This is a genomic window from Labilibaculum sp., assembly GCF_041595635.1.
Classification (GTDB): Bacteria; Bacteroidota; Bacteroidia; order Bacteroidales; family Marinifilaceae; genus Labilibaculum.
Window position 1 is genome coordinate 1 of record NZ_JBFHJW010000018.1, and the last position, 57,671, is coordinate 57,671.

The window sequence follows — 57,671 nt, forward strand, 5'->3', positions numbered from 1 at the left end:
GAAGCCGATCCGGGTTCATTCCTTGCCATGGAAATGGTGCCATTTTTGTGAAAAATTCCAGTTTCTTTTGTCGTTTCATGAGCAATGGTGGAGTGTTGATCAACAATAGAATCGTGAAACAAACCTCCCTGAATCACCTCAATTTTAATGTCATTATCGGGCTGGTTATCCATTCGAACTACACGGTAAAAACAAGCCTCGTTAAATACATTATTAGCGATGTTCTCTAGGAAATATCCAGCTGTAATGGGTGCTTTGTCTTCAAAAATTTCCAATTCTATGCTGCCAAGCGAGGTGTTAATCGTTACACTTGGGTTTTGTGCACTGGCAAAGCAAACAAGAGTAAGAACCGATACAAAAAGAAGACTAAGATGTTTCATGTCTGAATAATTTATTTTCAAAGTTTGAATTTCGGATCTATTGAAGTAGTATGCAAGTTAAATATTCAATTTTTTAATAAAAAGATTTTTTTTGATGTCTGTTAAACGTTCTTTTCTCGAAGCTATCGTTTACTTAAATAGGGAAGATTTGTAATAATTGTAAGGACAGCAATGCAAATTATTAAAAACGAAAAAGGCCATCCTAATGGACAGCCTGTAAGTTTTATTCTTTGCTTTAATTTCTTAGTATTGCTTATAGAAGCTTCGCAGTTCTGCAGTAAGATCGGTGTAAATCGGTTTTGTAAACTCTACGAGTAAATCCTGATGAACAGGAGGAAGAATTGGCTCTCTATTGCAAATGTTAATTCTTAAATGGTTAACGCTCTTTCGTCGCCATTGAAATGTCCCCATTGGTGATACCAGTTAAATTGACCCCAAAATTGTTTGTTATTCACTTCCTTTTTATTGGCGAATTCTATAATGTGAAGAGAAAGTATTCTTTTTGAGATAAGTTCGCGTTTGTGAACATACAGTTTCGCTTTCATGGTATTAAAAACCTTAATTGTTTCGCCAGTGCTTAGTTGGGTCGATTCAACTTCAACACTATCAGCACTTACAACTTCTCTTTCAATATTTGTATCGTGAGTTTCGCCTCGACTAGTTTGACAGATATTTAAGATGGATCGACAGATTAGTTATAGTAATTCTATCTCAATTGATTTACTATTGCTGTACGAACCAAACTACCTATATTATGAAAATAATTCTAATGTTCGGTCTAATAGGCGGAATTTTAATTTACACAAGTTGTAGCAAATCAGACGATCTAATTTCAGATTCAACGGATTCAGATTTAACTGATGTTTCTGCTGCCGATTCAACCAATGTTGCCGATTCAACTAACGTTTCCATTAGTTATGATGATGCAGTTATTTATCCTGAAATCAAAGGAGATGTAATTGATGCATTCTTTTATGATTTAAAGTATTGGGTGGGCGCAATCAATAGTGAAACGAAAGCCAATTATCTTTTCATTGATGATGGGATGAATGGCGTAAGGATCCCTGTTTTTGGGAATGATTCTAAGCCGGCACACCCATCTTCAGGCGTGGTTGATGGATCCTATTACGAGACTCTTATTGCGTCAATCAATCAGGCAAAATCTGTTATTGGCACCTCTGATTTTACTGTTTTTGCCAGCAAGAAATTAGAGGGTGATTCCTCTTTCCCCGACTGGGTAAAAGATGATGATGGAATCATCCCTTCGGAATATGCAAGACTTTTGGCAGACTATATCGAATATTTTAAGGACAATGGTATTTCAATTGATGTATTGGGGATTGATAATGAACGTGTATATAATGAAGGAAATATTACTCCCGAAAAGTATAAGGAAACAATTGATAGTTTGATTTCTTATTCGGTACAGGATGGTTTTACTATGCCATTGACCATTGCACCAGAAGATTATGGCCCAAATAAAAACAGTTGGATGAAAACCATGAGTGATAATGGATGGCTGGACAGAATGGATTATTATGGGACACATTATTATCCAGCATACAGACCTATTAGTGGATTAATTAGTGATCTATATTATGCGGGAGATATCCCTTTTTGGTCGACTGAACCACATTGGGACAACAAGTCTGATCAAGATGAGTTGGCTGTTGCAGAGTATTCAATTTGCGCACTTTGGGATCAAATTGATCAGGGCATGACTGGATTCATGTGGTGGGTTTATGAATTAACTACCCTTCGTGGTTACTTGATGCGTAATGTGTCGGTTCCACTTTTAGGTGCTCAACCGATTTATATGGAAGACATGGATGGAGTGGATATTTCAAGTTTGGGAATGTTGCAAACACGAGCATTCCTAGAGGGCGATCAAATCACAGTTTATGCCATCAATATGAGTTCAACTACTTATGAAGATTATGGCTTTAAACTCTTTTCGGGTAGTATTAACGATTCAGTTACCTATAAGCAATGGACGGATGATTCTGAAAATTCCGGAACTTCGGGTTATGCAACTCGTGTGAGTGATGAAAAATTTGAACTTACATTACCTGAACGTTCAATCACTTCTTTTACCTTCAATTTAAATTAACACTACAGAGAAGTTCAATCTCAGCTTTCTTCTAGGGTAAATCAACGTTTATTGAACTGTAATTTTGAGTCATATTTCTGATTATTTTATATTTCGAAGTTTTGCTTCTTTGCAATTGATCTCTCCTTTTTATGGCAATGAATCGAAATGTTTTCGATCTTACTTTTAGCCTCAAACACACAAGTATTAATCGATAAAAGCATGGGTACTGCCCATGCTTTTATTTGTCTAAATAAAGCCTATTGCATTGACAGGTAAGATCGTTTCTGTATTATATATTTACTTAAGAGAGATGTTTTTGTTAATGTATTTCTAAAAGCATTTTTGTATTAGTCACTTATGAAAATAGATTCTTTATTCTTGATGATTAGCTTGAGTTCAATGGTTGTTATTTTTCCAGATCTACGATAAAAACCCAATGAATCGTGCATAAATTAATTGGAAGACAGCTATTTTCTATATTTTTTATACTCAATAGCGTCACAATTGGTTTATTCTATTCAATACGATATAATCATTTGTACCAAATAAAAAATATCTACTTTTGGCATCTTATTAAGCTTTATCGATGGTGAAAAGAAAGATGGAATTACTGGCGCCTGGAGGCGATGTAGATGCAATAAAGGCAGCCATACTGGCTGGTGCGAATGCGGTTTATTGCGGTTTGGATCAGTTTAATGCACGAAATAGAGCTGTAAATATTAGCTATAACGATCTGCAAGGAATTCTGCACTTGGCACATTCTCATCATTGCGAAGTTTTTCTCACCCTTAATATTATCGTTCTCGATCGGGAAATTCCTGCTCTTATTCGTCTTCTAAATAAGTTGGTGAATACTACTATCGATGCCGTGATCGTGCAGGACTTGGGACTTTTTCACCTTCTAAAAACCTATTTCCCACGTCTTGTTGTGCATGCTTCTACGCAAATGACAACGCATAACGAAGGTCAAATTCAATTTCTTGATAAACTAGCGGCTAGTCGGGTTAATTTGTCCCGGGAATTAAATCTAAACGAAATTAGTAGGCTGACTTTTGTTGCGCATCAAAATCAGGTAGGAACCGAAGTATTTGTGCATGGTTCCAATTGTATTTCTTTTTCGGGAATTTGCTATATGAGTTCCTTGCTCACGGGCAATTCTGGCAATCGGGGACGTTGCAGTCAGCCTTGTCGGGATGTTTATCAAACGAAGAATTCCGAACCAAACTATCCTCTTAATTTGAAAGATAATTCTGCTTTTTTCGATCTGAAAGAATTGTACGAAGCAGGAGTAGATTCCCTGAAAATTGAGGGCCGAATTAAAAAGTACGACTACGTTTACACTGTTGTGGATGTTTGGCGCAAGCAAATTGATCTTTTTAACCATCAAAATAGGATTGGACAGGATAATAGTAAGTTGTATCAGGTTTTTAATCGTGATTTCTCCAATGGATTTCTCAAGGAGAAAATGGGTAAAAATAGCTTTATCGACCATCCCCGCGATCATTCTATCAGCCATTTGTCCGAAATAAATTCCTATGCAAACGAGGAAGAACGAGAAAAAGGGTGTCTGAAATTTTATCAGGAAAAAGAGGAGCTAAAAGCTTTCGTAGAGTGTGAAATTAAAGATATGGATACTGAAAAGCCTTCTTTAAAAATCGAATTATCGGGGAAAGCGGGTTTGCCTTTGCGAGTTGTGGTGAAAACAGGAGAAACAGAGCTTGAGTTTTGTTCCGATTGTTCTTTGCTCGCAAAAGGAAAGCAGCCGTTGAGTTACGAAATGGTGATGAAGCGTTTTAAAGCATTTAACGAGACTGAATATTTTATTGAGGAATTGAATGTAGAAAAAATAGAAGGCGATGTGTACCTTTCTTTTAAAGAGTTGAGCTCGCTTAAAAAGAAAATTCTATATCATGTAAATGGAAAGAAAGAGTGGTTGGAAGAAATACGCATCCCTAAGCTAAAAACAAAGGAGAAAAAGCTTGATAATGCAAGGCTTTCGGTGCTAATTTCTTCGGTAAAAGATCTTTATCTGTGCGATCAGACTTCGGCGGACATCTATTTTCAGCTACCCGCTTGTATTCACGATAATTTTGCAGATTTAGTCCAGCTTTTTAGCACAAACAAAAAGTTAATTCCCTATTTTTCTTCGGTGATTATTGGGGATGATTTTACCGGGGCAGTGGCATTTTTAGAACAGGTAAAACCAGCTTTACTAGTGACCGATAATAGCGGAATTGCTTACCAAGCCCTTCACTTGGGGATAAACTGGATTGCGGGACCGCATTTAAATATTGTGAACTCTTACAGTCTTGTTGCTTTGCAGGAAAATTTGAATTGTTCTGGTGCTTTTATTTCCAACGAACTGAACAAAGAGCAGATAAAAAGCATTAAAATTCCAACTGATTTTCAATTGCACTACAGCATTTATCATCCTATTGTACTAATGACTAGCCGATATTGCTTATTTCAGCAGCTACATGTTTGTGACAAAAACAGGATGGATGAGTCGTGTATTCGAACTTGCCAGAAATCTGAGAAGCTTACGAATCTGAAGAAAGAGTCTTTTTTTATCGAGAAATCGAAAGGAAACTATCATGCGATTTACAATGCAAGCAATTTCTTGAATACAGAGATTAGCAGGGATTTACCTGGTGTATTTTCTTCCTTTATGATTGATTTACGCGATGTGAAAACGGAAACTCAACATGAAATAAGCAAGAAAGAACTTCTTTCTCTTTTTCAAGATTTTCTGCATGGGAATTCAGCTTCGGAAAAGAGTTTACTGGAGGGGATTCATCCGACAACAAACGGGCAATACAAAAAGGGAATTTAATTGTTTGCTTAAAATGAAAATGCGACCTTTGTGGCCGCAAAACACAAGATATATCCTATGTTGGCAGATAAACTGAAAGAAGAGAATAAGAAACACCAGAAAAAGGTAAAACCCAGATTTCAACCCCGAGGTTGTGCAATTCTTTACGAAGATCAGGATATAATTGTTGTTGATAAGGTAAGTGGATTGCTCACCATGGGAAGTGATCGGGAGCGTCAAAAAACGGCTTATCAGCACGTTACCCATTATGTGAAAAAAGGAAATGTGCGTTCAAGGAATCGAATTTTTATCGTTCACCGACTTGATAAAGATACTTCGGGGGTTTTGGTATTTGCTAAGACTGTTGAAGCAAAAACTTTTCTTCAAACTGAATGGTCAAATTTCAGTAAAAAATACATTGCTGTTGTTGAAGGTAAATTAGCCGAAAAAGAAGGAATTATAGAATCATACCTCACAGAAAATAGCATACATAGAGTGTTTTCCATAAAAAATCCCAACAAAGGGAAGTATGCAAAAACGGCTTATAAGGTGTTTCGGGAATCGAAATATTTTAGCATGCTCGATATCAAGCTATTTACTGGACGTAAAAATCAAATTCGTGTGCATTTTGCCGACATGGGTCATCCTGTGGTCGGCGATAAAGTGTATGGTATTAAAGGAAAAGGCGTAAAACGCTTGGCTCTTCACTCTGCATCTTTAACCATGCAACATCCTTACACCAAAAAAGAGATGACTTTTGAATCTAGTATTCCACCATTCTTTAAGCAGTTATTAAAGTAGTTTATAAAAATTAGAAGGCATTTAAATTAATCTTTAGTAAACCTTCATAGTTTTGTTGACTTTTGTTTTGTATCCTTTGGTTTTAGAAGCTTATTATCGTACTTTTTCGGCATAGAAATGAGCTAAGAAATACAGTATGTCAGAATTTATAAATAACAGTCAAGCAAGAGTCGATTCCTTGTACGAGTTTTGTTTCGACCTGATAAATGGTAAAAAAGGTACAGAATTAATTCAAAAACATCAGGAAGCCATTGACCATTTGCAAGCCAACGATATTGTTGTGGTGGTGCACCGATTGGTAGAAGCGGAAATTCCCATGGAGGATTTGAAGGTTGGAATCACCAAAGCCTTGAATGTGTTTCACAAATCCATTCACAATCAGCCCAAAGCACAAGTCGATTCAAATCATTTTTTAGGCATAATGATGCTGGAAAATAGGGAGTTGGAAATCCGATTGAAGGAGATAAGACCTTTGGCTAAGAATATTAATCTTCTAAAAGATGAAGTGAAATTGGAAGCTGAAATGTCCTTGCTGAAAGCCAAACTTAAAGCTTTGGCCGAAATGGAGAAACATTACCAGCGCAAAGAGAACATCTTTTTTCCCTACTTTGAAAAACAATATCCCGAATACAAATGTTTAGGAGTAATGTGGTCCATTCACGATGATATTCGTAGAGTTCAGAAGCAATTGATGGCTGAATTGCAATCTTCTATTATCGATATTAAACAGATTAATAAGTTGTTGGGTGATCTTTTCTTTTTCATGTATGCCATTATCTCTCGGGAGGAGTATTTGCTTTTTCCCATTGCATTGAACGCGGTATCAGAAGACTTGTGGGAGGAGATGAACCAACAGAGTGTGGAAATTGGCTATAGTTTTATTGATGCTCCAGAATTTAAGAAGAAGAAAATGAAATCAGAAAAAACGAACCAAAAAATCGAAAGAAAAAACTTGGATATGGAGCAGTTAGGCGATACAGTACTCAATTTTGAGACTGGCTTAATGACTTTAAAACAAGCCATAATGTTGCTGAATCATTTGCCAGTTGACATAACTATGATTGATGAAAACGATCGGGTTTGTTTCTTTTCTAACCCAAAAGAACGCTTTTTCCCTCGTTCGAAAGCCATCATTGGCAGAACGGTTCAAAATTGTCATCCGCCCGAAAGTGTGCATGTGGTTGAAGATCTGGTGAATGCTTTTAAAAGTGGCGAAAAGGATAATGAATCTTTTTGGATACAAATGAAAGGACGTTTTGTTCTCATTCAGTATTTTGCTTTGCGCGATGAGGAAAATAACTACAAAGGCTGCATCGAGGTGAGTCAGGATGTAACAGATATCCGAAAACTAGATGGGGAAAAACGATTGATGGATTAATTTCAAATATAAACGAATACAAAATGTTATATTGCATCAGAATCCCCTACAATTTAGGGGATTCTTTTTTTTTGATATAGAATGAGAGTTTTGTTGGTTATCTTTAATTTTTATGAGTGATTAACCATGCATGTAACTTCTCCCACATAAGATCTTTTGAATCATATCCCATCCAAAGGTCGGCGTGGCCAATATTAACTTCGGTTTCTCTTGTTTCATCTATTACATTTAAATGTGATAGGTCATTGCTTTGTGTAAGGCTGGCAGTATAATCATCACCACCACCAACACCGCCTTCAGCACTGATATAGAAAATAGGTATTTCAATATCACCAAGATGATCATCATAACTAACATCTAAAGATGGGCATGAAGTTGCAGCCATTTCATAAAACATTTGGCGTGGCATGTGAGCTGAAAGTCCAACGCAAAGACTTACAAATCGGTATGGATCACTGTAGTAGAGTTCAAATGGAGTTCCTCCTAAGAAGTGCCAGCCTGCAGAGCGATCGCTTCCAATCGCATTCATAACCTGAAGGTTGGTAAGGCCTGCAAAATCAGGAACAGGAGAAGCATCATTAGGTGCATTTAAGGCCAGCTCCGCTAAGCCAATCAATCCAACTCCCCAAGGATTGTGAAATTCACCTTCGTTAATCAGATTCATCTGATAGTTGGCTGCCTCACATTTACTCTCAATAATTGAAGGATCGTTACTCTTAAGCTGACTGTCTACAGGAATTAAGCCTTTAATATCTTTTGCAATTGGATGCATTTGGGTTTCGAGAGCCGCGGATCCGTATGCAACGTGTACTCCATAGCTAAAACCAAGTAAATTCATTTTAGAAAAACCCTGACCGGAAAATCCACGAATTAAACGCGCTATTTTCATTGCTAACTTCGTGTGATTAATGTCTTTTTCAACACCCCAACCTTCCATAAATGCGAAGTCGGTAGTTTCTATTGGGACTTTAGTCCAGGCTAAATCGATACCCCAAACATCAATCTTGTTTGTGGCTAAATAGTAAGGAGCGGAAGTTTCCGAGTTGATTACATCTGCACCAGCAGTTAAGAATATATCGTCGAAATCTTGTATTGCTCCGTGAATCATGAAAATATCACCTGTAGTCTTAACAGGGCGAAATGGGTGCTTTTCACTTACTAATCTGTGTATTCGAATTAAGTCGAATTCGCCATTACCTACTCTTACATCGAAAGTGTAATGAGCGATATTATTGCCCAAATTTTCTCGGTTCATCGTGATATATGGGCTAGCTTGTTTTAATTGATTTGATTGTAGTGTATGAATTGTTAGCTCTGAGTTCTCAAGAATTACCTTTTCGTCCGTAGAGCCTAAGGCGATTAATGAAATGTTTTCTTTGGTAAGCTTTAATGATTCTGTATAAATTCCAGGCTCAATAAAAATTGCATCACCAGAAGAAGAGAGGTCTATTGCTTGCTGAATTGAATTTTCATTGGAAACAATAAAAATTTCAGAGTCCAGATTGATTTGATTGATAAAATCATTCAATTGGATTTCATTCTCATCAGTAAGGGTGGTAAGATTAGGTTCGGTTGGCTCATTTAGGTAGTTATCATCACAGTATGTGAATGTTAGTAAGATCATAATAGCTAAAATCTTTACCCAAAAAAGAGATGATTTTGCCTTTTGTGATTTCATAATTTCATAAATTTTAATATGTATAATATGCAAGATTTAAAAGAGAGATTACTGCCTTATGAATTATATGCATATATAATTGAAGGCAGCCTTTTTAGCTTACCAGATTTTAATGAAAGCATCTGATAATATTATGTTATTAAAATAAGGGGTGTTAAGTATAGGAAATAGAATAGGAGTTAAAGTGTAAAGTTACTTACAAATTAAATGAAAGTCAATCTTTTTTTGATGATAAAATAAATACTTAACATGATGATTGTTATTGCTTTATGTTGGTATTTTTAGTGGAGGTTCACTTAGTGTGGTGAAGAGTAAAATATCGTTCTTGAGTAAGCGTTTATTGTCAATTTATGGAATGAAAAAAAAAGCGTAAATATTTATTTTTAGATGGTGAAATTCAATGGTTTTACTTATTCTAAAAATAGTGAATGTTAAATCTAAACAAAAGAAGAATTTGCTTGCATTGGAGAGCTCATAAAAAGAGCCTGCTAATTCGATGAATTTAGCAGGCTTTTTTTATATTTTGAAAACAGAGTTTATAGTCTGCTCATAAATTTTACGGGATCAATAAGGTAACGCATGTGTTTTGCTGAACCAATTACTCCATCTTCATCAGAAGCTTCAATTTCGAAACTTATTTTTTTGCCGTCAACTTTGCTTATTTTTGCAGTACAACTTACTTTTTCACCTACTTTAGTTGCTTTGCTGTGTTTGGTATCTATTTGAATGCCTACGCTATCCATTCCTTTTTCTAAATCGGCTTCCATACATGCAATTGCTGTGTTTTCCATGAAAGCTACCATGGCTGGAGTTGCATAAACTTTCAATTTACCTGATCCGTGATGAATTGCAGTGTCTTGATCGGTTACAGTCATTGTTTGGGTTGCTGTTAATCCTTCTTTTAGTGCCATATTTCTATCTTATTTTTTGATTTCTAATTCGCTGTTTATCCGTTTTGCTGTCTTAAAATTCGGATGTAAAATGGAATTCCAACTTAGGGTAATTGTTTTGTGCCATTTGCAGCATATACCCCGAATCAGCAAGGAAAACATCTCTTCCATGCTTGTCTTTGGCAATGTATTGGAATTTGGCTTTTTTGAATTCTTTTAATTGCTCATCATCATTTGATTTAATCCAGCATGCTTTGTGCAGATTAATATGTTCCCATCTACAGGAAGCACTGTATTCGTGCAGCAAACGGTATTCAATAACCTCAAACTGCAGAGCTCCTACAGTTCCAATTACTTTTCGGCCGTTAAACTGAGAAATAAAAAGCTGTGCTACTCCCTCATCCATCAACTGGTCGATCCCTTTGGCCAATTGTTTCGATTTCATTGGATCAGCATTTTCAATGTATTTAAACAGCTCTGGAGAGAAACTAGGAATTCCTTTGAAATGAACTTTTTCGCCCTCGGTTAAAGTGTCTCCAATTTTAAAGTTTCCTGTATCGTGCAAACCTACAATATCCCCAGGATAGGCTTCTTCTACAATCGACTTTTTCTCAGCCATAAAAGCTGTAGGACTTGAGAATTTTAATTTCTTACCATTTCTTACGTGAAGGTAAGCTGTATTTCGTCGGAATACACCCGATACAATCTTTACAAAGGCAATACGATCTCGGTGGTTTGGATCCATGTTTGCATGGATTTTAAAAACAAAACCCGAGAATTTCTCTTCGGTAGGCTCAATTACTCTTTCAACAGTTTGACAAGGAAGTGGAGAAGGTGCAATTTGAACGAAAGCATCCAATAGCTCGCGAACACCAAAATTATTCAGGGCTGATCCAAAGAAAACAGGAGCAATTTTGGCATCCAGATAATCCTGTATATTTAAGTCAGGGTAAACGCCAGATACCAACTCAAGTTCTTCTCGAAGTATCTCAGCATCGTCACCAATGTATTCTTCCAATTTCGGATTCGAAACATCGTCAAATTCAATGGTTTCTTCAACGGTTTGAGTGCCTGGCGTAAACAAACTCAAGTTCTTCTGAAACATATTGTATACACCTTTAAAATCGGGACCCATATTAATTGGCCAGCTTAAAGGGTTCACACTAATCTTTAATTCTTCTTCAATTTCATCCAACAAATCAAAGGCATCCTTACCGCTACGGTCCATTTTATTGATGAAAACAATTACTGGAGTTTTCCTCATTCTACAAACCTGCATCAATTTTCGGGTCTGTGCTTCAACTCCTTTAGCAACGTCAATTACAATAATTACGCTATCGCAAGCGGTAAGCGTACGAAAGGTATCTTCTGCGAAATCCTGGTGACCTGGAGTATCTAGAATATTTATTTTATGACCTTTATATTCAAATCCCATTACAGAAGTTGCAACAGAAATACCTCTCTGTCTTTCAATTTCCATGAAATCGGAAGTCGCCGTTTTCTTTATTTTATTCGATTTTACAGCACCTGCAACATGAATAGCACCTCCAAAAAGAAGTAATTTTTCGGTTAGTGTTGTTTTCCCCGCATCCGGGTGAGAAATAATCCCAAATGTTCTTCTTCTGTTTATCTCGTCGTTAAATCCCATCGATAGTATTTTCTTTACAAATAAAAGCACGCAAAAGTAATCAATTTTACTGATTTTTTGTGTTTCCTTGTCGATTAAATAGTGCACTTTTTTAAGCCATTGTAGGTGAAAATAGACAGGAGTAAAGCAATGAACCAGGTTCCATTTCGAGTAGTGCTTTACTTTTAATTTACATTTCTTTTTGTAGATTTATGCGGCGAAATTTCAAACTAAAAAATAAGAATGAAGCGAATAGGTTTACTGTCTGATACTCATGCTTGGCTCGATCCAATTGTTGAAAAACATTTGAAAGAATGCGACGAAATTTGGCATGCTGGAGATATTGGAGGAATTGAAATAGCCGATAAATTGTCCAAAATTAGTTTGCTTCGAGCTGTTCATGGAAACATCGATGGTCAGGATGTTCGGATTGTTTATCCAAAAAATCAGCGATTTTTTTGCGAAGAGGTTGATGTATGGATGACACATATTGGAGGTTATCCAAAAAATTATGATAGAAATGTAAAGCCTGAAATTTTTACGAATACACCACAACTTTTTATTTCTGGTCATTCGCATATTTTAAAAGTCATTTTCGATAAAGAATTGAATCTTTTGCACATAAATCCCGGTGCAGCTGGAATCCAAGGCTTCCATAAAGTTCAAACTATGGTAAAATTTATAATCGAGGGGAAGGAAATTAAAGATCTTGAGGTGGTAGAATTTGGAAACAAAGGTAAGTGAAAATTGCTAAAATTAAAGCATATAAATACTTAGGGGCTTTATTCTATTAGAATAAAATACGAGTGGGTTGGAAATAGGTTTTGCCCTGATTCATGGAATAAAAAAAGGTCTTGATGATTTTTACTTTTGCATTTTTAATATAACAAGTTTTTGTTATATTTAGATGTTTAAATTTGAACTGTAATTAACAGCCGATTATGAAATTGACATTTTTGTAATAGGTTAATTATTAGTGTTTTGTGTGTTTTGTAAATAAATAGAGTAAAACACATAAAAGACCACGAGATCCGATATTATTGCTTTCCTCTTGTGATGCATTCAAATTCCGACAAGCAAAAAAAATATATATAAATCAAAAATTCATCATATTATGCTATTTGATTTTGAATTGATAAAATCAGTTTACGAACAAATGCCTGAAAAGGTAAAAAACGCTCGAAAAAATTTAGGTAAACCACTTACCTTGAGCGAGAAAATATTGTATTCTCATATTTCTACTGAGGAAAAAGGGAATAAATTTAATCGAGGAGTTGATTATGTAAATTTTGCTCCCGATAGAGTTGCTATGCAGGATGCAACAGCACAAATGGCTCTTTTGCAATTTATGAATGCTGGAAAGACCAAGGTTGCAGTTCCATCAACAGTGCATTGCGATCACTTAATTCAAGCTTCAATAGGGGCAAAGAAAGATTTGTCTGACGCTAAAGAACAAAATAACGAGGTCTATAATTTCCTAGAGTCTGTATCTCAGAAATATGGAATTGGATTTTGGAAGCCAGGGGCTGGTATTATCCACCAGGTAGTTCTTGAAAATTACGCTTTTCCTGGGGGAATGATGATTGGTACCGATTCTCATACTGTAAATGCAGGAGGATTAGGAATGGTTGCCATTGGTGTTGGAGGTGCTGATGCTGTTGATGTAATGGCGGGAATGCCTTGGGAATTGAAAATGCCTAAATTAATAGGTATCAAACTAACTGGTAAATTAAGCGGTTGGGTTTCCCCTAAGGATGTAATATTAAAAGTAGCTGGAATTTTGACTGTAAAAGGTGGAACTGGAGCTATTGTAGAATATTTTGGTGAGGGAGCCGATTCAATTTCATGCACGGGTAAAGGAACCATTTGTAATATGGGTGCTGAAATTGGAGCAACAACTTCTATTTTTGCATACGATAGAAATATGAGTAATTATTTACGTCTTACAGGACGCGAAGATGTTGCTGATTTAGCCGACGTAGTGATGCAAAATCTACGTGCTGACGAAGAGGTTTATGAAAATCCAGAAAAATATTACGATCAAGTTATTGAAATCAACTTGTCGGAAATGCAGCCATATATTAATGGACCATTCACTCCAGATTTAGCTCATAGTTTAAGCGATTTTGGAAAAGCGGTAAAAGAGAACAATTATCCTCAGAAATTAGAAGTGGGTTTAATTGGGTCTTGTACCAACTCTTCATACGAAGATCTTTCAAGAGCAGCTTCTCTGGCTAAACAGGCCAAAGATAAAAAGTTGAAGGTAAAAGCTGAATTTGTAGTAACTCCTGGTTCTGAATTGGTGAGATATACAACCGAAAGAGATGGTATTTTAAAAGAATTTGAGGACATAGGAGGAGTGATCATGGCCAATGCTTGTGGTCCTTGTATCGGACAGTGGAAACGTCATACCGATGATCCAACCCGTAAAAATTCCATCATTACCTCTTTCAATAGAAACTTTGCCAAGCGTAACGACGGAAATCCGAATACACATGGATTCGTTGCATCGCCTGAATTGGTGACTGCTATGGCTATAGCTGGAGATATGTGTTTTAATCCAATGACCGATACCTTAATTAATGAAGATGGTGTTGAGGTGAAATTGGATGAGCCAAAAGGTCTTGAATTTCCTCCTAATGGTTTTGATATGAAGGATTCAGGATTTTTAGCTCCCAGAGAAAATGGGGCATCAATCACAATTAATGTTGCTGATGATTCGGAACGATTGCAATTGCTTGCTCCGTTTCAGGCTTGGGATGGCAAGAATTATTCTGGTTTAAATCTACTTATCAAAGCCAAAGGAAAATGTACAACAGATCATATTTCTATGGCAGGTCCGTGGTTAAGATTTAGAGGACATTTAGATAATATTTCCAATAATATGTTGATTGGTGCAGTAAACTATTTTAACGAGGAAACAAATGCCATATTTAATCCTGTGAATGGTAAATATGAAGAGGTTCCTGTTACTGCAAGAGCATTAAAAGCCAAAGGTTTAGCTTCTGTTGTTGTCGGAGATGAAAATTATGGAGAAGGATCCTCAAGAGAGCATGCAGCTATGGAGCCACGACATTTAGGTGTTAAGGTGGTTATTGTACGTTCATTTGCTAGAATTCATGAAACGAACCTTAAAAAGCAAGGTGTTCTAGGATTAACATTTGCTGATAAATCTGATTATGATAAAATTCAGGAGAAGGATAAGTTTGATGTTGTGGGCTTAACCAATTTCACACCTGGAAAACCTTTGGAATTGGTTGTTACTCATGAAGATGGATCGAAAGATGTTATCGTGGCTAACCATTCCTATAATGATGTTCAGATTGAGTGGTTTAAAGCTGGAAGTGCACTAAATCTAATCAGAAAACAAAACGCAAAATAAACGATAAGCAAATGTTCATGTGAAATCAAACTCCCCAGTTGGTTTCCAAAAAAAGTTTAGACTACTATGAAAAAAACATTAAAGCAAACTTTGTTCGAAAAAATCAAGGAGCAAAGACCTCGTACCAAACGATTATTAAAAGAATACGGGGATGTAGTTGTTGATAATGTTACTATATCTCAAGTAATTGGTGGAATGAGGGGGCTAAAGTCACTGGTTACTGATATTTCTTATCTGGATCCAGATGAGGGAATACGGTATAGAGGATATACCTTGGATGAAGTAATTGAAGGTTTACCTAAGCCTAAGGGCGGTGATATGCCTTATGTTGAAGGCCTGTTTTATTTGCTCCTTACTGGCGATTTTCCGAATCAGGAAGAAGTGATGCAAGTGGTTGATGAGTTTAGTAAGCGCAGAATTGTTCCTCGCTATGTGTATGAGGTTATTGATTCGTTTCCATGCTGTAGTCATCCGATGGCTATTTTTTCAACAGCAATTCTTACTTTAAATCGCGAATCTGTTTTTAACAGACAGTACCATGCGGGTTTGAATAAAAAGGATTATTGGGAAGCTACTTTCGACGATTCTTTAAATCTATTGGCTAAATTGCCTGAAATAGCAGCTTATATATATAATAAATTATATCGTCAGGGACCTAGAATTAATTCCAATCCTAATTTGGATATGGGTGCCAATTTTGCGCACATGATGGGAATTTCTAAGCCTTATGATGATGTTTCCCGTTTGCATTTTATTATTCATAGTGATCATGAAAGTGGTAATGTGAGTGCGCATACAGGACATTTGGTTGCTAGTTCCTTGTCTGATATTTATCTTTCCATTTCAGCAATGATTAATGGTCTGGCTGGTCCATTGCATGGTCTTGCTAATCAGGAAGTGTTAAGGTGGTTGCAAGAAGTGATGGATAAAATGGATAATCGTGTTCCAACTAAGGAAGAGATGACACAGTTCGTTTGGGATACATTAAATTCAGGTCAGGTAATTCCAGGTTTTGGTCATGCGGTATTACGCAAAACAGATCCCAGATACATGCTACAACGAGAATTTAGCTTGAAACATTTGCCTGAAGATCCTATTTTTAAGTATGCCGATATGTTGTATCAGGTTGTTCCTGATATACTCAAAGAACATGGTAAGGCGAAAAATCCTTGGCCCAATGTAGATGCTCAATCGGGTGTGATACAATGGCATTATGGGGTTACTGAATATGATTTCTACACGGTTCTTTTTGGTATAGGTCGTTCGATTGGTATTTGTGCCAACGTGATTTGGGATAGAGCTTTGGGGTATCCATTGGAAAGACCAAAATCAATTACAACTGATATGCTTGAGGAAATTGCAGGTATTAAGAAAATGGCAGAGACTGAAAAGTAATAGAGCCTTATAATTGAATAAAAAAGGGTTGATTTCTAGATGGAAATCAACCCTTTTTTATAAAAAAAAACTGTAAAAAAGTTGGTGAAGACTTTGTTACAGTTTTGCGCAAAAACTAACAATATGGAAAGAATTCCAATAAATTTTATTTAGTAAAAAAAAGAAATACTTTAAACCCTACATCTTATTCTAACCCAAACTAAACCAAGCAGGATTTAAAGTATTCTCGTAGCATAAAATAATGCTTCAATCCACCTTTCCTCTTACAATCAGATAAAACTTCATGTAATCTCTCACTCACCTTACAAAGGTGTGTGTTTTTTTTTTGACATGAGTCATTGAATTTACCCAAATTAGAGGAGAAAAATACGTACTAAAAATGGGTAATTTACGACACGTAAATACATTGGGTTTTGTAATGTGCTATCGGATAGGGTAATAAAAGCAAAAGCCAATCTTTTTCGATTGGCTTTTGTTTTTTTATTTTAAAGAAGGGATTAGTAATCTTTCTATTTCTATTTCTAATTTGTCAAGATTGTTTGTTACCTGATCCTGCATGTTTTTAAATTTTACATTTAAATTCTCAGATAAATTTTTATAATATTCGACGCCATTTAAAAGGTTGGTCTTAAATTTTTGCAAAGATTTAATCTGTTTTGCTGCTGGATTTTGAAGTTCGTCGATTTGTTCTTTTAAGTAATCGATATACAAAGTCATTTCTTTTATGAACAGATTAGGCCTGTCTTTTCGTTGAATCAGATTGGTGCGATTGTAAATGTGATCAATCATTTCTTTCAATTTTGCTGTTCTTGAGAAATAGGCCAAGTTGGGACCTGGACAAATAGAAACTCCATCGCCATCAGCACCAGTATCAATGCCATTAACAAGAAAGGAAGCAGCTGACAATCCTTTACACAAACAGGTTTTTTCAAGAAGTAAACTAACTTCCTTATCGTATTCCTTTTGTGGAAGGTTTTTGCTTTTCAGATCAGCAAGTTTTAATTTGTGATACTGAATGGAGGCAGTGCATATTGGCTTTTCTGTAAATTCAGTGTTCGAAAGCATATATTTTTTTGTACATGCACTTCCAGATTTGTTATTGGCAAATCGTTCAAGAACATCTCGGTCTCTTGAATTTCCTAGAAGGTTGTTAAAGCGCACTCCTAATGGGGAAGCATGACTAAGTGTTAAGTCTTTTTCCTTTGCTTCTTCGAGTAGTTGAAGTGTTTCCTTATCAACATCACAGGTTTCGGGAACCAAAAGAAATGGAGATCCCCATCCAATTGAATCGAGATCGTAATGATCCATCAAAAATTCTTGTTCTTCAGCTGTACCAACACCACCTTGAGCGGTGAGTTTAATTTCTAATTCTGTTTTTGGACAAATTTTTCCTTTGGCTTCAAGAGCAGCTTGCAGAATTTCAAACAAAGTAGATCGTAATTCCTCTCTGTTTTCTTTGAATTCTTCAAGAATGGGTCCCATCAAATATCCTTCGGTTGCAAAGGCATGACCACCACAATTAAGACCAGATTCTACTCTGAATTCTGATACCCAAATTCCCTTTTTTGCTAAAAATTTACCTTGTATAAGAGCCGAACGGTAATCGCTTACTTTAAGAACAATCTTTTTATGGATGTAGCCATTTTTATCTGGATAAAAATCATCAAATTGTTCTAGATAACTATAAAGTCTGGGATTCATTCCTGCTGATAAAACCATGGAGCTCCTCAGGTTACTCATCGCAAATCCACGAAGAGCTGCATGTGCATCGTTATATTCAACAGGCAATTTTTCGCCTTGGTAATAATTATCTTTGTCTAGCTTAGTCATGATGTTAACATCAATAGCACCCAATGGAAGATTATTGACTAACCATTCTTTCGCCTCTTTAAGGTAGGATCTTCCTTCAAACTTTGCTTTAAACTCTTTCTTTACTTCGGAAAAGTCAGGAAGTAAATCAAGGTATTCTTCAAAATCTTCTTTTGTTTCCTGAATGGATGTTTTAAGATTGTCAAATTTCTTTTTTACAACCTTATCCATCAAATTAAGGTAAGAAGTAATTCTTTCTGCACGAAAATCTTTCGTCTTCTCTGTGATTGGAGAAAAGGGTAAGCTGAGCTTTTTACAATATAGCTCTCGCATTTTCTCTAGTAGTAAATCATCAACTATAGAAATAACCGATGAGATACCTAAATGAGCCACTTTTGCAGGAGTATCCACTGTAAATCCAGTTCCCATAACTGGAATATGGAAACTATGTCCTAAAATTTTACGCATGTACTTATTTTTTGTTTTTATTGATTTTTGGCATGTTTACTAGCTAAGTAAAAGGATTTCAGCTATTAAATTGAAAACGCAATTTAGTCTATTCGTGATTGAAATCAAAGATATCTTCTATATTTGTGTTTCTTATTAAGGAATAGCAATCAAAACTTGAATAGTGAGGATAAAAGGTATCAAAACTGTTTAAAATAGTTGAAATTGTTTGTTTGAAGATTTAAGTTCAGGTTTTTCAATTTCTAATAATTTAGATTTCGTAGTAAGGCCTCCGGCATAGCCGGTGAGTTTTCCATTTTTACCAATTACACGATGGCAGGGGATAATAATTGGAATAGGGTTTTTAGAATTAGCCATGCCGATTGCGCGGCAGGCTTTGGGTTTGTTAATAGCCTTGGCGATATCTAAGTAAGAACAGGTATTGCCATAAGGAATTTTTAAAAGCTGATTCCAAATTTGTTTTTGAAATGCTGTTCCTTCCAGAGCTAGCTGTACATCAAAACTTTTAAGCTCTTTCCTAAAATATGCATCTAATTGATTTGTAACTGATTCTAATTTGTCGGGAGCTTTACACCAATGGCTTTTAATATTATCGGACAGATTTACATCTTCGAATACAATTTGTTTCAATCCACTATTATTGGCTACAATTAACAATTTGCCAATTGGGGAGGAAATAATATCATAGTAAATCATATTTACAGTTTGTTAAAAAATAGCTAATAAAGTTTTAACAAGGTACTCATATTTTATAAAAGAAGAGCAGTTCCGATTTGAGAATGAGGTCTACAATAAATGATTAGTTCGCTAGCAATTCGTTAATTACAATAGATGAACAAAAACAGCCAAATAAAGGAGGCATATAGGAGATAGTTCCAACATTGGATCTTTTATTTCGACTTTCGGTAAGCACAACAGCTTGTTTTGATACATCTTCGGGAGAGAATACTACTTTAACTCCTTCGTAAACGCCTAACTGATGTAGTTTTTTGCGAAGCATTCTTGCCAATTTACAATTGTATGATTTCGAGATATCACAAATTTGTATTTTTGAAGGATCCATTTTACCTCCTGCACCCATGGCACTTACTATTTTCAAATTTAATTTAAGACTGTGATAGATGAGAATGATTTTTGGAGCTAAGGTGTCGATTGCATCTACTATATAGTCGTAGTTCTTTTCTTTTAATATTTCAACGATACGTTCATCGGAAAGGTATTCGTTAATAAGATTGAGCTTTAGATTTGGATTAATATCCAATAGTCGCTGTCCCATTACCACCGTTTTGTCTTTTCCCAAATTGCTGATACTAGCAGGAAGTTGTCGATTGATGTTGGTCAATTCAATATGATCTCCATCTACAATGGTCATTTCTCCAACTCCTGCACGGCATATCTGTTCTGCCGCATAAGCTCCAACGCCACCTAGTCCGATAACTAAAATGTGTGCATTCTTTAGTTTATCCAATTTTTCATTCCCAAGAAGCAGTTCTGTTCTGCTCAACCATTCTGTACTCATCATTTCTTAAAACAAGTCTTAAAATTTAAAAATAAAATTTCCTTGACATCTTCAATTTTTAGGCCTTTTAAATAGGCCGCTTTCTCATATAATTCTTCAATTTTAAGATCACTATCATCGGTTTCCAAGAATAGATTATTGGAAGGTAAGGACTGAAAAAGGAGTTGTAATTTTTCAGTAAAGTTTTTCCAAATGAAATGTAACATCCCAGTTCGATTAGATCTTTGGCTATTTGTTGGTTTTTCACGAAACCATGTATAATCCAGGGCAGTTTATATGTGCTTTTTTTACGAATCTGAATCAGTTCAGAAAAACTTTTCACACAATGAATAATTGCTGGAATGTGATACTTCTCGGCAAGTTGCAGCTGTTGCTCAAATAGGTCTTTTTGAATAGAAAGAGGTGTATCTATTATTTTATCGAGACCTATTTCACCAATGGCAATGAGTCTCGAATTTGCGGCTAGCAGTTCTAATTTTTGCAAAGAAGAAGCTATATCTGTGCAAGAAATTCTCCATGGATGAATTCCTGCAGAATAAAATACATGCTGATAATTCGCTATTTCGTCCTCTGGATTTTGCGATAGAACGGAATAGCTTGAGGGCTTATCGCTCAAGTTATGAGTATGTATGTCGATATAGGGAAGCATAGCTACTGTTTTTTTATGGCGCAAAAATACAAATATTGATGATTGGCACAAATTATCATTTTAAGAATAAAATAACTTTTGGTAACGAATTAACAGGATGTGTTTTGTGAAAAGGGAATTGTTACTTTTCTTTATTTAGAATAAGAAATGTGCTTCAGGCCTTGCAAATAAAGAGATTCTTCCTTAGCTTGCACATATAAAGTAAACGTTCTTTGGAAATAAGATAATCGCATACCGCATTAATTATCGATTGTTAAACTCAACATTTATAAGATACCGAGAAAGCTACAAGCTTGCAAAAGCGGGCCCCAACCTTCGGGTTGTTTCGACACAGGGGATACTTGACCATGCTGGCACTCAAATCCTGTCATTTAGGAGTTTAAAATCCCATTAGTTAGTGCGGTTTTTTTATGCCTTTTTGTGAAGGATTATAGGAGTTGATACATTGCAGTAAGACTGATATTCGTAAGTTTTATGTATTACTTTACTTCCTTTTAAGCCGATACTTACTTCCTCCATCCGAAAAATCAATATCAAGCACATTCCAGCAAATTAATTTTACAAATATTCGTTCTGCCTTATAACGGCTAATTTTGGCGTGTTTGCAAAATTGACTCAAACTAATTTCATGTTTATCATTCAAATAATCCATTAATATGGTTTCTGTTGCGGTATATTTTAAAAAGCTGCCTATTGGTTTCGATTTACGTTTCCAAACTTCCAGGAGTACCTTGTTGGCAAGAATGTTTTCATCATCCTTGCGCAAGTATGCCAACCATTTGCCTTTTTCATTTTCGGCATAGTGAGGCATTTCATTTGAGGGGGAAACTGTGATTTCCAGAACACTTTTCCCTTTTATTTGCCATACTTTACTTTCAAAGGAGATTTTGGGGCGGCAATACAATTCTGCAGCAGCTTCAATCATATGGAATTCTTCTTCCACTTTAGTTCCTGCTATTTTCCCATTATCTTTTACTCCGATTAATAATTTTCCTCCATCGGTATTGGCAAAAGCGGATAGTGATTTTGCAATTTTTCGGGAATCAGTAATGCAAAATTTAAAATCCTGCTGCTGATGCTCTCCCTCTCGAATCATTTTTTCTATCGGGTGAACCATAGTTAAATTTACTAAATAGGCTTTGTTTTGAGCTTATTCGAATATAATCTTCATTTCGCATCGCTGGCACTTAAACTCAAGCTTGTAGCGATTTTTGTTGTCTACCAAGTACAAGGGTTTGTTGTTTTTATTATTGGTGTTTAGCTCTTTATTGCATAAACCGAACTCATAACGCAAACAATGTCTTGTAGTCATGATGGTTTTTCCTGAATAATCAGATTGAAGTTCGAAGCCTTTTTCTATTTCCTCTACGCCACATTTTTGGTAAAACTCTTCGGCTTTGCAATTCACTACGTTTCCCATGTAGTTAAGCTTTTTACTCTTGTATTTAGGATGTGAGACCAAAGACTTTCTTTTGCGAGGTTGAAAGGCTGCAAGCCTATTTTCGCTTAAGGTATCAAGTACTCTTCTACGTAATTCATTTAGGATTTTTGCCTGAACAAATGGGGCTTCACTAAACATACATTCAATTGAATTTATGCTGTAGATGGAATCGCCGGATTTTGACAACTGTTTTTTAAGATTGGCTATGGCCATGTCGGTATTGCGTGCCAATTCAAAATCTTGTTGCAATTGAGCCGAAGCGAGAACTCCATCTTCATCGGTAGCAACAAGGCTAAGTACATTTTCTTTGAATTCAAGATTTAAATCAACAGAAATTCTTCGGATGGAATGATCTTTTTTTAATGTTTTGGCGAATTCGTGATCGTTGTTTCGATACAAAATAGCACCTTCAACAAGCATGTTCATTTCATTCGGGAAAATTTGTTTTCCTTTTACACCATTTACCTGAATTCCTTTTAAGAGTTTGTTACGATTAAAAAAGCACAGACCATCTCCGTTGTGAATTTCAAATTTGGTATCGATAATGAAATGATCTTTTCGAATGGATACAATTTTTCCAATCTCTTTTCCCATGGATTTGGGAGTATGGAAATTGGCTATTTCAGGGATTCGGCCGGTAAAAAAGTAGGAAGTAAAACCACGATTAAATGTTCTATCAGGATCAGGTGTAAAATTGGGTTTTACCTGTCCAGATGATGCTTTTTTATATTCTTGCTTTTTTTCGAAAATCCCATCGAGTTCTTGTCGGTAATGTGAAGTGACATTTTTCAAGTAGGAACTGTCTTTTAATCGACCTTCAATTTTTAGGGAACAAATGCCACTTTCGACTATCTCTTTCAAATGCCCAGATAAATTTAAGTCTTTTAAGGAGAGCAAGTGTTTGTCTTTTGCGAGCACCTTTCCGTCTTCGTCAACCAAATCGTATTTCATTCGGCAGGCCTGACTGCACTCTCCTCGATTAGCTGAACGTCCGCCCAAGGCATGAGAAAAATAACATTGTCCGCTTAATGAAACGCACAAGGCGCCATGAATGAAATATTCTAGTTCAATAGAAGTGTTTTTTCTGATTTCCTTAATCTGATCCAGTGAAAGCTCACGGGCAAGAATGATTCTTGAGAAACCAGCTTGTTCCAAAAACTTGATCCGATCTAAATCGTAATTGTGAGTTTGGGTGCTGGCATGAAGTTCTATGGGAGGAAGATTCATTTCCAGAATGGCCATATCCTGTACAATCAGAGCATCAGCGCCAAGCTTGTAAAGTTGATGAATGAGTTCTTCGGCCTCTTTTAATTCATGATTGTAGAGAATAGTATTCATGGTGATGAACACTTTAGCCCAATACTGATGAGCATATTGAATTAATTTGGCAATATCTTCAAGGGTGTTTCCTGCAGCCGAGCGGGCACCAAATTTAGGTGCTCCTATATAAATAGCATCAGCTCCATAATTGATGGCGGCCATTCCTGTTTCCAGATTTTTGGCCGGAGCTAAAAGTTCAATTTTTTTCATGTGTTTCAAATTTTCTGCGAAGATACAAAGCAATGTCCAAATCATTGGAAATTCGTGGCTTTTGTTTTCTTAATTAGTTGGTAATACCTGTTGTAAATTAATTTATGGCAAATTCTAAAAATTATTAGTTCACTATTTAAAATCTAATTCATATCTTGACTAAATAAAAATAACAAAAAAAGAAGATGAATAAAAATAGATTATTAAGTCCCTTCAAACTGGGGAAAATGGAATTAAAAAATAGAATGGTAATGGCCCCCATGACTCGAAATCGAGCAGGCGAGGGAGATGTTCCAACAGATTTAATGGCAAAGTATTATGAACAAAGATCTGGAGCAGGTTTACTTATTTCAGAGGCAAGTCAAATTTCCCCTCAGGGGAAAGGTTATCCGGCCACACCAGGAATTTATTCTAAGGAACAGGTGGATGGATGGAAGCGGGTTACTCAAGCGGTTCATTCTAAAGGAGGAAAAATATTTATACAGCTTTGGCATGTTGGCCGAATTTCTCATCCCGATCTTCAGGCGGGAGAGTTACCTGTATCTTCTTCGGCAATTATACCTGTAGGGCAAGCTTTTACAAACGATGGCTTCAAAGATTTTGTTAGACCACGAGCTTTAGAAACTGCCGAAATTGATTCTATAGTGGCAGATTATAAAAAGGCGGCCGAAAATGCGAAGGCGGCTGGTTTTGATGGTATCGAGATTCATGCTGCCAATGGTTACTTAATTGACCAGTTTTTAGAAGATAAAACCAATCATCGTAGCGACAAATATGGAGGATCGGTTGAGAATCGTGCTCGATTTTTATTTGAGGTTCTAGAGGCTACACTTCAGGTTTGGGATGCTTCATGCATTGGTGTTCGTCTTTCGCCAAGTGGTTTGTTTAACGATATGGGGGATTCTAACCCTACGGCGATTTTTAATTATGTGATTGAGAAATTGAATGCTTACCATTTAGCTTATTTGCATTTGATTGAGTCTTTGGTTCCATTGGATGAATTTCCGCAATTGATTCAAGATGTAGGAAATTATTATGGGAAACAATACAAAGGAGTTCGAATGGTGAATGGCGGCTATACTAAAGAAAGTGGCGAAGCTGCAATCGACTCGGGAAAAGCAGAGTTGATATCTTATGGAGTTCCTTATCTAGCGAATCCTGACTTAGACAAACGTTTTGAACAAGATGCGGAACTAAATCAGGCAAATAAAGATACTTTTTATGGGGGAAGCGAAATTGGTTATACTGATTATCCGGCTTTGATTTAGCAACAAATGAGGCTGTCTTGTTAGGGACAGCCTCTTCTTTTATTCTGTAATTGCAATGGAGTAGCTTGCTGTAAATGTTTTGTTGGGATCGAGCGATTGAATGATTTCTTTCTGTGAGAATTCTCGGTTTGAGTTTTCGCTATCGGCAATGCCAATCCAGGGTTCGATGCAAACGTAGGGTGCATTTGGTTTGGCCCAAATTCCTAGATAAGGGAAATCAGTAAATTTCATTTTTAATGAAAATGACCCATTTTTGTTTTTTAGTTGAACCGAAGAAGACTTTAGATGCTTGAAAATCAATGCATCATTGGAAAAAAGATCGGAACATAGATTGATTTTATTGGTATCGTTTAAAATTAGTTTTCCTTCTTCTCCAATTAAGCCACCCTCAACAATGTTCCAGGTGTGTGCATTTTCTTTTTGTTCAAATTCCAGATAATAATCGGAATATTTTTCGTTTTTGTACAAAGGACAAGCAAAAGCAGGATGCCCACCCAAACAAAAAAGCATAGGATCCGAATCTTTATTTATCACATCGTATTTTACTTGTAGCTGGTTTCCTTCGAGAAGGTAATGAATGTAGAATTCAAATTCGAAAGGGTACATGCTACGAGTTTGCTCATCTGATTTTAGGACAAAACAGAGAGATGTTTTGGTTTTAGAGTGCAGCTGAACGTTTTTGTTGTTACGGATAAAACCATGTTTGCTCATTGGATATTCTTTGCCATTGTGAACAAAACCATCTTTTTTTAGGCTGCCAATAACAGGGAATAGATTAGGAGCGTGGCTTCCCCAAATTTCAGGATCGGCTTGCCACATAAATTCCTGATTGCTGGCAATGGATTTGATGCTGCACAATTCAGCGCCTTTTTCGAGCACCTTAATGCTTAGAAATTGATTCTGTATGCTGTATTTCATATCTTTTAGCTTTTTCATAGATTCAAAAAAAGGATTCCAATATTGAAATCCTTTTTAGAAGTATTTTAGATCATTTCAATGTCTTCTTTCTTAAGCCAACCTTCGTTTCCATCGCTTAAAAGAATGTTTCTCCAATCCTGAAGTTCCCCAATCACCTTTACTTTGGTTCCCTCGTGAAGTAGAAATAAATCGGTACCACTTTTATCAGGGGAACCTTTTATGGTGACACTCGGACTCATAATAATGGCGTGTTGCCGAATGCTAATTTCATCGGTTTTTTTAGAGGCAAATGAGTAGCTGAGCAAGGAGAATGAAAAGGCAATTAGAGCCAAAAAGAAACCCGTTTTTTTTATCCTACTTTTATTGCTATACAAGTAAAAACTCGCTAAAATAAGTGTTGCTAAGAAAAACAGAATGGATAGGTAAGACCACCATTCGGCTGAAAAGCTGTTTCGAATGCCAGAAAACCATCGCTTAATAAAAAGTTCAGGCAACACTTCGAATTTATCCAAAACGTGTTTACGAGCCAAATCTAAATTGTATTGGATGTCCTTATCATCAGGAGAGAGGAGCAAAGCTCGTTCATAATTAAGGATAGCCGGCGATATTTGTCCGGTTTTATAGTAGGCATTCGCCAGATTAAAATAAATTTCCGGAGCTTCGATATGGGTATCCAGGACAAAGGTATAAGCTTGAATAGCTTTCTCGTATTCTCCTTTTTTATACATTTCATTGGCCTCAGAAATAGGATTTGTTTGTGCCCAAATCTGAGTACTTAGAAACATGGCGAGTATAAAATACAATGTCTTTTTCATATTTAATTCAATAGTATACAAGCAATTTATTTGATGTTTTTCTCTAGTTTAGTGATTGTATCCATGCTTTTCTGATACAATTCATCCATTTCTGATGATCCAGCAGATGGGGAATATCTTGCAAATTCACAAGAATCCAAAATGCTTAAAAATTCATCTTTAAGATCGGGTTCAACCCCTTTGCCTAGTAAAATTTCACTAATGTTTTCTTTGTTGAGATTCTCCAAAGGTAAATTTAATTTATCGGAGGTGTAGCCCCAAATAGCTTTTAGAATTTCATCGTAAAATTGCTCTTTTTGTTTTGCTTTTAAACTGGTTGCAGCTGCTTTTAATCTCCTCATAGCCACCTTGTTTGCTCTTTTGTTCTTAAGTTTTGCAGTGTCTGCATTTTCTTTAATTCGTTTTCTGTTGAACACGAAAGCAAAAATAAAAACCAGCAAGGGAAGTAGGTAAGCCAAATAAAAATTAGTTGTTCCAAAGAATACATCGCCTTTTAAGCGGGGTGTGAAGTCATTGGTTTTGATAAAGCGAATGTCCTTTCCTAAAAATTTAACTTGTTCTTTGGTAAAGGAACTGATAATGGTTCCTGCAGCATCGCCTTCCCCTTTGGTTACTTTAATGTTAAATTTTGGTGTTGAGCGTGTTCTGTAAATACCTGCTTTGGGATCGAAAAAAGAGAAGTCTACAGGAGGAATCTCATAATCTCCACCATGACGAGGGATTATTAGGTATTCAAATGTTGTTGAACCAGTCATTCCACTTTCTGAACTTTTAAGATCTTGCAGGGTTTTGGGGTCATAGACTTCAAAATCAGCAGGGAAATTAAATTCCAACGGATTTATCAGTTTTAGGTTCCCGTTGCCAGCTATTTTTACCCGCATGGTAATAGCATCGTTTGCTTTTACCGAGTCTTTATCAATAGTTGTTGTGAGTTGAAAATGACCAACAGCTCCATCAAAACTGGCTGGTTTGTTTCTTGGGAAATCTTTTACATTTATGTTTATGGCTTTGCTTTTTCGAGGCACTCTAATATCCTGATAATTATCAAAGAAATCATCAAAAAAGCCGTTTCTTCTGGCGGCTTGCTGTTGACGTATGATTACTTCTAATTCAAACGGATCGATGGTTATTTTCCCCGTGTGTTGTGGAAATAAAATCAATTTTCGAATGACTCCAGTATTGTAAATAGTACCATTTATATTTTCTCTTTGTAAAGAAATTTGTCCAGGAGTAGGGACTTCCTGACTTAAGAAACCATCGAAAGAAGGAAATTTTGAATCGCCAAATCCTGCAATATTAAGTCGAGTATACACTTTAATGGTTGCCACAACATGTTCTCCCATGTACACGCTTTTTCGATCCAAATCTACTTTAACAAATAGGTTGTCTTCGGTGATTTTTTCACTAGAAGTTGAATTTTGCGTTTGACTCGTTCCGCTATTTTTTTTCGAATTATCTGCTTTAACAACTTCTATTTGTAACGAATTGGATGTTTTCGTATCACCATCTACCTCGATACGGGCAGGTTTCACATTAAAAGTTCCTTCTTTTTCGGCCAAAAGTACATAGGTGTATGAGTAGGATGAGTTCGAGCTTACTTTTCCGTTGATGATTTGTGTACTCATGCTGCTGGAAGTTGAAGGTCCCATGAGAATTCTAAAACCATCCAACGACGGGATTTCGATGTTCTTACCTTTGCTGTTAAGAGAGTAGGTCAATCGAAATTGTTCGCCTATTTCTACCACATTAGGAGCCGAGGCTGTAAATTTAATTTCATCAGCAAATACCGATGAGGAAATTAAAATGATTGTAAGTATAGAGAAAAGTATTTTTTTCATCTGTTTAATATTGTTTTTTCATCTGTTACGTAAGGGAATAAATTGTTAGTTTATCGTAACGCACAAATTTACTGATTAATCGTATAGAAATAATCAAATAGTAGGATTGAATTACCAATCCTTTGTGATTTTGGTTTTTTTCGCTTTTTGTGCTGCTGCTTTGGCTTTTTGAACCTTTTCTTGAACTTGTTTTTCATCGTTTTCAAGAGCTTCTAGTAAGCGATTGGCATCCTGTTGCGAAATTTTGCTTTCTTGTTCTTCAGGATCTCCTTTCTTTTTGTCTTGATCTCCAGGTTTATTTTCCTGATTTTCTTGATCTTTCTTGTCCTGATCTTTTTTATCCTGATCCTTCTTGTCTTGATCTTGTTTATTCTGATCCTTCTTGTCTTGGTCTTTTTTATTCTGATCTTTTTGATCTTTATTCTGATCCTGTTTCTGATCCTGTTTCTTTTTTTCTTCCTCTTGTTTCTGCTTCATTCTGCGAGCATACTCCAAATTGTATTTGGTTTCTTGCGAGTTTGGATTATGACGAAGAGATTCTTTATAGGCTTCTATACTTTCATCAATTTTCCGATTCATCAGAAGTGTGTTTCCGATGTTGTGATAAATATCGCCTAGCTTTTTAGGATCCTGTTCGCTTACTGTTAATGCTTGATATTGCTTTAAGGCTTCGTCGTATTTTTTTTGCTTGTACAAGGCATCGCCCAAGTTAAAGCCAGCTTCGTAGGAGTTGATTTTTTTATCCAAAGCTTTTCTATATTCCACTTCAGAATTTTCGTATTCATTTCCTTCAAAAAGATCATTTCCGTTACGGATAAATTTTCTTTCCTTTTGTGCTGTGGCGTCATAAGTAATAAGGCCCAGTAAAGCTATGAATAATGGTATATATTTGTTCATAATAATCAGAATTCGGTTCTATTTTGATGGTTTAAACAAATTGATGTCCTTCAAATGTCGATTTTTACGTTCTAAAACTAAAAATTCAAGAAAAAGAAGGAGCAAACCGATGGCGATAAATAATTGAAATTTTTCGTCGTAGGCTGCATATACTTTTTGTTCCAGTTCGGTTTTATTCATTTTATTAATTTCAGAAAAAAGAGCATTTAATCCAGTTGTTGTATTGTTTGCAATAACAGGTTTTCCTCCTCCAGCAGTTGCAATTTGTTCGACCATTTGCTGGTCTAATTTTGAAATTACAATGTTGCCGTTTTCATCTCTTCTAAAATCGCTAGAGCCGCTACTTTTAGGAATAGGCGCACCTTCAGGCAATCCCATGGCAATGGTGTGAACAATAATTCCTTGCTCTAAAGCCGATTGGGCTGCTGAAATGGCATCATCTTCGTGGTTCTCTCCATCAGTAATTACAATAATTGCTTTGCTGGCTTCGCTATCGGGAGTGAAACTTTTGGCGGCCAGATTAATGGCTGCACCAATGGCAGTCCCTTGTATCGGAACAATATCAGTACTTATGGAAGAAAGGAATAACTTTGCCGATGAGTAATCGGTAGTAATTGGTAGTTGAGTGTAAGCCTCTCCAGCAAATACAATCAAACCAATTTTGTCATTGTTCAACTTGTCAACCATTTTTGAAATGGCTCGTTTTGCTCGTTCAAGGCGGTTGGGCTGAATGTCCTGAGCCATCATGGAATTGGAAACATCCAAAGCTATTACAATTTCTACTCCTTTTCTTTTGATGGTTTGTAGTTTGGATCCAAATTGAGGGCCGGCAAGACCAATAATGATAAAGCTAAGGGCCAGTACAAGAATTCCAAATTTATAAAAGGGTCGGGTAAATGATGCGTAAGGCATCAATTGTGAGATGATGTTCATCTCACCAAACTCGGCTAGAGCTTTCTTTTTTCTTGAATAGCTAATCCAATATAAAATTCCAAGAATTGGAAGTATCAGAAATAAGTATAGAAGATCGGGTTGATCAAAACGAAATTGATTCATTGTTCAATGATTTTCTGCGTTCAATTAATATCAATTACGGAATGTTTCTTAAAATGGAATTCCGTAAAGCAATTTCAAGTAGTAAAAATAGAGAGGCTAGTAAGGCAAAGATGAGATACTCTTCGCTTTTTGTACTGTACTGTTTGACCTCAATTTTACTTTTTTCTAATTTGTCTATCTCTTCGTAAATTGCTTTTAGTTTATTGTTATCGGTAGCTCTAAAATATTGTCCACCGGTCATATCTGCAATTTGTTGTAATACCTCTTCATCAATTTTAACCGGCATGTTTCTCATGCTGATTCCAAAAGCTGTTTGAACAGGGTAGGGAGCAGTTCCCATACTTCCAATTCCAACTGTGTACACTCTAATGCCAAAGGTTTTTGCTAGTTCGGCTGCAGTAAGCGGAGCAATTTCGCCCTGGTTGTTCACTCCATCGGTTAAAAGAATGGCTACTTTCGATTTCGATTTGCTATCTTTTAATCGATTCACCGCATTGGCTAGTCCAAGGCCGATGGCTGTACCATCTTCAATCATACCACTCTCAATATCCTTAAACAGATTGATTAAAACGGCGTGGTCGGTGGTTAGCGGACATTGCGTGAAACTTTCTCCGCTAAAAATTACCAAGCCAATTTTATCGTCCTCGCGACCAGTAATAAAATTGATGGCCACCTCTTTTGCAGCTTCTAGTCGATCGGGTTCAAAGTCACGGGCAAGCATACTACTCGAAATATCCAGCGACATTACAATGTCGATTCCTTCGGTAGTTACATTTTCCCAGTTGTTACTCGATTGTGGACGAGCAAGTGCAATTATTAAAAATGCAATGGCTAAAACACGAAAGGCAAATAATGCATGTCGTAAGTAGTATTTGTAGGTTTTAGCACTCGCTTGAAAGCCTTTTAAAGTTGATACCTGAATGCTTGCATGTGCATTTTTATCTTTTAATACGTACCATGCAATTAATGGCAGTAAAAATAAAAGCAGGTAGAAATATTCAGGATTTGCAAATTGTATAGAACTCATACTTTGTATTTTCAAAGTTTACTTTTCTTCCTTTATTGTCTCTTTTGATGTCGTTTCCTCTTTTTCTTCAGGAGGCGAGACATTTACGACTGTTGTTTCTATAATCTTGTAGGCATATTTCAAACTCCGTTCGTTTTCATCCTGAAGAGGAGTTAATTTTGCGAATTTTGCTAAATCTGCAAGCTCTAGAATTTCCTTTAAATTTTCTTTCCATTCGGAATCTGTATCAACAGATTTAGTGGCTTCTAAAATTTCGTCGGTTGTTGATTCTTGTGTCGACAGATGGAAACGTTCATCCAAATAGAATCGAATAGTATCGGTTAATTCGGAATGAAACTCTTTCACTTTTCCTGTTTCCCAAAGCTTTTGCTTTTTTATTTCATCGAGTTTGCGCAAAGCAATCACGTGAGCAGGTTCGGCAGGTTTTGCTTTTACAAACAATGGCTGGTTTTTTTTCCGTTTTCGCAAATAGATGATTACTAGAACAATTATTGCTACTGCAAGTAAACCTCCGAATAACCAGGGAGCAATTTCGGAAAAAGAAATGGGAGTTTCGATTGGCATTACAATGTCGAAATTGGCTTTTGTAGTATCAATATCGAATGTTTTAACGCCTAAAAAAAGAGTATCAGTTCGAATGATTTTCATTAAATCATCCTTGTGAATTTTAAATTCGAAAGGATTCATTTTGTGAACACCATCCTCGAAAGAGGTAATCAGAAAGTTTTTATTCACTTTAAGCTTTCCATTTTCCATGGGAACTGTATCCTGCGGAAATTGTTTAATGATTTCAACAGTGGAACCAATACTATCTGAAAAAACCGGAAATTCTATTCTCAGGTCTTTGGGCTGTTCAACGCTTAGCAAAAGATTAATCTGATCGCCAATGGCAATCATGTTGGTATCAAGTTGTACTCCGTATTTAATCCCTTTTTCATCTTCCTGCGCAAAGGTCGAGAAGGAGGATAAAGTAGTTCCCAATAGAATCACAAAAGCGAAAAGTGCTTTTGCGATTCTACTGTTGAGGATGTCAATTTTATTTGTCATAGTTTTCTACCTCTTGTATTTAGTGTCCTCTTCGTTTAAATAAGCCAATTAAAGACCTTACGTAATCTTGGTCGGTGCTGATATTTGCAACATCTACACCTGATTTTTTAAAGGTTTCGGTCACCAGTATCTCGTTATTGCTCCACCATTTGGCATAGTTTTCTCGTACTTTTTTGTTCGAAGTATCGATCCAACTGTACTCACCCGATTCTGCATCTTTAACTTTAATCAAACCGATGGACGGAATTTCCATTTCACGTTTGTCGTAAATTTTCAGAGCCACAATATCATGTTTTTTATTGGCAATGGTTAAGGCATTCTCAAAATCATTATCAATAAAATCGGATATCACAAAAGTGGTACAACGTTTTTTAATCACCTGAGTGAGGTAACGGAGTGCACTAGAGATATCTGTATTACGATGTTCTGGTTTAAAATCGATTAACTCACGAATGATTCGCAGAATATGAGATTTTCCTTTTTTCGGAGGAATAAATTTTTCAATGGTATCGGAAAAAAAGATCATCCCAATTTTATCGTTGTTTTGAATGGCTGAAAATGCCAATACTGCAGCAATCTCGGTAATCTGATTTTTCTTCAATTTCGAAATGGTTCCGAATTCACGGGAACCACTCACATCAATCATCAGCATAACGGTTAACTCACGTTCCTCTTCGAAAAGTTTAACGTAAGGTTGGTTGTAACGAGCCGTTACATTCCAATCGATATTTCTGATGTCATCGCCATATTGGTATTCCCGAACCTCACTGAAAGTCATTCCTCGTCCTTTAAAGGCGGAATGATACTCCCCGGCAAAAATATTTCGGGAAAGACCTCTGGTTTTGATCTCAATTTGCCTAACCCGTTTTAATAATTCGTTTGTATCCATAGTTTAATTACGAATGAATAATTATTAATTAACAATTACTAATTTATAATTACTAAGGAACTTCAACGGTATTCAAGATTTCACTTATGATATTTTCGCTGGTAATGTTGTTTGCTTCAGCTTCGTAAGTTAATCCGATTCGGTGACGCAAAACATCGTGACAAACGGCACGAATATCTTCGGGAATAACATATCCTCTTCGTTTGATAAAGGCATAAGCTTTAGCTGCAGAAGCCAAAGAAATACTTGCACGAGGCGAACCTCCAAAGGCAATCATGTCTTTAAATTGCTCCAAACCGTAATCGGAAGGGAAACGAGTTGCAAAGATGATGTCGACAATATATTTTTCAATTTTTTCATCCATATACACATCTTTCACCACATCGCGTGCTTTGTTGATGTCTTCTGGTTTTAGGATTTGGCTTGCTTTTGGGAATGCTTTCAAAAGATTCTGACGCATAATTACTTGCTCTTCCTCTTTTTTAGGATAGTTGATGACTACTTTAAGCATAAAACGGTCGACCTGAGCTTCTGGCAAAGGATAAGTTCCTTCTTGTTCGATTGGATTTTGAGTTGCCATTACCAGGAATGGTTCTTCCAATTTATAGGTGTTATCTCCAATGGTAATTTGGCGTTCCTGCATGGCTTCAAGTAGGGCAGCCTGAACTTTTGCAGGAGCACGGTTAATTTCATCTGCAAGAATAAAGTTGGCGAAGATAGGTCCTTTTTTCACCACAAATTCTTCTTTTTTCTGGCTGTAAATCATCGTACCCAACAAATCGGCAGGTAACAAATCGGGTGTAAACTGAATACGACTAAAATCAGCTTCGATTGTGGTTGCCAGAGTGTTAATTGCAAGCGTCTTAGCTAGTCCGGGAACTCCTTCTAATAATATGTGCCCATTGGAAAGTAAACCAATCAATAAGCTTTCTACAAGGTGCTTTTGACCAACAATAACTTTGTTCATTTCCATAGAAATCATATCCACAAAGGAACTTTCTCTTTGGATACGTTCATTTAGTTCTTTGATATCAACTGTTTGGATCATTAGAAATATATTTAATTACTTGAAATATTTACATAAAAAAGTTCTGATTTTTCAGAAACATCTACAAAGATAAATTTTTGATGCTTGTTTGAAAATGCATTGTCGTTAAAAAGTGTTAATGATTGTTGGGAGTTTCTGATTGTAAGTAAAAAGTATGAAATAAAAAGAGACAAGAGATATGTTGGCAATTCTTTATTTACAGAGTTTTTTCATTTTCGGACTTGCTAAAAATGCGTACTTTTGGCGTGAATTTGAAAATGATTAGGATTTGAAGAAGCGATATTTTATCCATTTAAGTTACAAAGGAACGAACTACCATGGTTGGCAGATACAACCCAATGCCAATAGTATTCAAGAAGAATTGAATAAGGCATTGTCAACTGTTTTAAACCAAAAAATTAATGTAGTTGGTTGCGGACGAACCGATACAGGAGTGCATGCCAGCGATTTTATGGCGCATTTTGAGTTGGAGGAAAGCTTTTGCTTTGATGGAGAAAAGTTATGTTTTAAATTGAATCGTTTTTTGTCTAAGGACATTGCGATTCATGAAATTTTCAGAGTGGATAATGATATGCATGCTCGTTTCGATGCCATTTCCAGAACCTATCAGTATCGAATTACTAAGGAGAAGAATCCTTTTCGAAGCGAAACGCACTGGAAAATTCAACATAGTTTGGACATTGCTAAAATGAATGAGGCGGCTAAAATCTTATTTGACTACATTGATTTTACCAGTTTTAGCAAATTGCACACCGATGTGAAAACCAATAATTGCAAGATTGCAAAAGCAGAATGGTCTGAGAATGCCGATGAATTGGTTTTCACCATTAAAGCCGATCGATTTTTGCGAAATATGGTGCGTGCCATAGTGGGTACTTTGGTGGAAGTTGGACGAGGAAAAATGGATTTGACTGCTTTTCGACAAGTTATTGAGTGCAAAAATCGTTCTAAGGCAGGAACTTCTGTTCCAGGACATGCTTTGTTTCTCACCGAAATTGAGTATCCAAAAGACATAAAAAGAGAAGATGTCTGATAAAATTTACTTGTTTACAGATGGAAGTGTACACCCTCAATCGGGGATGGGTTTTGGTGCTTTTCTCCTTATAGAAGATCATGCTACTTCTGCTGAGGAAGCTAAAAATCTGGTGCAAGTGAAGAAATTCGAAAATACTTCGTCGACTAAATTGGAATTGCAGATTTTATTGCACGCGCTGGTAAAATTCGAAAAGAGGAAGGAGCATGTGATCGTTTGTACCGACTCTCAGAATATTGTAGGTTTATTAGGCAGGAGAGATTGTTTGGAGAAAAATGACTATCGTTCCAAAAGTGGTAAACTAATAAGTAATTGTGAACTCTATCAGGAATTTTATAAAATAACAGATTTATTGAACTGTCAGATTGTAAAGGTGAAAGGTCATCAGAAATCATCTCATAAGAATAAAATGGACTCTTTTTTTACTCTGGTTGATCGAGCAGCTAGAAATGCTTTGAGAGAGGTTAATTTCTCTTAAAATAGACATTCGATTTTCACACATGTAAGAATTGTTGAGTAGACTTTATAGTCTATTCTTGGTTAAGAAGTATATTTGCTTAGGCCTTTAGTTGTAAAGAATGCACCCCAACAAATTTAATCAGGTCTTTTTCTACTTTGTTGCAATAATTGAGTAGTTTTTTCCCTTCTGGGGTTAGTTTGGCTATTCCGCCACCATTGCCACCACGTCTTGTAATTACTAAGGGGGTATTCAATTGGCAATTGGTTTTTTGAATTATATTCCAGGCATAGGAATAGGACATGGCTATGCTTGTAACGGCGGAATTTAATGAGCCAGTTTTATCGATTTCGCGCAGTAGTTCAATTACCTTTGGGTGAACAAGAAGGCCATCCTGGGTTTCAATTATAAATGTTCCTCTGATTACTAATTTGCTCATGCCTGCTGTTTTATAGGAAGTTCACGTCTGCTTACCAAATTTTCTGTTCCAGTTATCATCTGTTTGTTTTAAAGGGTTACTAATAGTTTGCGTGACTCACCATTCGAAGTAAACGCTTCTACTAATTCAATGGGAGTATTGTACAGGTCACTTAGGCTATTGGATTCGAGCACAAGCTTTGGGTTTCCCATTCTGCGAACCCCTCCGTTTTTTAGCATAATAACTTTGTTGGCAAATTGCAGAGCTTGATCTGGAAGGTGAGTATTCATTAGAACACCATAGCCTTTTTCGGTCAAAAGGTGAGCAAGTTTCATTACTTTGCTCCTATTGCCCATATCCAAATTGGCAGTTGGCTCGTCCATGGCTATAAATTTTGGACTTTGAGCCATGGCACGGGCAATAAGCACCATTTGTTTTTCACCGCCACTTATTTTCGAGAAGTTTTTACGCGTCAATTTTTCGATTCCCAAGGATTGGATGCAGTGCATTGCTCTTTCGATATTTTGTTTTTGCGGTTTGCCAAAAAATCCAGATGTGTGAACATACTGACCCATTAAAACCACATCGAGTACCGAAAAAGGAAAAGGCGTTCCGTGTGCTTGTGGTACATAGCTGATTAGTTTGGCGATATCTTTTGTGGAATATTGTTGGTGGATTTGCTTATTGTACAATATTTCGCCTTTTAAGGCAGGTAAAAGACCTAATATGGTTTTAAAAAAGGTGGTTTTTCCTGTTCCATTTTTTCCTAAGATACAGGTTAATTCTCCTTCTTTAATGCATAGGTTGATATCAGAGAGAATGACTTTACTTCCGTATCCACAACTTAAATTAGTAAGTTTTATCATATCAGTCTTTTTTTGAAGATTTCATTAAAATAAAAATAAAAAAAGGTGCTCCTATGAGCGAAGTTGTTATCCCTAATGGAATTTCCAGACTTGAAATACCACGACTAAAATCATCGACAATAAGTAGGAAAGATCCTCCAATAAAAAAGGATGCTGGAAGAAGTACTGCATTTTTTGATCCGACTAGCATTCGCGAAATATGAGGGATGACTAATCCTACCCAACCTACAATTCCACTTATGCTAACAGCCGCAGCTGTCATTAGGGTAGCAATACTAATAACGAAAAATCGTAGTTTCTCTACATTGATTCCCATTGTTTTTGCTTCTTCATCACCAAAGGAGAGCATATCAAGTTTCCAGCCAGATATGCTCAAAAGGAGCAAGCCAATAATGGCTGTGAACGCTATAAAGCGCAGGTCGCGCATTTCGATATCCGATAAGCCTCCCATGAGCCAGTACACGATGGATGGAAGGGTGGCATCAGGATCGGCTACATATTTTAGCATGGAGATGAGTGCTGAAAATACAGTAGCTACAATCATGCCCGAAAGAATAAGAGTAAGGCATTTTTCGTGTTTTTTACCCGTACTCATACTAATTGCGTACACAGCAATAACGGCCAGCACTCCAAATGCAAAAGCTGAAAGCTGCAGCATAAAAGCATTAAAAGAAAGAAGAATTGCCAACACAGCTCCAAAACCAGCTCCAGCAGATACGCCCAAAATGGAGGGAGATACCATGGGATTTCGAAACATACCCTGATAGGTAGCTCCGGTAATGGAGAGAGTACCACCCACTAGAAAAGCCGCTGCAATTCGGGGCAGTCGAATGTCAACTAAAACTGTTTTTATGGGTGTTGTCATTTCTTTTTGGGGTATAAAGTACGATTCAATACACAGGAATAAGTCATTTATGGATATGCTATATCTCCCTATCAATAAGGAGGATAGGCTTAAAATCATGCTAAATAAACTCAGGATGATGAAGATGGATAGATAGGATCTTTTGTGCATTTTATTGAATTAGTGACAGGTATTCGTTTTCGCTAAGTTCATACCCATAAAATAGTTGATAAAAGAGCTGTACTTGTTCCTGAACTTTTTTTGCAGGCATTTTATAGAAAAGATTACTTAACCAAATAATAGCTGGAATTCGGTTTATTGATGGTGGATGATCGAACCAGCCAAAGGGTTGAGTTGGTACTTTATAAACATGTGCATTTTTTACGGCCGAGATACTTTCCCAATTTTTACTCGTTGTAATTTGTGCGAATGCATTGTTGTCGTTTTTAAATCCAGCCGCAAATATATAATCAGGATTCCACTCAAGAACTTGTTCCAGATTTACATTGGCATGTCCACCCGTTGGAATTGCAACTTTGGCGGCATTGTTAAGTTGTAAATAGTCGAGTACTTCGCTGTGTTTCGAACCCGATGGGTCGGTTAGTAAGCCCGAATTGCCCAGGGTATAGTAAACACTTGTATTTGAAAGTGGATTTTCTTTTATAAGAGTTTGGGTGTTGCGATAGGTGTTTTGAAGAAATGCGGAACATTGCTTGCATTTTCCCTTTGTGTCCAATAGTTTTCCTAAAAATAAGTAGCTGGAATCTAATTTGTTAATATTTAGGTCGATGATCAGAATTGGAATGTGTGTTCTGTGTTGCATTTTCTCAAATCTATCGTAACTATCTGAACCAATATAGGCTCCTGCGATAATAATTTGCGGATTGCTAATTAAAACAGATTCAATATTTTTAAGATCGACCTGAGGAAGTTGATTGTATGCATCGGCTATGAAGTGGTGGTGTTTACTGCCAGGAAGAAAGGCTCGAGCAATCATTTTTTCGGAAGCTACTGGGAATAGTAAGATGGAGGTTTTTGCATCGTAGGGCAATATGCGTTCAATAGTTTCCGGAATGCTAACTTTTCGTCCTGCCATATCGGTAATGGTTTTGGCTTGGCATAGTGTCGATGTAAAAATTAGAAGGAATAGAAAAAGATGTTTCATAATTCAAGGGATTTATGGTATTGAAAAGCAATTTTATTGACTGTTCTTTTTTAGTGGGGTAAAGACATATTTTAGGGGATTTTATTTCTTCATTCTATGTTTTTTATTTCCATAAAACGAGAGATTTGAGCTGCTATGGTATATTTATGTAATTGCATGGAGCTAAAAGTTAAATGTGAGAAAAAGTCTGAAATCGCGTCCTTCGCTAGGTAAGTACGATTGGTAACAGTAGTATTTCTTATTTAAGAGGTTGTTTATAGCAATATTGAAAGAAGGTTTGGTTTTTGCATTTGGCAGGGATAAACCAATATTACAACCCATTACAAAATAGGCAGGAGTCGCGAAGGTTGATTCTCCCAATCTTTTCTGCTCTGAATAGAAAATGGAACGTAGGGCACACTCGAGTTGAAACTTTTTGCGTAATGGGCAAGAGTAGCTAATATCCGATTTCACATTAAAAGGTGGCACATAATCCAGAGGTGTTCCCTTGTCGAAAGCAAATTGTGAGTCTGTAATGTCGGTTCCGTTCAGGTAAGCAAATCCAGTTCTAATGCTAAGTTTATCATCAATACGGAACAGTTTAGAGAGCTTTATTTTTACAGATGTTTCGCCACCAAATAAGCGGGTTTTGCCAATATTTACATAGGTGTAATTTGTTCCGGGTAAACCGTAAATTTCTTCTTTGCTAATCATGTCACTCATGAGCCATAAAAACGGACTTACTTCAAATTCAAATTGTTCAGATCGGAATAGATAGCTGGCATCAAAACTATAGCAATATTCAGGCTTTAGATCTGGATTACCATATAATACTCCATTTGAGGTATAGTTGTCGGTGTACAATTCGGTGGTTTCTGGCATTCGAAATGAGCGAGCGACGTTTAGTTTTAGTTTCAATTTTTTTCCTAGAGTAATTATTGTAGCAATGTTTCCACTTACTGCATGTTTTGCTTCCTCTTGTTCATTTTTCTGATCTTCGCTGTACACATCGCCTTCGAAAACGGTGGCATAATTATAGCGTAAACCAGCCGTTAGTTTTACTTTTTTGTTGATTTGTATGTCATTCTGTGCAAAAATTCCAACCGTATGAGATCGGGCATTTTGGCTTACTCTATTTTCATAGGAGAGAGATTCAATATAATCGATTACATCGGTAGGTGTTGATACGTGAAAACTGTAAAATTCACTTCCTATAGTTAGTTGGTATTTCTCGCTTAGTTTCATGTTTCCTTTTAAAAGACTTCCATAGTAGTAATCGGAAAAGTGAGTTGTTTCGACATAGGATAGCATATAGCTAGCTGCTGTATAGTAGTTTTTAACCAGTTCGCGACTTTCGTTGGAATAAAAAGCGTTAAACTCTGTATTTTTAAACCAGCCCACATTTCCCAAGGCATATTGCAGAGAGTAGTTATTTGATTTTTCACTTCTGGTTTGCACTCTCATATAATCGGAACCATTAAAACCCACAGGTTTTCCCCAGAGACCTCCATTGTGAATATCGAGGTTAAAAACAAGACGCCTACTATTGGTGAATTGGTAGCCTGTAGTCATAAAAAAATCTTTATCGGTATAGAAACTATTTTCGGCGATGCTACCATCCGGATAGGCGAAGTTTTCGGCATCCCGATAACGGAAGCCTGTTTTTACGGCGGCTTTTCCATTGCTCCAGCCACCACAGGCCAGTAAATTTTTTTCTTGATTCACACTGCCATAACCTGTGCTAAGTTTTGCATTTAATCCGTTTTGTTTGAAGGGCGATTTGTCAATTAAATTGATAATTCCCGCCATGGCTCCAGCTCCATAAATTACCGATGAAGCTCCTTTTTCCACCTCGATGCGTTCCAAGTCGTAAATGTTAATGGTGTGCGACATTACCCCGGCAGGATAGGAACTAAAACGACGGTTTCCGTTGCGCAAGACTAAAATTCGTTTGCCCGACATTCCTCGTAAGGTCATAGGAGATTGATAGCCCGATTTGTTTGTGAAACCCGATTTTGTTTGTAACACCTGATTTACATTTTGGGGATTTAATTGCGACATCTCCTTTTTATCGGTTGTAAAGGCTGAAACATTGCTTTTACTTTCTATGCTTTGATGAGCGACAACAGCTACTTCATCAATGGCGAAAAAATTTTTTTCGAGTTGAATACTTATATTTTTTTGATTTCCCCTAATGGTCAGAATATTTGCCCCATAGCCTACCGATTGAACTTTTATAGTACTCACTTCTTCATCAACGGGAATGTACAAGCTAAAGTGCCCTAGGGAATCGCTACTGCTTGCAGCTCCCGAAGGAGTGGAAAGTGTTGCAAAACAGATGCCATTGCCATTTTCGTCCACAATCTTTCCTTGCAGTTTTTTTTGTGCAAAAACAGGTAGGCTCACAAAAGCACATAATAGACAAACTAGGAAGTGATTCATTTTTTCTGGTTAATCGGTAAAAGGGAGTAGGTAAAGAAGGTTCTGACTAAATGGTGTCCGTTTTTTTGTTATTCGCTAATAACCTGCCATCGAACCAAACTCTGCTTTTGGTTGGGTGCATCGGGTTTGTATTCCTTCATCATAAATTTAGCATATCCTCCTTCTTTGGTTTTTACCAAATAAACAGCCTGTACTTCTTCTTCGGTCATTCCATCGGGAACGACAAGTATATCGCTTCTAAAACTCTGACCAATGATGCAGCTATCCAAAGCAGTATAGAGTGATTCTTGGTCGTAAAAGCCTGTTGTTTCATCTTTGTACAGGCTGTAATCTATTGCAGGATCATTCTCTAATAAGCTTATCATATCCTCAGTTACAAGGGTCAGGGAATCGAAATAACTAACCCCTTCGCCCATTTTACAAGCTTTCGTCTCTTCGGAAAGAAGCATGGCTGGGCAACCTTCATTTTGCAAATCACCATTGTCGTCGTAGTAGTAGGCTTTTACGATGTAGAACTTGATGTCGTAAGAAAAATCGGAACTGTCGGTCATATATTCATAATCTAAATCTGTTTTAGATAAGGAACATTCGCTATGAATAAAGTCCATTCCCGCTCCCCAAACATTCACTTTTGGGTCACGCTCCAGGTAATATTCTTTAACAGGATAATCTCCTTGACTGATTATTGTAGCTGTTTCTTCATCTTCGCAGGCAACAAGAATGGACGCAAATACAGCAATGCATAGAATAATTTTTTTCATTGTAGATTTATTTAGTAGGTATAAAGTAGATTCCCTGTATATCATTTGAATATAACGGCGATATGCTTATTGCAGATAACGTGCCACTCAAAATAGATCCCTTGTTTTGCTTGTGCAAAATATTGATATATAATAACTAAAGCTTTATTTAAGAAGGTTGACGGATTCATAAAACTTACATTTATGTAAATTCTAAAGGTGTTTTTTCACATAAATGTTCTTTAGTGGCTTTGGTTGATTCTTATTTGAGAATCGGTTGGTAACTTTTGTTGGGAGACTTTTTTGCAGGGAATTAAAAGAGGAGTAAACGTTTAGTTATGTCCTATAATTTCGCGAATTAGAAGGGAATTTTTATTGGGTAGTTTTTCTTTGGGCAGAGAAAAACTCCATTAAATTAACTGTTTAGGAGGGAAGCGGAAACTGCTTGTTTTTTTCCATTGTTTGCCAAATGTTGGTATTTCTTTTAGAGCAAGGGTATACTATGAAAAAGATTACTTTTTTGTTTCTTTTTCCGACTTTTTCATCAGCTGCAGGGTAAAAACAATTAGAATAACGATAATGACTCCGAGGAGGACCCATAGGAATTTACTATCGATAAATAGCGGTTCCGTAACGTTTAGGTCATCAGATTTTATTTGTTGTTCAGAACCTAATTCAAGTTTGGAGATTGAGTTAGGTATTTTGTTCGTAAAATGAGCTAAGTCGTACTGTGGATTGGAGAGTTTTTGGTTTCCATAGCATAAAAAATAGTGGGCGGTATTTGTAAAGCGAGCTATTAGTTCGTAGTGATATCCTTTAGCTGTAATACTTTGTATTTGTAGAGGTTGGTTGTCCTGATTGTCAATGCGAAGAATTAGATGTTGGGTCCAGATAGCGTCAAATTGGAATGTGTTTTTTTCGAAGGAATTTAAAATGCCCGTAGCAATGCTTTGGTAGTTTTGTGTCCAGCCTTTTTCAGTTTGAATGCTATCAAGCGCATATAAAATGCGGCAGTTGCGGTAGTAATCGAAATTTGATTTGATATTAATTTGCAAATCGCTTAGCAAAACAGGGAATTCTAAATCTATATCAATTACGCTCTCCTGTTTCTTTTTGTTGTTAGATTGATGAATTTTTTTGATGGGATAACTTTGGTATTTTCCAATTTCCAGATCGCTTAGTGAAATTTTTGCACTTGCAAGTACGGGTTTTTCTTCACTAGTAATAGTGATTCTATAGTACAAATAGTCAGCTTTGGGGAAGTTTAACTCTGTATACTGGTAGCTGTTCTGATCGTTCTGAATGGCTAAAATTCGGTAATTATTTACGAGTGTGTACCAATTTTGTTGATCATGACTGCCCTGAATCTTAATTCTCCAATCAAAATTCTTTTGCTCAAAATTCAATTGAATGTGGTTTACCGAGCTTTTTGTGGGAACCTTTAGTGTAAAAAAATACTCATTTTCATGATAGGATTGATTGAGTAACTGACAATCTAGTTCTTTAATAATTGGTTTGTTTTTTGTTGTTTGAATAAGGTAGGGTGCCTCAATGGTATCTTGATTCGCCGTAATTCCAATGATTCTCAAATCTGTTAAATCCAGCGATAGTTTAGCGAATATTTCATTAGGAAGTTCAATCTTATGCCATTGATTTGTTACACCAATAATCTCTCTTTGGTAATCGAAGTCTTTAATTTGTCCAAATGAATTGGCACAAATGAAAAAAAATAGGATAGCACAGATTCTTGTTTTCATGAATTTGAGTTTTGCAAGCTAAGTTTCTTAATGCATTTAATTTATCTCACCATTAGCTTCTTCTAAAATATTGCTTTTGTATTTGTTGTACAAAAACGAAATAATTAAGAGTAAGATTCCAAGAGAAACAAATACAATGGTTTTTGAGATGGTGCTAAGTTGCGATATGTCGTAAAAAAATAGTTTGACTAATGTGAGTGCAAATAAGCTAATGGCTCCAATTCGCAGATGCTTTTTATGTTTCCAAATGCCATAAATAATCAGCAGTAAGGAGTAAGAGCCCCATAGGATACTTAAGCCTAGTTTGTACAATTGAGAAGCTCCAGTAATGCTCATCCAATTAATGAGTTCGCTGCTGAGTACCCATACCAATGAGATGAAAAGTAGGGCATCAAAGGCAATGAAATAGAGTTTGGTGTTGAGTTGCTTTTTTACCTGAAAGTAAATAGCGCTAAGTGAAATGCCTGCAAAAATTATCGAAACATACCTGATGATTAGGTTGAATTGATTTCGATGGTAATATTCTGAAAGTTCTTGACTTAGGTAGCTTTCACGTAGTTCGCTAAACGAGTATAAACCCTGACTAAGAAATATAAAAATAGTAGTGGCAGCAAGTCCAAAGCTCAGGTAGGTTATCTTTTTATTCTTTATTTTTTTGATGTTAAGAATGGCCAGTAAAGCGAAAAATAGAAGGGAGTAATTGATGATCCAGATGCCTTTGAAAAAAAATAAATCGGTATTCTTAAAGTATTTCGTGTAGTTTTCACCATCGGGCTGAATATTGATAACCGAATCGGTAAGAAGCTGATGCCAATAATTGGAAATCTCTAAACGGATCGAAAAGTAGGCTGTAAAAATTAGGATGCCTGGGATAAGATAGGATAATATTTTAGTGGTTTTGATCCATGATGCCAGTAAACTGGGATTTTGAGGATTGCTATTAAGTCTATTAATCAGAAAAAAGGCGACTGAGCAAAGTACAGAACTCATAAAATTAACATTTAGAAAAAGAGTCATCCTTGTTGAAGGATCAGTGGCATCGTACGAATTGTAAACTAAAGCCCAATCGTGCAGAATACTAAAAAATGCGAGTATCATCAGAGGAAAGGACAGAGCCTCGTAAATAACTACTTTTTTGTTTCGTCCAATCCAAAATAGTAGAACGGCTTCGCACGCCCATAGTAGGGTTACCCAATTGCCATCGAGTTGCACCGGAAATGTAATGCTTGTGAAGATCAACACCAGACCTGAGATCAAATAGAATATATTTTTGTCGGCTAATTTTTGTTTGTAGATAATGAGGCTCACAATGCTGTGAACAATTGCGTTGCCAAGAGTAAATAGTCCCAGGTAACTGGTTCCCTGCTCCAGACGCAACAGAAGTGCATAACCAATTCCGTAGAAGATAAAGGAATTGGATAGCAGAAGAAGTGAGTTGCTCCTGTTAAAGCTTTCTTTTCGAATCAATTTATACGCGAGGAAGAGCAAATAAAAGAGTGCGAAAAAGACAATAAGAAATACACTGGCGAGCATAACATGTTCATTGACCTCGAATTTGGTGACAAACCACGAGAAAAAAATCAGCCAGGTAAAAAAGAAGGAGGTGTAGTGCAATTCTTTCCAATACTTTTTAAAGGCAATGAAAAGAATTCCCAAATTAATAATGGTCATATAGGTAAAAAGAACTCCTACTTTTCCCGAATCATCACTAAGCAAAAATGGGACAGCATAGGCTCCAACCAAAGCGATGTGTGCGATTACTTGCCGGTTGTAGTTGAAGGCGGCAAATACAGTGAAAACGGTAAAAATGAGCATAAGAACAAAGGCTAGTGTCTGCGGAAAAAGATCGTAGAAACTGTAGCCCAAGTAGGTAAGGAAATACATAATTGTTATGGCCCCGCTTACCAAAACGGCACTGTAGCTTTCGTATTTGGGTTTCAAACGAATACCCACAAACAGCAGAATAAGTCCAGTTAGATAACCCAATATGATTCGGGTTAAGGGGGTGATTAATTCGTTGTCAATTGAATATTTAGTGCCTATTCCAACTCCAATGATGGTGATGGCAATCCCAATTTTATTGATGAGATTTTCGCCAATAAATCGTTCCCAATCTGATTTTGTGGATTTTTGAACCTTTTTAGGTTTATCTGCGATTAATTGTTGAGTATCAAAATGAGAGCTATCAACAGGAATGGATTTACTTTTCGATTTGGATTGGAGCAATTGTGTCTGACCTGCGGCGATTTTATTCTCGTCAGTTCCCTGGTTTTCATTCTGCTGTAATTCCTTGATTTTATTTCGTAAATCGTGAATTTCCATGCTCAGCTTCTCCTGTTTGCTTGAAAGGTCATTCTGCCTTTTGATGAGTTGCTGTATTGCGTCCTGTTTATTTGTCATCTGGCAATTTTAGTAGGTGTGCAGATTAAATATTGATTCTGATTTCTTGATTCGTTTGGTTAAGTCAATGTGCAGTTCCCTTGTTTCTGTAGTTTATGTATTATAGAATTGAATTTATAAAAAGTAAGTTTAGAATCAAAATGGAAGGATAGCTTGCAGCAGCTTTGCTTGAATGCTATTGACAATAGAGAATGAAATTGGAGAGGGCGTTTGCAAAGACGGAGAGAAGTTTTTTTTGAAATGAACACAAGAAAGAAAAAAACCATAATGACAGGTTTTTCTCTTCTTCTTTTAAATTCTATCCATAAAATGGGAGAATTGATGTGTTCTTTATTATGTATAAAGATCTACCTTTGATTCCAAATGGCCCAATTTCTTTCTGCCTGAAGATGAAGCATTTTTAGTCCGTTGTGAATTTTGGCTCCTTGGTCTTTCCCTTTTTTCATAAAAAGAGTTTCAGCAGGATTGTACACAACGTCGTATAAAAAATGATTTGCACTAAGTAGGTGATAAGGAATATCAGGACAAGTATCGTTTTTTGGAAAAGTGCCCAAAGGTGTGCAGTTAACCAGTAAATGGTATTTGTTCATTATTTCGGGAGTCAGCATCTTGTAGCTGATGCATTTTTCTGAAGCTTTTCGGGAAACAAATTGGTATTCGATGCCCATTTCTTCAAAACCAGTGGCTACAGCTTTGGAAACACCACCAGTCCCTAAAATTAAAGCTTTGGGTTTTGTTCCGGCCAAAAAAACTTTTAGCGATTCGGTAAAGCCATAAATATCAGTATTGTATCCAACCATTTTTATTTCATTGTTTTCGCGGATGATTTGAACCGAATTAACAGCACCAATTCGCTTGGCTAGCGGATCAATTTCATCAAGAAATTGCATGACTTCCTGTTTGTATGGAATAGTAATGCAAAATCCTTTTAGATTACTGTACTTTTTTAGAGTGTTGGGAAGTTCTTGAATACTTGACAACTCAAAATTAAGAAAGTTGGCATCGAGATTTTCTTCTGCAAATTTGTCGGTAAAATATTGTTTCGAAAAAGAGTGTCGTAAAGGAAAACCCAGAATTGCAAATGTGTCCATATTAGTTCGATTTTGATTCTGGTGAGAATTTTTCCATTATCCAGATGAGCAGAAATCCGGCAATAGCCAAAACAATAGCAAAAATCAATTCAGAATCCTGCCCGAGTATTTGTTCAAAAGTATTGGGAAGAATATTTGCCTGAAGAAGAGGTTTTTCGATTCCATGTCGGTCTATAAATGTAGAAACAGTTTCTTTCCAGGGCCAAACTTTGTTTAGGGATCCGATCATGAATCCAGCAAGCAAAGCGATGGTCATGTTATGGTATTTTTTCAGTAACCAGCTTAGTAAATTCGAGAAGCTCAAAAGACCAATAACGGCGCCAGCCCCTACAATAGCAATAACATCCAGCTTAAAGGAGCTAATAGCATTTAAGATAAATTCGTATTTGCCCAAAAGAAGCAGGATAAATGCTCCTGAAATACCAGGAAGAATCATGGCGCAAATGGCCAAAGCTCCCGATAAAAATAGAAACCAATAAGAGCTTGGTGTTTCGGCTGGAGTTACAACCGTTACAAAATAGGCAATGGCAATACCGAGAAAAAGAGCGATGATGGTTCGCAGTTTCCATTCTGTTATTTTTTTTGCGATTACAATAGCAGATGCTACGATTAAGCCAAAAAAGAAAGACCATATAAGAATTGGTTGTTCAGCTAAAAAGTATTTAATAAGCTTTGCAAGCGATAAAAAACTGACAAATATTCCAAATGTTAGCGCAGAAAGAAAGTTGCCGTTTATGGCTTTCCAAAAATCTTTAATTTTCAATTGCAGTATTAATTTAATGGCACTACCATTAATTGATTTTATGCTGTTAATCAATTCTTCGTAGATTCCAGTAATAAAGGCAATTGTTCCTCCTGAAACTCCAGGAACAACATCGGCAGCTCCCATTCCCATTCCTTTTAAGGAAATTAGAAGGTAGTCTTTTAAATTTCGGGGCATAGTTTGTTTTGTTGAGATTGCATTGCGTAAGGGAAATGCAATTATAAGTTTGTTTGAATAAGGTCGGTAAAGCGTTTGTTTTCTTTTAATTCGGGAAATTGAAGAAAGATATCATTGATGTTTTCTGAATCGATATCTATGGCTTGGCGAATATACATTGCCGAAGAGTTAATGTCTCCGGTAATCGCATAGTAGGCAGCCAAATTGCTTAGCAGTTGCGGACAGTCTGGAGTTTGGTGTAAACTCTCGAGCAATACATCAATAGCTGTTTCTTCGTTTTCGTTTTGATGATAGTATTCGGCTAGTGTAATAGGATAAGTTGTGTCGAAGGGATCCAATTCAATAGCTTCCCGAAAGGCATGAACTGCTTTTTGAGGTGAATTGGCTCTGGCATATGCTGATCCTAAGGCGAACCAATAATCTGAATTTGTGTCATCAAGGCTTTTGGCTTTTTCCAGATAAACCAGTGATTCATCTATTTTATCCTGATACATGAGAATTAATCCCATTCCAAACCATGGATCTGATAGGTTCTCATCTGTTTTGATGGCTGTTTCGTAGTTGATTAAAGCTTGTTCGTATTCGTCAAGTTTTTCAAAACACTCTCCAATATAAGAATAGGTTGAGGCATGATTGTCATCAAATTCCAAGTATTCGGTATAGCTTTTTATGGCTTCTTCAAAAAGTCCCTGATTGGCTAAAGCATTGGCTTTGTTAAAGTAAGCCTTGCTGTGTTGGTCGTTAATAGCAAGAGTATAATCGTAGGCTTCAACGGCTTTTGAAAAATTTCCCAAGCGGTTATAAACAATTCCTATATTGTACCAGGCATTGTCAGAGAATGGATTGAGATCCAAAAATGCGTCATAGGCAGCTATGCTTTGATAGTCTTCGCCGATTTTTTCATAGCAATAACCCAATTCAAAAAGAACTTCAGAATCTTCTTCATCCATTTCCAGAGCTTCTTCGAGATAGTCAATGGCAAAATCGAACTGACTAAGTTGTTCAAAAGCAATGGCGATTCTAAAAAGTAAATCTTCACGGTTTTCAGAGCTTATTTCTAAAGCTTCATCGAACTGTTCTTTGGCAAGATCGTACTTTTGCAAATGATTATAGATATTTCCTTTAAGCAATAGAATCTCTTTGTTCGAACTTTCAATGGCTTGTATTTTTTCTAGAATCGAAAGCGCTTCAAGGTGTTGATCTCTGTTGATTAATACCTGAGCTTTTTTAATTTGAAGAGAAATAGCTCCAGGATGTTGCCGGTTGGCAATATTCGACACCTTTACTGCCTGGGAAAGATCGCCTTTCTCAATGTAGTAATCAATGATGCTTTCAAATTCGTGAACATCAAAATAGTAAAGCGTTTTCGCCTTAATCATTTCTTCGAATCGACTTACAAAAGTAAACGCATCATCATCAAGATAGTTTTCTGTATTCTCTATCATCTACCAAATTAAAATGATTATTTTACAAAAATAGGATTAATTTTAAAATATTCAAGTTAGAAGATCGTAACAAAAAGTTAATTTTTGCTAAGCTGCTCTATGTTAAATCACATAAAATAAACGGCCTCGAAAGTGAGGCCGTTTGTTGATTATAAATTTCGATGTTCAATTCTGAGTAAGTCAAATACTGTTTTTACAGGATTAAATGTGATGCTGGGAACCTCTACAAAAACAGTGTTCCAATCAGACATCGCTCCATTCCATAAACCAGGAAGTTCCATAGCTTTTAGATCGTTGCCATTATTTGATTTTTCAGAAATAAAACCAGTTTGTTTGTCGACGAATTTCGGCAAATCGAATTTATTTCCCTTATAATCCTTAGTACCGCAAACCAAATCAACAGGATTGAAGTGGGTAGAGCGTTCTAATATATTTTTTTGCCTAACATCTGTCTTGTCAATTTGTGAGCCTTCTACAATTTGCAGAGATACCGAACCATCTGAATTTCTCGACCAGAAAGGACCACCTCCTGGCTCTCCTTCGTTTTTCACCATTCCACACACGCGAATTGGGCGATTGAATTTTGTGAAAAGATAATTTTTTAGTTTTTCCGGATCTTCAACTTTCAGACTTGCTGGAGCTTTGGTACAAAGCTTTTCTTCTAAGAAAGTAAGCATTTCTTGCAGATTATCCATTGAGATATCCTTGTCTTCTTCAAGAATTTTTAGGTAGTCGAAAATAAACGATTGATTTTCCAAAAGGATTCCAGCTAGTACTTTTTTATAGGCATAGGTTGGTTCTTTTAAACGATCGGGGACTACATTGTCGATGTTTTTAATAAAAATCACGTCGGCATTTAGTTCGTTTAAATTCTCAATTAAAGCGCCGTGTCCACCTGGGCGAAATAGGATGCTTCCATCTTCATTACGGAAGGGTTCATTATTCATGTCCACAGCAATGGTATCGGTCGATGATTTTTGTACCGAATAGGAAACCTTTAATTTGCCATCGTATTTTTCTTCAAAAGTAGCTTTGGTTTTTAGTAAACGATCTTCAAAAAGCACTTTGTGATCATCCGATACAGTCAGATGAATTTGAGCATCTTTGTTTTTATTTTTGCTATAGTTAAGAGCCTCCACTAAATGTTCTTCGAATGAAGTTCTTGAGTAAAGTTTGTATCGATGGAATTTTAGCAAGCCTTTAGGAAGACTGGAATAGTGCAGTCCTTTTCGGGTTAAAAGCATAGCCAAAATTTGCTTGAATTCATTTTTATCAAGCATTTTTTCTAAATCCATATCATTTTCCGAGCAGATATTTTTTAGATCGTTATAAAAGGCAAAATCGTCTATTCTGTCGAAGAAGTTAAACATTGTTTCAGGGCCTTTGTTGCAAAGGAATTTTAAGTATTCATCCTCAGTGCCTTGATAAGTGTTTAAAAAATCGTATAACGATTTAAACATTCTGGTTGCTGCGCCCGATGCAGGAACAAATTTCAGTAGGGAAAGGCTTTTTACATGTGCTGTAAACACTTCCTTATAAATTTCTTGTTCATGCTCTCCAATTTGTGAGATCCCGTCACCAATGGTGGCAGGTTTTTTAAGTTTCATTTTTGGAAAACCAGTTTTGAAGTTGTTGATCTGTTCTTCAATGGCCTTACTGTCAATGGCCTTGGCTGCGAATTGAGATTGATCTTGTTTTGAAAACATGCTTAAAATTTTATTAAAAGTGTTATGTGCAATATAAAGAATACTTTCTATAAATAAAACGCTCAGTTTGGTAAATATAAAAAATACTTATGCAATGCTTTGCGAAATGTATTTTTGCTCTTTTAGAATTTGTGTTTTTTAAATTGTTATTTTTATTTAGAAGTTAAAATTTGGACGATTTTCTTTCTGAGAGAAGATGATTTGGAGGTAATCATTCTTATAAATTTCAAATTTTGATAATTTATCTGCTATACAAGATAACTTTTGTATTTTTGAGCCAAAATTTAGGATGTATGACGGATAAGCAGTTTCAGTGGGGAAATAATAAAAGATACAATGACTTCCCAAGTTCTTTTAAGCGTAGGTTTTCAGAGCGAATTCAGAAAATATCTATCGATGCAGGATTTACTTGTCCCAATCGCGATGGAAGCAAAGGTGTTGGGGGTTGTACCTACTGTAATAACAGTAGTTTTAATCCGGCTTACTGCAGTCCTAAAAGATCCATTTCCGAACAAATAGCCTTAGGCATTGATTTCTTCAATGCAAAATACAAAGCGCAGCGATACCTTGCTTATTTTCAGGCCTATTCCAATACCTATGCTCCTCTTGTTCAACTTCGGGATAAATACGAGGAAGCCTTATCGCATGAAAAAGTAATTGGCCTGGTTATTGGAACCCGGCCCGATTGTATTTCCGATTCTCTCTTGAATTATTTAGAAGAATTGGCCAAAGATTATTACATCAGTATTGAGTATGGAGTAGAGTCCTTGAATAATAATGCCTTGAATGCAATAAATCGGGGACATACCTATCAGGAGGCTGAAAAGACGATTCGAAAAACAGCCAATAGGGGAATTCATATTGGTGCACATTTGGTGAATGGTTTGCCTTTTGATACGCCTCAAATGATGCTGGAACATGCCGTAGAGCTTTCAAATCTTCCTATCGACACTCTGAAATTGCATCAGTTACAGATTCTCAATCATACTAGCATGGCAAAAGAATATCAGGTGGAACCAGAAAAATTTCATCTGTTTGAGATGGAAGAGTATTTGGATTTTGTGGTGGATGTGATTGAGAGAATAAATCCTCGAGTTAGTTTGGAACGTTTTATTAATCAGGCTCCAAAGGGTTGGCTAATTGCACCCAAGTGGGGAATAAAAAATTTCGAATTTGTGGCTAAGTTGGACAAAAAACTGATTGAAAGAGATAGTTGGCAAGGAAAATTGTTTGTTGAAAAGAACTGATTAGTTTTTAATTATTTGAAGCAGATTTGTTGCTTTTGCAGATCCTAATTGCTCCGACTGTTTAATGTCGGAGATGGCTGCATTTCTCTGTCCATTTTTTAGCTTGGCAATTCCACGGGCAAAGTAAGCTCTTTCTAGTTGCTTGTCAATTTGAATGGCTTTGCTATAATCTACAATCGCTTTGGTATAGTTTTCCTGACAATCAAAAGCAACCGCTCTGTTGTAGTAAACACCCGAAGAGTTCAATCCATATTTAATCGATAAATCGTAATCGGAAATAGCTTCCCTGTAATTTTTCTCATAGTAGTTGCAGATGCCACGAAAATGGAGCGCTTTTTTATTTTTCGGACTAATTTTTAAAATCTCACTATAATCTTTGATTGCCAATTTGTAATTTTTTTGATTCTCGTAGAGAATTGCTCTGTTCAAATAAGCCTGTTCTTCTGGTTTTTGATTGTTAATTACAAAGCTAAGATCTTGAATGGCGCCCTCTGTTTTGTCTAAAAAAGAGTAGCAGATGGCTCGATTGTAATAGGCGGGAAGATAGTTTTTATCTTGTTCTATTGCTGTTGATAATTCCTTTACAGCTTCAGCATAATCCTGTTTCGACATGAATTCAATGGCTCGTTCATTCGCTTTATCTTCTGCAGATTTACCGCAGCCTGATAGAACAAATAAGAGAACAATGAATAAGGAAATCGAAGTTGTTGGTAAATAGAATTTTGTCATGGCTCGCAGTTCAGATTCATCTATCGAATATACACAAATAAATAAAAAGAGGCTTTCAATCTTTTTAGGAGAATGGAAAAAACCTCTTTTTATTTTGATTAACTATTTGAAAAGTTTGGCTAAAATATCTTTTTTACCCATTTTAATTAATTCATTTTTAATGGCTTCTCGATACTCTTTCTTGTACCAAAATAAAAATTTACGTTGCGATAGTTTTTCTTTCTCACTTTTGGCTGTGAATACTTTTTTTAAAGTATAAGGATGATAGCCAGAATAGTAGATCACGGTAGCAACAGTCATCGGTGTTGGTGTGAAATCCTGAACCTGTTCCAGTCTAAAATCGAGTTCTTTGGTTTTTACCGCAAGATCAGCCATGTCGGTTCCCTGACTTCCTGGATGACTTGAAATAAAGTAAGGAATCAATTGTTGCTTTAAGCCTTCTTTTTCGTTGATGTCATCGAACAAAGCCTTTAGCTTGTAAAATAAGTTAAAGGATGGCTTTCTCATGATTTTTAGCACTTCGTCGGAGGTATGTTCCGGGGCTACTTTCAATCGTCCCGAAACGTGATTCTTAATCAGTTCAGTGGCGTATTCTCTGTTGGTCTTGTTGACTTTTGCGTCTTTCGTTTGGTGGAGAATTAAATCGTAACGAATTCCACTTCCTATAAAAGATTTTTTAATGCCCGGAACTTGATCCACCTTTTTGTAAATGTCCAGCATAGCCTGATGATTTGTATTCAGGTTTGGACAAACATCTGGGTGAATGCAGGAAGGTCTTCTGCAGGTTTTACAAATTGATTCAAAAATGCCTTTCATCTGATACATGTTGGCCGAAGGACCTCCTAAATCAGAAAGGTAACCTTTGAAATCTGGCATTTTGGTAATGTTTTCCACCTCTTTCAAAATGGATTTTTCGGATCGGTTGGCGATAAATTTTCCCTGATGGGCCGAGATCGTGCAGAAAGAGCAGCCACCAAAACACCCTCGATGCATGTTAACCGAGAATTTTATCATATCAAAAGCAGGAATTTTTTTGCTCTTATACCGGGGATGTGGCAATCTTGTGTAAGGTAGATCGTAAATTTCATCCATTTCCTTTTCATTCATTACCGGATAGGGTGGGTTTACAACAATTACTTGATCTTCATAGTTCTGAGTTAGTTTTTTCGCCATCATTGCATTCGACTCCATTTCGATGTAGCGAAAGTTGCTTGCGAATTTTTTCTTGTCCTCTAAGCAGTCTTCGTGCGAATATAAAATCTGGTCTTCCCATTGTTTTTTGGTTGGATAACTTTCATCTTTGGCGACTAAAAATGAGGTTTGAGGAATGTTTGTAAGAGAATAAAAAGGAACGCCTCTTCTGGCCAAACGAACAATTTCTTTCAGGGGTTTTTCTCCCATTCCATAAACCAGTAAATCGGCTCCACTTTCGCAGAGAATACTAGGTCTTAATTTGTCGGCCCAATAGTCGTAGTGCGTTACTCTTCTCAGCGAAGCTTCAATTCCTCCAATTACAATTGGTGTTTCGGGGTACAGTTTTTTTAGGATTTGAGAGTAAACAATGGTTGGAAGATCTGGGCGTTGTCCATGCCTTCCATCAGGGGTATAGGCATCATCATGACGCAGACGTCTGTTGGCTGTGTAATGATTCACCATCGAGTCCATATTTCCAGCAGTAACTCCAAAGAACAAACGAGGTTGTCCTAATTTTTTGAAGTCTCGTAAATCATCTCGCCAGTTTGGTTGTGGCACAATGGCAACTTTCAGGCCTTCATTTTCAAGAATTCGCCCAATCACTGCAGCTCCAAAAGAGGGGTGATCAACATAAGCATCTCCACTAAATAGGATTACATCCAATTCGTCCCAACCTCTTGCTTTCACTTCCTTTGCTGATGTTGGAAGCCATTTATCGTAGTGTAATTTTTCGTTCTCAGTCATATCTTTTTAAATTACAGCAAAGATAGTATTATTTATAAACATTTTAAAGTAGAAGCATTGGTGTGGAAATTAAATATTTTCCAAGGTGATTCTGTGTAAGGTCTTGATTTACTAATTGTTGTTGTGGTAAGAGTTTTTGTTACTTGTTGTTTGGGAAATTCATGCCTTAAAGTATCTTTGTTTACTCATAAAATAGATGCATGAATTATTTTTCTTATCATACACACAGCACATTCTGCGATGGTAAAAATTCGCCTGAAGAAATGGTTGTAAGAGCTATTGAGTTGGGACTTACAGCCATAGGCTTTTCATCTCACGCACCATTGCCTGTAAAGCAGTCCTGGAGTATGCCTTCCGAAAAGTTGACTAACTATGTCGCTGAAATAAAAGGACTCAGAAAAAAGTTTAAAGCTGAAATACAAATTTATCTGTCGCTGGAAATAGACTATATTCCAGGTCTTACAAATTCATTCAGCGAATTCACGAAAGTGGCGGATTTGGATTATACCATTGGTTCGGTACATTTGGTTAAGGCTGATTCGGATACGGAGTTTTGGTTTCTTGATGGACCAGATACAAACTACATTCATGGTATTGAAGTGTTGTTTGATGGTGATGCTAAGAAAGCGGTAACTGCCTATTACGAGCAGTTGATAGAAATGGTCGAAACACAAAAACCAGATGTGATTGCGCATGCCGATAAGGTAAAAATGAATAGTAAAGGAAGATTTTTTTCCGAGAAAGAGACCTGGTATCTTGAACTTGTGGATAGGACAATAAGAGCCATAAAACAAAATGGAAGCATTGTTGAAATCAACAGTCGGGGAATCTATAAGAAAAAGAGCACGTCTTTCTTTCCTGATCATTATTTTTTGGAAGAATGCCAAAAGAATTCCATACCTGTTACTATCAGTAGTGATGCCCATCATGTGGACGAATTAGTTGCTGGCTTCGATTTAGCTGAAAAACGACTGAAAGAATTTGGTTTTCAGTCGATTCGTCTTTTTGAGGAAGGGCACTGGATAGAGCATTTTTTGTAATGAACAGTAAGATCAAAGTTTTTACTACGAGATGGGCTAGAGTATTCATAAATAATAGTAATTTTAGGCGATAAAATTGGTCTACAACTTTTCGTTTGACAAGTATTTCTGAAGGGTATATATACTATTCGGGAATAGGTAAGATCTTAAAAAAAACTATCAATGAATGCTAAATCACATTGCCTTTTGTTTGAAATGATAATTTGATTTGGTTTGTTTATCCTGATTACAATCAGGACTATTTTTTTTAGAACGTTTTAAATATGAAGTTGGTTGATCCAAAAGATTTATTGAAAGCCAGTGAGAGTTTAAACTGGTTTGGGGGCGAGAGTTTTGCTAAATTATTGATGTATATCCTGCGATTGAACAAGTTGAATGATTTGTATTCTGCCAATTGTTCAAAGGATGGTATTGATTTTATTGATGCTTTACTTGAAGATCTTAATATTACAATTGAATACAATGAGGAGGAATTGAAGCGAATTCCAAAGGAAGGACCTTTTATTACTATATCTAATCACCCTTTTGGTGGTATTGATGGCTTGATACTGATTAAGTTAATTTGTATAGTTCGCCCTGAGTTTAAGGCAATGGCCAATTTTTTACTCAAAAAAATAGAACCTATTAAAGATTATTTTTTAGGTGTCAATCCTTTCGAGGAGCGAAAAGGGGTTGCTTCGAGTATGGGCGGAATTAAGGAAGGTCTCCGTCATTTACGTGATGGCTTTCCCTTGGGAATATTTCCCGCAGGAGAGGTATCTGCCTATCAGTCTCAGACCA

Annotated in this window: 47 protein-coding genes (1 of these 47 running past the window's edge); 13 read left to right on the top strand and 34 right to left on the bottom strand. The window is 36.4% G+C overall.

Annotated features, from left to right (window positions below):
• Together ABYT26_RS07270 and ABYT26_RS07275 are read right to left on the bottom strand one after the other, a co-directional pair.
• Positions 1-380 (bottom strand): peptidylprolyl isomerase (locus ABYT26_RS07270; RefSeq protein WP_372752376.1); only part of this gene is annotated, 380 nt, incomplete at its 3' end.
• Between the two features lie 368 nt (positions 381-748).
• Positions 749-925 carry a hypothetical protein gene (locus ABYT26_RS07275; protein WP_372752378.1) on the bottom strand — a complete coding sequence of 59 codons (177 nt, stop codon included), beginning with the start codon at positions 923-925 and terminating at the stop codon, positions 749-751.
• 209 nt (positions 926-1,134) lie between these two features.
• On the opposite strand from ABYT26_RS07275, the gene ABYT26_RS07280 reads away from it, so the two are divergent.
• From ABYT26_RS07280 to ABYT26_RS07295, 4 genes are all read left to right on the top strand, one after another.
• Positions 1,135-2,490 (top strand): hypothetical protein, encoded by a 1,356-nt coding sequence (locus tag ABYT26_RS07280; RefSeq protein ID WP_372752380.1) that lies wholly within the window; start codon positions 1,135-1,137, stop codon positions 2,488-2,490.
• 568 nt (positions 2,491-3,058) lie between these two features.
• On the top strand, positions 3,059-5,305 hold the full coding sequence (locus ABYT26_RS07285; RefSeq protein WP_372752382.1) for a DUF3656 domain-containing protein: 2,247 nt from the start codon (positions 3,059-3,061) through the stop codon (positions 5,303-5,305).
• Positions 5,306-5,335: 30 nt separating this feature from the next.
• Positions 5,336-6,085, top strand: coding sequence for an RluA family pseudouridine synthase (locus ABYT26_RS07290; RefSeq protein ID WP_372752384.1), 750 nt, complete (start codon positions 5,336-5,338; stop codon positions 6,083-6,085).
• Between the two features lie 136 nt (positions 6,086-6,221).
• Positions 6,222-7,463 (top strand): DUF438 domain-containing protein, encoded by a 1,242-nt coding sequence (locus ABYT26_RS07295; protein WP_372752386.1) that lies wholly within the window; start codon positions 6,222-6,224, stop codon positions 7,461-7,463.
• Between the two features lie 103 nt (positions 7,464-7,566).
• Here ABYT26_RS07295 and ABYT26_RS07300 read toward each other — a convergent pair whose 3' ends face one another.
• The 3 genes from ABYT26_RS07300 to ABYT26_RS07310 all read right to left on the bottom strand — a co-directional run bounded on the left by ABYT26_RS07300 (position 7,567) and on the right by ABYT26_RS07310 (position 11,679).
• Complete coding sequence (locus ABYT26_RS07300; protein WP_372752388.1) at positions 7,567-9,141, bottom strand: hypothetical protein; 1,575 nt, start codon at positions 9,139-9,141, stop codon at positions 7,567-7,569.
• 536 nt (positions 9,142-9,677) lie between these two features.
• Complete coding sequence (locus ABYT26_RS07305) at positions 9,678-10,052, bottom strand: thioesterase family protein (RefSeq protein ID WP_372752390.1); 375 nt, start codon at positions 10,050-10,052, stop codon at positions 9,678-9,680.
• Positions 10,053-10,104: 52 nt separating this feature from the next.
• Entirely contained in the window at positions 10,105-11,679 is a 1,575-nt protein-coding gene (locus tag ABYT26_RS07310) for a peptide chain release factor 3 (RefSeq protein ID WP_372752392.1), read from the bottom strand.
• Positions 11,680-11,901: 222 nt separating this feature from the next.
• Between ABYT26_RS07310 and ABYT26_RS07315 the strand changes: the two genes are divergently transcribed.
• From ABYT26_RS07315 to ABYT26_RS07325, 3 genes are all read left to right on the top strand, one after another.
• Positions 11,902-12,402, top strand: a complete 501-nt coding sequence (locus ABYT26_RS07315; protein ID WP_372752394.1) for a metallophosphoesterase — start codon at positions 11,902-11,904, stop codon at positions 12,400-12,402.
• 370 nt (positions 12,403-12,772) lie between these two features.
• The gene (locus ABYT26_RS07320) at positions 12,773-15,040 is read left to right on the top strand and encodes an aconitate hydratase (RefSeq protein ID WP_372752396.1); all 2,268 of its coding nucleotides are present in this window, start codon (positions 12,773-12,775) and stop codon (positions 15,038-15,040) included.
• A 66-nt stretch (positions 15,041-15,106) separates the two neighbouring features.
• The gene (locus ABYT26_RS07325; RefSeq protein WP_372752399.1) at positions 15,107-16,435 is read left to right on the top strand and encodes a citrate (Si)-synthase; all 1,329 of its coding nucleotides are present in this window, start codon (positions 15,107-15,109) and stop codon (positions 16,433-16,435) included.
• Positions 16,436-16,915: 480 nt separating this feature from the next.
• Here the strand turns inward: ABYT26_RS07325 and ABYT26_RS07330 are convergent, their stop codons facing one another.
• The 6 genes from ABYT26_RS07330 to ABYT26_RS07355 all read right to left on the bottom strand — a co-directional run bounded on the left by ABYT26_RS07330 (position 16,916) and on the right by ABYT26_RS07355 (position 23,851).
• Complete coding sequence (locus ABYT26_RS07330; RefSeq protein WP_372752401.1) at positions 16,916-18,712, bottom strand: hypothetical protein; 1,797 nt, start codon at positions 18,710-18,712, stop codon at positions 16,916-16,918.
• A 189-nt stretch (positions 18,713-18,901) separates the two neighbouring features.
• Positions 18,902-19,408, bottom strand: a complete 507-nt coding sequence (locus tag ABYT26_RS07335; protein ID WP_372752403.1) for a methylated-DNA--[protein]-cysteine S-methyltransferase — start codon at positions 19,406-19,408, stop codon at positions 18,902-18,904.
• A 103-nt stretch (positions 19,409-19,511) separates the two neighbouring features.
• A complete protein-coding gene (locus ABYT26_RS07340; protein ID WP_372752405.1) occupies positions 19,512-20,234 on the bottom strand; it encodes a ThiF family adenylyltransferase in 723 nt (240 codons plus the stop codon).
• Positions 20,235-20,298: 64 nt separating this feature from the next.
• Positions 20,299-20,880, bottom strand: coding sequence for a TatD family hydrolase (locus ABYT26_RS07345; protein WP_372752407.1), 582 nt, complete (start codon positions 20,878-20,880; stop codon positions 20,299-20,301).
• 484 nt (positions 20,881-21,364) lie between these two features.
• Positions 21,365-21,997 (bottom strand): helix-turn-helix domain-containing protein, encoded by a 633-nt coding sequence (locus ABYT26_RS07350; RefSeq protein WP_372752409.1) that lies wholly within the window; start codon positions 21,995-21,997, stop codon positions 21,365-21,367.
• A gap of 33 nt (positions 21,998-22,030) precedes the next feature.
• Positions 22,031-23,851, bottom strand: a complete 1,821-nt coding sequence (locus ABYT26_RS07355) for a U32 family peptidase (RefSeq protein WP_372752411.1) — start codon at positions 23,849-23,851, stop codon at positions 22,031-22,033.
• Positions 23,852-24,036: 185 nt separating this feature from the next.
• Here ABYT26_RS07355 and ABYT26_RS07360 point away from each other — a divergent pair, with 185 nt between their 5' ends.
• Positions 24,037-25,119 carry an alkene reductase gene (locus ABYT26_RS07360; protein WP_372752413.1) on the top strand — a complete coding sequence of 361 codons (1,083 nt, stop codon included), beginning with the start codon at positions 24,037-24,039 and terminating at the stop codon, positions 25,117-25,119.
• A 39-nt stretch (positions 25,120-25,158) separates the two neighbouring features.
• Here ABYT26_RS07360 and ABYT26_RS07365 read toward each other — a convergent pair whose 3' ends face one another.
• The 9 genes from ABYT26_RS07365 to ABYT26_RS07405 form a co-directional block, all read right to left on the bottom strand.
• Positions 25,159-26,055 carry an aldose 1-epimerase family protein gene (locus ABYT26_RS07365; RefSeq protein WP_372752415.1) on the bottom strand — a complete coding sequence of 299 codons (897 nt, stop codon included), beginning with the start codon at positions 26,053-26,055 and terminating at the stop codon, positions 25,159-25,161.
• 47 nt (positions 26,056-26,102) lie between these two features.
• Positions 26,103-26,852 carry a tetratricopeptide repeat protein gene (locus tag ABYT26_RS07370; RefSeq protein WP_372752417.1) on the bottom strand — a complete coding sequence of 250 codons (750 nt, stop codon included), beginning with the start codon at positions 26,850-26,852 and terminating at the stop codon, positions 26,103-26,105.
• 26 nt (positions 26,853-26,878) lie between these two features.
• Positions 26,879-28,690 (bottom strand): BatD family protein, encoded by a 1,812-nt coding sequence (locus ABYT26_RS07375; protein WP_372752419.1) that lies wholly within the window; start codon positions 28,688-28,690, stop codon positions 26,879-26,881.
• 111 nt (positions 28,691-28,801) lie between these two features.
• Positions 28,802-29,587, bottom strand: coding sequence for a tetratricopeptide repeat protein (locus ABYT26_RS07380; protein ID WP_372752421.1), 786 nt, complete (start codon positions 29,585-29,587; stop codon positions 28,802-28,804).
• Between the two features lie 18 nt (positions 29,588-29,605).
• Entirely contained in the window at positions 29,606-30,643 is a 1,038-nt protein-coding gene (locus tag ABYT26_RS07385; protein ID WP_372752423.1) for a VWA domain-containing protein, read from the bottom strand.
• 34 nt (positions 30,644-30,677) lie between these two features.
• The gene (locus tag ABYT26_RS07390; RefSeq protein WP_372752425.1) at positions 30,678-31,670 is read right to left on the bottom strand and encodes a VWA domain-containing protein; all 993 of its coding nucleotides are present in this window, start codon (positions 31,668-31,670) and stop codon (positions 30,678-30,680) included.
• A gap of 18 nt (positions 31,671-31,688) precedes the next feature.
• Positions 31,689-32,717 carry a hypothetical protein gene (locus tag ABYT26_RS07395; RefSeq protein WP_372752427.1) on the bottom strand — a complete coding sequence of 343 codons (1,029 nt, stop codon included), beginning with the start codon at positions 32,715-32,717 and terminating at the stop codon, positions 31,689-31,691.
• A gap of 19 nt (positions 32,718-32,736) precedes the next feature.
• Entirely contained in the window at positions 32,737-33,606 is an 870-nt protein-coding gene (locus tag ABYT26_RS07400) for a DUF58 domain-containing protein (protein WP_372752429.1), read from the bottom strand.
• Between the two features lie 52 nt (positions 33,607-33,658).
• Entirely contained in the window at positions 33,659-34,588 is a 930-nt protein-coding gene (locus ABYT26_RS07405; RefSeq protein ID WP_372752479.1) for an AAA family ATPase, read from the bottom strand.
• Positions 34,589-34,922: 334 nt separating this feature from the next.
• Between ABYT26_RS07405 and truA the strand changes: the two genes are divergently transcribed.
• Together truA and ABYT26_RS07415 are read left to right on the top strand one after the other, a co-directional pair.
• Positions 34,923-35,687, top strand: a complete 765-nt coding sequence (truA, locus tag ABYT26_RS07410; RefSeq protein WP_372752431.1) for a tRNA pseudouridine(38-40) synthase TruA — start codon at positions 34,923-34,925, stop codon at positions 35,685-35,687.
• A complete protein-coding gene (locus ABYT26_RS07415; protein WP_372752433.1) occupies positions 35,680-36,165 on the top strand; it encodes a ribonuclease HI in 486 nt (161 codons plus the stop codon). The genes truA and ABYT26_RS07415 overlap by 8 nt, the downstream gene beginning before the upstream one ends.
• A gap of 79 nt (positions 36,166-36,244) precedes the next feature.
• On the opposite strand, the gene ABYT26_RS07420 is transcribed toward ABYT26_RS07415, so the two are convergent.
• The 12 genes from ABYT26_RS07420 to ABYT26_RS07475 form a co-directional block, all read right to left on the bottom strand.
• Positions 36,245-36,583 carry a winged helix-turn-helix domain-containing protein gene (locus tag ABYT26_RS07420; protein WP_372752435.1) on the bottom strand — a complete coding sequence of 113 codons (339 nt, stop codon included), beginning with the start codon at positions 36,581-36,583 and terminating at the stop codon, positions 36,245-36,247.
• Positions 36,584-36,651: 68 nt separating this feature from the next.
• On the bottom strand, positions 36,652-37,428 hold the full coding sequence (locus ABYT26_RS07425) for an ABC transporter ATP-binding protein (RefSeq protein ID WP_372752437.1): 777 nt from the start codon (positions 37,426-37,428) through the stop codon (positions 36,652-36,654).
• Position 37,429: 1 nt separating this feature from the next.
• Positions 37,430-38,443, bottom strand: coding sequence for a FecCD family ABC transporter permease (locus ABYT26_RS07430; protein WP_372752439.1), 1,014 nt, complete (start codon positions 38,441-38,443; stop codon positions 37,430-37,432).
• Position 38,444: 1 nt separating this feature from the next.
• Positions 38,445-39,437 (bottom strand): ABC transporter substrate-binding protein, encoded by a 993-nt coding sequence (locus tag ABYT26_RS07435; protein WP_372752441.1) that lies wholly within the window; start codon positions 39,435-39,437, stop codon positions 38,445-38,447.
• Positions 39,438-39,599: 162 nt separating this feature from the next.
• Positions 39,600-41,858, bottom strand: a complete 2,259-nt coding sequence (locus ABYT26_RS07440; RefSeq protein WP_372752443.1) for a TonB-dependent receptor domain-containing protein — start codon at positions 41,856-41,858, stop codon at positions 39,600-39,602.
• A 68-nt stretch (positions 41,859-41,926) separates the two neighbouring features.
• A complete protein-coding gene (locus ABYT26_RS07445) occupies positions 41,927-42,619 on the bottom strand; it encodes a hypothetical protein (protein WP_372752445.1) in 693 nt (230 codons plus the stop codon).
• 491 nt (positions 42,620-43,110) lie between these two features.
• Positions 43,111-44,355: a DUF3999 family protein gene (locus tag ABYT26_RS07450; RefSeq protein ID WP_372752447.1), complete on the bottom strand. Its 1,245-nt coding sequence runs from the start codon at positions 44,353-44,355 to the stop codon at positions 43,111-43,113.
• Between the two features lie 36 nt (positions 44,356-44,391).
• Positions 44,392-46,755, bottom strand: a complete 2,364-nt coding sequence (locus ABYT26_RS07455; RefSeq protein WP_372752449.1) for a DUF2339 domain-containing protein — start codon at positions 46,753-46,755, stop codon at positions 44,392-44,394.
• 347 nt (positions 46,756-47,102) lie between these two features.
• Complete coding sequence (locus ABYT26_RS07460; protein ID WP_372752451.1) at positions 47,103-47,846, bottom strand: shikimate dehydrogenase; 744 nt, start codon at positions 47,844-47,846, stop codon at positions 47,103-47,105.
• A 1-nt stretch (position 47,847) separates the two neighbouring features.
• Positions 47,848-48,786, bottom strand: coding sequence for a DUF368 domain-containing protein (locus ABYT26_RS07465; RefSeq protein WP_372752453.1), 939 nt, complete (start codon positions 48,784-48,786; stop codon positions 47,848-47,850).
• Between the two features lie 41 nt (positions 48,787-48,827).
• Entirely contained in the window at positions 48,828-50,231 is a 1,404-nt protein-coding gene (locus ABYT26_RS07470; protein ID WP_372752455.1) for a tetratricopeptide repeat protein, read from the bottom strand.
• Positions 50,232-50,380: 149 nt separating this feature from the next.
• Positions 50,381-51,937: a DUF4301 family protein gene (locus tag ABYT26_RS07475; protein WP_372752457.1), complete on the bottom strand. Its 1,557-nt coding sequence runs from the start codon at positions 51,935-51,937 to the stop codon at positions 50,381-50,383.
• A 293-nt stretch (positions 51,938-52,230) separates the two neighbouring features.
• On the opposite strand from ABYT26_RS07475, the gene ABYT26_RS07480 reads away from it, so the two are divergent.
• Positions 52,231-53,184 carry a TIGR01212 family radical SAM protein gene (locus ABYT26_RS07480; RefSeq protein ID WP_372752459.1) on the top strand — a complete coding sequence of 318 codons (954 nt, stop codon included), beginning with the start codon at positions 52,231-52,233 and terminating at the stop codon, positions 53,182-53,184.
• Here the strand turns inward: ABYT26_RS07480 and ABYT26_RS07485 are convergent, their stop codons facing one another.
• Positions 53,185-53,913 (bottom strand): tetratricopeptide repeat protein, encoded by a 729-nt coding sequence (locus ABYT26_RS07485; RefSeq protein WP_372752461.1) that lies wholly within the window; start codon positions 53,911-53,913, stop codon positions 53,185-53,187.
• A gap of 102 nt (positions 53,914-54,015) precedes the next feature.
• Entirely contained in the window at positions 54,016-55,851 is a 1,836-nt protein-coding gene (locus tag ABYT26_RS07490; protein ID WP_372752463.1) for a YgiQ family radical SAM protein, read from the bottom strand.
• Between the two features lie 200 nt (positions 55,852-56,051).
• Between ABYT26_RS07490 and ABYT26_RS07495 the strand changes: the two genes are divergently transcribed.
• On the top strand, positions 56,052-56,891 hold the full coding sequence (locus tag ABYT26_RS07495) for a histidinol-phosphatase (protein WP_372752465.1): 840 nt from the start codon (positions 56,052-56,054) through the stop codon (positions 56,889-56,891).
• A gap of 263 nt (positions 56,892-57,154) precedes the next feature.
• A protein-coding gene (locus ABYT26_RS07500) for a lysophospholipid acyltransferase family protein (RefSeq protein WP_372752467.1) crosses the window boundary here: on the top strand, positions 57,155-57,671 show its 5' portion. Its footprint extends 1,289 nt past the window's final position; the window shows 517 of its 1,806 coding nt (coding positions 1-517); the start codon lies at positions 57,155-57,157; its stop codon lies beyond the right edge, outside the window.

What these genes read in the sequence shown, in the direction of transcription:
- ABYT26_RS07485 (WP_372752461.1), bottom strand. Translation starts at nt 53,913, where the DNA reads ATGACAAAATTCTATTTACCAACAACTTCGATTTCCTTATTCATTGTT.
- ABYT26_RS07385 (WP_372752423.1), bottom strand. Translation starts at nt 30,643, where the DNA reads ATGAATCAATTTCGTTTTGATCAACCCGATCTTCTATACTTATTTCTG.
- ABYT26_RS07465 (WP_372752453.1), bottom strand. Translation starts at nt 48,786, where the DNA reads ATGCCCCGAAATTTAAAAGACTACCTTCTAATTTCCTTAAAAGGAATG.
- ABYT26_RS07280 (WP_372752380.1), top strand. Translation starts at nt 1,135, where the DNA reads ATGAAAATAATTCTAATGTTCGGTCTAATAGGCGGAATTTTAATTTAC.
- ABYT26_RS07340 (WP_372752405.1), bottom strand. Translation starts at nt 20,234, where the DNA reads ATGATGAGTACAGAATGGTTGAGCAGAACAGAACTGCTTCTTGGGAAT.
- ABYT26_RS07440 (WP_372752443.1), bottom strand. Translation starts at nt 41,858, where the DNA reads ATGAATCACTTCCTAGTTTGTCTATTATGTGCTTTTGTGAGCCTACCT.
- ABYT26_RS07490 (WP_372752463.1), bottom strand. Translation starts at nt 55,851, where the DNA reads ATGACTGAGAACGAAAAATTACACTACGATAAATGGCTTCCAACATCA.
- ABYT26_RS07375 (WP_372752419.1), bottom strand. Translation starts at nt 28,690, where the DNA reads ATGAAAAAAATACTTTTCTCTATACTTACAATCATTTTAATTTCCTCA.
- ABYT26_RS07370 (WP_372752417.1), bottom strand. Translation starts at nt 26,852, where the DNA reads ATGAAAAAGACATTGTATTTTATACTCGCCATGTTTCTAAGTACTCAG.
- ABYT26_RS07310 (WP_372752392.1), bottom strand. Translation starts at nt 11,679, where the DNA reads ATGGGATTTAACGACGAGATAAACAGAAGAAGAACATTTGGGATTATT.
- ABYT26_RS07420 (WP_372752435.1), bottom strand. Translation starts at nt 36,583, where the DNA reads ATGAGCAAATTAGTAATCAGAGGAACATTTATAATTGAAACCCAGGAT.
- ABYT26_RS07335 (WP_372752403.1), bottom strand. Translation starts at nt 19,408, where the DNA reads ATGATTTACTATGATATTATTTCCTCCCCAATTGGCAAATTGTTAATT.
- ABYT26_RS07470 (WP_372752455.1), bottom strand. Translation starts at nt 50,231, where the DNA reads ATGATAGAGAATACAGAAAACTATCTTGATGATGATGCGTTTACTTTT.
- ABYT26_RS07350 (WP_372752409.1), bottom strand. Translation starts at nt 21,997, where the DNA reads ATGGTTCACCCGATAGAAAAAATGATTCGAGAGGGAGAGCATCAGCAG.
- ABYT26_RS07395 (WP_372752427.1), bottom strand. Translation starts at nt 32,717, where the DNA reads ATGACAAATAAAATTGACATCCTCAACAGTAGAATCGCAAAAGCACTT.
- ABYT26_RS07275 (WP_372752378.1), bottom strand. Translation starts at nt 925, where the DNA reads ATGAAAGCGAAACTGTATGTTCACAAACGCGAACTTATCTCAAAAAGA.
- ABYT26_RS07355 (WP_372752411.1), bottom strand. Translation starts at nt 23,851, where the DNA reads ATGAAAAAAATTGAACTTTTAGCTCCGGCCAAAAATCTGGAAACAGGA.
- ABYT26_RS07325 (WP_372752399.1), top strand. Translation starts at nt 15,107, where the DNA reads ATGAAAAAAACATTAAAGCAAACTTTGTTCGAAAAAATCAAGGAGCAA.
- ABYT26_RS07460 (WP_372752451.1), bottom strand. Translation starts at nt 47,846, where the DNA reads ATGGACACATTTGCAATTCTGGGTTTTCCTTTACGACACTCTTTTTCG.
- ABYT26_RS07305 (WP_372752390.1), bottom strand. Translation starts at nt 10,052, where the DNA reads ATGGCACTAAAAGAAGGATTAACAGCAACCCAAACAATGACTGTAACC.
- ABYT26_RS07390 (WP_372752425.1), bottom strand. Translation starts at nt 31,670, where the DNA reads ATGAGTTCTATACAATTTGCAAATCCTGAATATTTCTACCTGCTTTTA.
- ABYT26_RS07405 (WP_372752479.1), bottom strand. Translation starts at nt 34,588, where the DNA reads ATGATTTCTATGGAAATGAACAAAGTTATTGTTGGTCAAAAGCACCTT.
- ABYT26_RS07425 (WP_372752437.1), bottom strand. Translation starts at nt 37,428, where the DNA reads ATGATAAAACTTACTAATTTAAGTTGTGGATACGGAAGTAAAGTCATT.
- ABYT26_RS07330 (WP_372752401.1), bottom strand. Translation starts at nt 18,712, where the DNA reads ATGCGTAAAATTTTAGGACATAGTTTCCATATTCCAGTTATGGGAACT.
- ABYT26_RS07400 (WP_372752429.1), bottom strand. Translation starts at nt 33,606, where the DNA reads ATGGATACAAACGAATTATTAAAACGGGTTAGGCAAATTGAGATCAAA.
- ABYT26_RS07450 (WP_372752447.1), bottom strand. Translation starts at nt 44,355, where the DNA reads ATGAAAACAAGAATCTGTGCTATCCTATTTTTTTTCATTTGTGCCAAT.
- ABYT26_RS07285 (WP_372752382.1), top strand. Translation starts at nt 3,059, where the DNA reads ATGGTGAAAAGAAAGATGGAATTACTGGCGCCTGGAGGCGATGTAGAT.
- ABYT26_RS07300 (WP_372752388.1), bottom strand. Translation starts at nt 9,141, where the DNA reads ATGAAATCACAAAAGGCAAAATCATCTCTTTTTTGGGTAAAGATTTTA.
- ABYT26_RS07315 (WP_372752394.1), top strand. Translation starts at nt 11,902, where the DNA reads ATGAAGCGAATAGGTTTACTGTCTGATACTCATGCTTGGCTCGATCCA.
- ABYT26_RS07480 (WP_372752459.1), top strand. Translation starts at nt 52,231, where the DNA reads ATGACGGATAAGCAGTTTCAGTGGGGAAATAATAAAAGATACAATGAC.
- ABYT26_RS07435 (WP_372752441.1), bottom strand. Translation starts at nt 39,437, where the DNA reads ATGAAACATCTTTTTCTATTCCTTCTAATTTTTACATCGACACTATGC.
- ABYT26_RS07345 (WP_372752407.1), bottom strand. Translation starts at nt 20,880, where the DNA reads ATGCTTCCCTATATCGACATACATACTCATAACTTGAGCGATAAGCCC.
- ABYT26_RS07380 (WP_372752421.1), bottom strand. Translation starts at nt 29,587, where the DNA reads ATGAACAAATATATACCATTATTCATAGCTTTACTGGGCCTTATTACT.
- ABYT26_RS07455 (WP_372752449.1), bottom strand. Translation starts at nt 46,755, where the DNA reads ATGACAAATAAACAGGACGCAATACAGCAACTCATCAAAAGGCAGAAT.
- ABYT26_RS07360 (WP_372752413.1), top strand. Translation starts at nt 24,037, where the DNA reads ATGAATAAAAATAGATTATTAAGTCCCTTCAAACTGGGGAAAATGGAA.
- ABYT26_RS07475 (WP_372752457.1), bottom strand. Translation starts at nt 51,937, where the DNA reads ATGTTTTCAAAACAAGATCAATCTCAATTCGCAGCCAAGGCCATTGAC.
- ABYT26_RS07365 (WP_372752415.1), bottom strand. Translation starts at nt 26,055, where the DNA reads ATGAAAAAGCTAAAAGATATGAAATACAGCATACAGAATCAATTTCTA.
- ABYT26_RS07415 (WP_372752433.1), top strand. Translation starts at nt 35,680, where the DNA reads ATGTCTGATAAAATTTACTTGTTTACAGATGGAAGTGTACACCCTCAA.
- ABYT26_RS07320 (WP_372752396.1), top strand. Translation starts at nt 12,773, where the DNA reads ATGCTATTTGATTTTGAATTGATAAAATCAGTTTACGAACAAATGCCT.
- ABYT26_RS07495 (WP_372752465.1), top strand. Translation starts at nt 56,052, where the DNA reads ATGAATTATTTTTCTTATCATACACACAGCACATTCTGCGATGGTAAA.
- ABYT26_RS07445 (WP_372752445.1), bottom strand. Translation starts at nt 42,619, where the DNA reads ATGAAAAAAATTATTCTATGCATTGCTGTATTTGCGTCCATTCTTGTT.
- ABYT26_RS07295 (WP_372752386.1), top strand. Translation starts at nt 6,222, where the DNA reads ATGTCAGAATTTATAAATAACAGTCAAGCAAGAGTCGATTCCTTGTAC.
- ABYT26_RS07430 (WP_372752439.1), bottom strand. Translation starts at nt 38,443, where the DNA reads ATGCACAAAAGATCCTATCTATCCATCTTCATCATCCTGAGTTTATTT.